This window comes from Ignavibacteria bacterium (assembly GCA_016873775.1).
Classification (GTDB): domain Bacteria; phylum Bacteroidota; class Ignavibacteria; order UBA10030; family F1-140-MAGs086; genus JAGXRH01.
In genome coordinates, this window is record VGWC01000004.1 from 1 (window position 1) to 57,671 (window position 57,671).

General features: G+C 38.2%; 53 protein-coding genes, 3 tRNA genes and 2 pseudogenes (1 of these 58 running past the window's edge). 33 read left to right on the top strand and 25 right to left on the bottom strand.

The genetic code is table 11. The features are described 5' to 3' along the window. From FJ218_00940 to FJ218_01005, 14 genes and pseudogenes are all read right to left on the bottom strand, one after another. A partial coding sequence (locus FJ218_00940) for a fibronectin type III domain-containing protein (GenBank protein ID MBM4165487.1) occupies positions 1 to 807 on the bottom strand: 807 nt, incomplete at its 3' end. 98 nt (positions 808 to 905) lie between these two features. Further along, complete coding sequence (locus tag FJ218_00945; protein ID MBM4165488.1) at positions 906 to 1,202, bottom strand: hypothetical protein; 297 nt, start codon at positions 1,200 to 1,202, stop codon at positions 906 to 908. An 11-nt stretch (positions 1,203 to 1,213) separates the two neighbouring features. Beyond that, complete coding sequence (locus FJ218_00950; protein MBM4165489.1) at positions 1,214 to 1,438, bottom strand: DUF433 domain-containing protein; 225 nt, start codon at positions 1,436 to 1,438, stop codon at positions 1,214 to 1,216. A gap of 126 nt (positions 1,439 to 1,564) precedes the next feature. Further along, positions 1,565 to 1,777 carry a DUF2283 domain-containing protein gene (locus tag FJ218_00955; protein ID MBM4165490.1) on the bottom strand — a complete coding sequence of 71 codons (213 nt, stop codon included), beginning with the start codon at positions 1,775 to 1,777 and terminating at the stop codon, positions 1,565 to 1,567. After that, positions 1,765 to 2,082 (bottom strand): DUF4258 domain-containing protein, encoded by a 318-nt coding sequence (locus tag FJ218_00960; GenBank protein ID MBM4165491.1) that lies wholly within the window; start codon positions 2,080 to 2,082, stop codon positions 1,765 to 1,767. Before FJ218_00960 ends, FJ218_00955 begins: the two co-directional genes overlap by 13 nt. A gap of 126 nt (positions 2,083 to 2,208) precedes the next feature. Beyond that, positions 2,209 to 2,430 (bottom strand): annotated as a pseudogene (locus FJ218_00965) (type II toxin-antitoxin system HicA family toxin). Further along, positions 2,430 to 2,663 (bottom strand): type II toxin-antitoxin system HicB family antitoxin, encoded by a 234-nt coding sequence (locus FJ218_00970; protein ID MBM4165492.1) that lies wholly within the window; start codon positions 2,661 to 2,663, stop codon positions 2,430 to 2,432. The pseudogene FJ218_00965 and the gene FJ218_00970 overlap by 1 nt, the downstream one beginning before the upstream one ends. A 93-nt stretch (positions 2,664 to 2,756) precedes the next feature. Then, positions 2,757 to 4,709, bottom strand: coding sequence for a PEGA domain-containing protein (locus FJ218_00975; protein ID MBM4165493.1), 1,953 nt, complete (start codon positions 4,707 to 4,709; stop codon positions 2,757 to 2,759). A 157-nt stretch (positions 4,710 to 4,866) separates the two neighbouring features. Beyond that, positions 4,867 to 6,063, bottom strand: a complete 1,197-nt coding sequence (locus FJ218_00980) for a hypothetical protein (protein ID MBM4165494.1) — start codon at positions 6,061 to 6,063, stop codon at positions 4,867 to 4,869. Positions 6,064 to 6,149: 86 nt separating this feature from the next. After that, positions 6,150 to 7,355 (bottom strand): DUF3393 domain-containing protein, encoded by a 1,206-nt coding sequence (locus tag FJ218_00985; GenBank protein ID MBM4165495.1) that lies wholly within the window; start codon positions 7,353 to 7,355, stop codon positions 6,150 to 6,152. Positions 7,356 to 7,440: 85 nt separating this feature from the next. After that, positions 7,441 to 8,673 carry a hypothetical protein gene (locus tag FJ218_00990; protein MBM4165496.1) on the bottom strand — a complete coding sequence of 411 codons (1,233 nt, stop codon included), beginning with the start codon at positions 8,671 to 8,673 and terminating at the stop codon, positions 7,441 to 7,443. A gap of 30 nt (positions 8,674 to 8,703) precedes the next feature. After that, the gene (locus FJ218_00995) at positions 8,704 to 10,854 is read right to left on the bottom strand and encodes an adenylate/guanylate cyclase domain-containing protein (GenBank protein MBM4165497.1); all 2,151 of its coding nucleotides are present in this window, start codon (positions 10,852 to 10,854) and stop codon (positions 8,704 to 8,706) included. A 72-nt stretch (positions 10,855 to 10,926) separates the two neighbouring features. Beyond that, a complete protein-coding gene (locus tag FJ218_01000) occupies positions 10,927 to 11,688 on the bottom strand; it encodes a hypothetical protein (GenBank protein ID MBM4165498.1) in 762 nt (253 codons plus the stop codon). 26 nt (positions 11,689 to 11,714) lie between these two features. Then, positions 11,715 to 12,287, bottom strand: coding sequence for a hypothetical protein (locus tag FJ218_01005; protein ID MBM4165499.1), 573 nt, complete (start codon positions 12,285 to 12,287; stop codon positions 11,715 to 11,717). Positions 12,288 to 12,476: 189 nt separating this feature from the next. Between FJ218_01005 and FJ218_01010 the strand changes: the two genes are divergently transcribed. Then, positions 12,477 to 12,562 (top strand) — tRNA-Leu (locus FJ218_01010). 45 nt (positions 12,563 to 12,607) lie between these two features. On the opposite strand, the gene FJ218_01015 is transcribed toward FJ218_01010, so the two are convergent. The 3 genes from FJ218_01015 to FJ218_01025 all read right to left on the bottom strand — a co-directional run bounded on the left by FJ218_01015 (position 12,608) and on the right by FJ218_01025 (position 16,376). Beyond that, a complete protein-coding gene (locus tag FJ218_01015; GenBank protein ID MBM4165500.1) occupies positions 12,608 to 12,967 on the bottom strand; it encodes a thermonuclease family protein in 360 nt (119 codons plus the stop codon). 11 nt (positions 12,968 to 12,978) lie between these two features. Then, on the bottom strand, positions 12,979 to 16,260 hold the full coding sequence (locus FJ218_01020; protein ID MBM4165501.1) for a T9SS type A sorting domain-containing protein: 3,282 nt from the start codon (positions 16,258 to 16,260) through the stop codon (positions 12,979 to 12,981). Positions 16,261 to 16,300: 40 nt separating this feature from the next. Then, positions 16,301 to 16,376, bottom strand: a tRNA-Arg gene (locus FJ218_01025). Between the two features lie 136 nt (positions 16,377 to 16,512). Between FJ218_01025 and FJ218_01030 the strand changes: the two genes are divergently transcribed. The 6 genes from FJ218_01030 (at position 16,513) to FJ218_01055 (ending at position 20,806) form a co-directional block, all read left to right on the top strand. Then, positions 16,513 to 17,322: an enoyl-CoA hydratase/isomerase family protein gene (locus FJ218_01030; GenBank protein ID MBM4165502.1), complete on the top strand. Its 810-nt coding sequence runs from the start codon at positions 16,513 to 16,515 to the stop codon at positions 17,320 to 17,322. Between the two features lie 61 nt (positions 17,323 to 17,383). Beyond that, positions 17,384 to 17,917, top strand: a complete 534-nt coding sequence (apt, locus tag FJ218_01035) for an adenine phosphoribosyltransferase (GenBank protein MBM4165503.1) — start codon at positions 17,384 to 17,386, stop codon at positions 17,915 to 17,917. Further along, on the top strand, positions 17,914 to 19,284 hold the full coding sequence (locus FJ218_01040) for a tryptophanase (GenBank protein MBM4165504.1): 1,371 nt from the start codon (positions 17,914 to 17,916) through the stop codon (positions 19,282 to 19,284). Before apt ends, FJ218_01040 begins: the two co-directional genes overlap by 4 nt. A gap of 202 nt (positions 19,285 to 19,486) precedes the next feature. Further along, on the top strand, positions 19,487 to 19,861 hold the full coding sequence (locus tag FJ218_01045) for a metallopeptidase family protein (GenBank protein ID MBM4165505.1): 375 nt from the start codon (positions 19,487 to 19,489) through the stop codon (positions 19,859 to 19,861). Positions 19,862 to 19,947: 86 nt separating this feature from the next. Next, on the top strand, positions 19,948 to 20,250 hold the full coding sequence (locus FJ218_01050; GenBank protein MBM4165506.1) for a hypothetical protein: 303 nt from the start codon (positions 19,948 to 19,950) through the stop codon (positions 20,248 to 20,250). A 76-nt stretch (positions 20,251 to 20,326) separates the two neighbouring features. Further along, positions 20,327 to 20,806, top strand: a complete 480-nt coding sequence (locus tag FJ218_01055; GenBank protein ID MBM4165507.1) for a hemerythrin domain-containing protein — start codon at positions 20,327 to 20,329, stop codon at positions 20,804 to 20,806. Between the two features lie 93 nt (positions 20,807 to 20,899). Here FJ218_01055 and FJ218_01060 read toward each other — a convergent pair whose 3' ends face one another. Continuing rightward, complete coding sequence (locus FJ218_01060; GenBank protein ID MBM4165508.1) at positions 20,900 to 22,597, bottom strand: adenylate/guanylate cyclase domain-containing protein; 1,698 nt, start codon at positions 22,595 to 22,597, stop codon at positions 20,900 to 20,902. A gap of 120 nt (positions 22,598 to 22,717) precedes the next feature. Further along, positions 22,718 to 23,501, bottom strand: a pseudogene (hemH, locus tag FJ218_01065) (ferrochelatase). Between the two features lie 123 nt (positions 23,502 to 23,624). Here hemH and FJ218_01070 point away from each other — a divergent pair. From FJ218_01070 to serS, 5 genes are read left to right on the top strand one after another with little or no spacing between them, the layout of a single operon-like run. Further along, complete coding sequence (locus FJ218_01070) at positions 23,625 to 24,728, top strand: hypothetical protein (protein MBM4165509.1); 1,104 nt, start codon at positions 23,625 to 23,627, stop codon at positions 24,726 to 24,728. Then, positions 24,719 to 25,222: a hypothetical protein gene (locus FJ218_01075; protein ID MBM4165510.1), complete on the top strand. Its 504-nt coding sequence runs from the start codon at positions 24,719 to 24,721 to the stop codon at positions 25,220 to 25,222. The genes FJ218_01070 and FJ218_01075 overlap by 10 nt, the downstream gene beginning before the upstream one ends. Before the next feature lie 21 nt (positions 25,223 to 25,243). Further along, entirely contained in the window at positions 25,244 to 26,080 is an 837-nt protein-coding gene (locus tag FJ218_01080) for a 2,3,4,5-tetrahydropyridine-2,6-dicarboxylate N-succinyltransferase (GenBank protein ID MBM4165511.1), read from the top strand. Between the two features lie 5 nt (positions 26,081 to 26,085). Further along, complete coding sequence (locus tag FJ218_01085; protein MBM4165512.1) at positions 26,086 to 26,997, top strand: SDR family oxidoreductase; 912 nt, start codon at positions 26,086 to 26,088, stop codon at positions 26,995 to 26,997. Between the two features lie 5 nt (positions 26,998 to 27,002). Next, the gene (gene serS, locus FJ218_01090) at positions 27,003 to 28,268 is read left to right on the top strand and encodes a serine--tRNA ligase (GenBank protein ID MBM4165513.1); all 1,266 of its coding nucleotides are present in this window, start codon (positions 27,003 to 27,005) and stop codon (positions 28,266 to 28,268) included. A 13-nt stretch (positions 28,269 to 28,281) separates the two neighbouring features. Here the strand turns inward: serS and FJ218_01095 are convergent, their stop codons facing one another. Next, on the bottom strand, positions 28,282 to 28,596 hold the full coding sequence (locus tag FJ218_01095; GenBank protein MBM4165514.1) for a hypothetical protein: 315 nt from the start codon (positions 28,594 to 28,596) through the stop codon (positions 28,282 to 28,284). Positions 28,597 to 28,714: 118 nt separating this feature from the next. Here FJ218_01095 and FJ218_01100 point away from each other — a divergent pair, with 118 nt between their 5' ends. From FJ218_01100 to FJ218_01140, 9 genes are all read left to right on the top strand, one after another. Next, entirely contained in the window at positions 28,715 to 30,634 is a 1,920-nt protein-coding gene (locus tag FJ218_01100) for a WD40 repeat domain-containing protein (GenBank protein ID MBM4165515.1), read from the top strand. A gap of 27 nt (positions 30,635 to 30,661) precedes the next feature. Continuing rightward, positions 30,662 to 30,739 (top strand) — tRNA-Pro (locus FJ218_01105). Between the two features lie 79 nt (positions 30,740 to 30,818). Beyond that, positions 30,819 to 31,712: a hypothetical protein gene (locus FJ218_01110; GenBank protein MBM4165516.1), complete on the top strand. Its 894-nt coding sequence runs from the start codon at positions 30,819 to 30,821 to the stop codon at positions 31,710 to 31,712. Positions 31,713 to 31,754: 42 nt separating this feature from the next. After that, positions 31,755 to 32,378, top strand: coding sequence for a tetratricopeptide repeat protein (locus FJ218_01115; GenBank protein MBM4165517.1), 624 nt, complete (start codon positions 31,755 to 31,757; stop codon positions 32,376 to 32,378). Beyond that, complete coding sequence (locus FJ218_01120) at positions 32,375 to 34,015, top strand: cytochrome C (GenBank protein ID MBM4165518.1); 1,641 nt, start codon at positions 32,375 to 32,377, stop codon at positions 34,013 to 34,015. The genes FJ218_01115 and FJ218_01120 overlap by 4 nt, the downstream gene beginning before the upstream one ends. Positions 34,016 to 34,034: 19 nt before the next feature. Then, positions 34,035 to 35,990, top strand: a complete 1,956-nt coding sequence (locus FJ218_01125; protein MBM4165519.1) for a hypothetical protein — start codon at positions 34,035 to 34,037, stop codon at positions 35,988 to 35,990. Between the two features lie 7 nt (positions 35,991 to 35,997). Then, positions 35,998 to 37,557: a hypothetical protein gene (locus FJ218_01130; GenBank protein ID MBM4165520.1), complete on the top strand. Its 1,560-nt coding sequence runs from the start codon at positions 35,998 to 36,000 to the stop codon at positions 37,555 to 37,557. Positions 37,558 to 37,562: 5 nt separating this feature from the next. After that, positions 37,563 to 38,870 carry a 4Fe-4S dicluster domain-containing protein gene (locus FJ218_01135; GenBank protein MBM4165521.1) on the top strand — a complete coding sequence of 436 codons (1,308 nt, stop codon included), beginning with the start codon at positions 37,563 to 37,565 and terminating at the stop codon, positions 38,868 to 38,870. A gap of 123 nt (positions 38,871 to 38,993) precedes the next feature. Beyond that, positions 38,994 to 43,424 (top strand): T9SS type A sorting domain-containing protein, encoded by a 4,431-nt coding sequence (locus FJ218_01140; GenBank protein ID MBM4165522.1) that lies wholly within the window; start codon positions 38,994 to 38,996, stop codon positions 43,422 to 43,424. Positions 43,425 to 43,636: 212 nt separating this feature from the next. On the opposite strand, the gene FJ218_01145 is transcribed toward FJ218_01140, so the two are convergent. Continuing rightward, on the bottom strand, positions 43,637 to 43,822 hold the full coding sequence (locus FJ218_01145) for a hypothetical protein (protein MBM4165523.1): 186 nt from the start codon (positions 43,820 to 43,822) through the stop codon (positions 43,637 to 43,639). On the opposite strand from FJ218_01145, the gene FJ218_01150 reads away from it, so the two are divergent. Genes FJ218_01150 through FJ218_01175 form a run of 6 tightly spaced genes read left to right on the top strand, consistent with a single transcriptional unit; the run spans position 43,808 to position 48,258 of the window. After that, a complete protein-coding gene (locus tag FJ218_01150) occupies positions 43,808 to 44,815 on the top strand; it encodes a hypothetical protein (GenBank protein ID MBM4165524.1) in 1,008 nt (335 codons plus the stop codon). The two genes, FJ218_01145 and FJ218_01150, sit on opposite strands and share 15 nt — an antisense overlap. Positions 44,816 to 44,823: 8 nt before the next feature. Beyond that, entirely contained in the window at positions 44,824 to 45,429 is a 606-nt protein-coding gene (locus FJ218_01155) for a nucleotidyltransferase family protein (GenBank protein MBM4165525.1), read from the top strand. Further along, complete coding sequence (locus FJ218_01160; GenBank protein MBM4165526.1) at positions 45,401 to 46,618, top strand: molybdopterin molybdotransferase MoeA; 1,218 nt, start codon at positions 45,401 to 45,403, stop codon at positions 46,616 to 46,618. Before FJ218_01155 ends, FJ218_01160 begins: the two co-directional genes overlap by 29 nt. Further along, positions 46,615 to 46,863, top strand: coding sequence for a molybdopterin converting factor subunit 1 (moaD, locus tag FJ218_01165; protein ID MBM4165527.1), 249 nt, complete (start codon positions 46,615 to 46,617; stop codon positions 46,861 to 46,863). The genes FJ218_01160 and moaD overlap by 4 nt, the downstream gene beginning before the upstream one ends. A 20-nt stretch (positions 46,864 to 46,883) precedes the next feature. Further along, a complete protein-coding gene (locus FJ218_01170) occupies positions 46,884 to 47,294 on the top strand; it encodes a molybdenum cofactor biosynthesis protein MoaE (protein ID MBM4165528.1) in 411 nt (136 codons plus the stop codon). Between the two features lie 49 nt (positions 47,295 to 47,343). After that, a complete protein-coding gene (locus FJ218_01175) occupies positions 47,344 to 48,258 on the top strand; it encodes a bifunctional molybdenum cofactor biosynthesis protein MoaC/MoaB (GenBank protein MBM4165529.1) in 915 nt (304 codons plus the stop codon). A 100-nt stretch (positions 48,259 to 48,358) separates the two neighbouring features. On the opposite strand, the gene FJ218_01180 is transcribed toward FJ218_01175, so the two are convergent. Both FJ218_01180 and FJ218_01185 read right to left on the bottom strand, forming a co-directional pair. Beyond that, the gene (locus FJ218_01180) at positions 48,359 to 48,538 is read right to left on the bottom strand and encodes a hypothetical protein (protein MBM4165530.1); all 180 of its coding nucleotides are present in this window, start codon (positions 48,536 to 48,538) and stop codon (positions 48,359 to 48,361) included. 567 nt (positions 48,539 to 49,105) lie between these two features. Next, positions 49,106 to 49,777 (bottom strand): hypothetical protein, encoded by a 672-nt coding sequence (locus FJ218_01185; GenBank protein MBM4165531.1) that lies wholly within the window; start codon positions 49,775 to 49,777, stop codon positions 49,106 to 49,108. Between the two features lie 225 nt (positions 49,778 to 50,002). On the opposite strand from FJ218_01185, the gene FJ218_01190 reads away from it, so the two are divergent. From FJ218_01190 to FJ218_01215, 6 genes are all read left to right on the top strand, one after another. Next, complete coding sequence (locus FJ218_01190; GenBank protein MBM4165532.1) at positions 50,003 to 50,302, top strand: integration host factor subunit beta; 300 nt, start codon at positions 50,003 to 50,005, stop codon at positions 50,300 to 50,302. Beyond that, entirely contained in the window at positions 50,299 to 51,384 is a 1,086-nt protein-coding gene (locus FJ218_01195) for a hypothetical protein (protein ID MBM4165533.1), read from the top strand. The genes FJ218_01190 and FJ218_01195 overlap by 4 nt, the downstream gene beginning before the upstream one ends. Positions 51,385 to 52,186: 802 nt before the next feature. Continuing rightward, entirely contained in the window at positions 52,187 to 52,534 is a 348-nt protein-coding gene (locus FJ218_01200) for a YtxH domain-containing protein (GenBank protein ID MBM4165534.1), read from the top strand. Positions 52,535 to 52,546: 12 nt separating this feature from the next. Continuing rightward, positions 52,547 to 52,936 carry a DUF948 domain-containing protein gene (locus FJ218_01205; protein MBM4165535.1) on the top strand — a complete coding sequence of 130 codons (390 nt, stop codon included), beginning with the start codon at positions 52,547 to 52,549 and terminating at the stop codon, positions 52,934 to 52,936. A gap of 182 nt (positions 52,937 to 53,118) precedes the next feature. Then, the gene (fusA, locus tag FJ218_01210; GenBank protein ID MBM4165536.1) at positions 53,119 to 55,263 is read left to right on the top strand and encodes an elongation factor G; all 2,145 of its coding nucleotides are present in this window, start codon (positions 53,119 to 53,121) and stop codon (positions 55,261 to 55,263) included. An 83-nt stretch (positions 55,264 to 55,346) separates the two neighbouring features. Next, positions 55,347 to 55,844: an HIT domain-containing protein gene (locus tag FJ218_01215; GenBank protein ID MBM4165537.1), complete on the top strand. Its 498-nt coding sequence runs from the start codon at positions 55,347 to 55,349 to the stop codon at positions 55,842 to 55,844. Positions 55,845 to 55,857: 13 nt separating this feature from the next. Here the strand turns inward: FJ218_01215 and FJ218_01220 are convergent, their stop codons facing one another. Continuing rightward, the gene (locus FJ218_01220; GenBank protein MBM4165538.1) at positions 55,858 to 57,039 is read right to left on the bottom strand and encodes a hypothetical protein; all 1,182 of its coding nucleotides are present in this window, start codon (positions 57,037 to 57,039) and stop codon (positions 55,858 to 55,860) included. A 46-nt stretch (positions 57,040 to 57,085) separates the two neighbouring features. Next, positions 57,086 to 57,671, bottom strand: the 3' portion of a protein-coding gene (locus FJ218_01225; protein ID MBM4165539.1) for an aminopeptidase. The gene runs 449 nt beyond the window's last position; the window shows 586 of its 1,035 coding nt (coding positions 450-1,035); the start codon falls outside the window, past its right edge — the gene reads right to left on this strand; its stop codon occupies positions 57,086 to 57,088.

Below are 57,671 nucleotides of genomic sequence, written 5' to 3' on the forward strand. Positions count from 1 at the left end.
TATACTGTCCGTGCTTTTGTAAATTTCAAATCCTGTTTCAAATGTGCTGTTGTCTTGCCATTGTAATGTTACTTGTGTTTCTGTAAAATCGGTTATGGTAAGGTTTGTCGGTGCGGGAAACGTAAGAGTAACATTTTTAGTAATGTAACTACTAAAATTATACTGCGATTTTGCTCGCACACGGAAATAATACGTTTGCGAAATAAGAAAAACTCCGCTCAACGTTTTTGATGTAATGTTTGCATTTACAGAATCAACAAGTGTGTAATTTGTTCCGTCTGTTCCTTGCTCAATCAGAAATCCCGTTTCAATTGTGCTGTTGTCTTGCCATTGCAGTGTTACTTGTGTTTCGGTAAAGTCGCTTATGGTAAGGTTGGTGGGAGGATTAAATGTTAACGTGTATGGTTCTGTTTTTGTATATGAACTCACTCTGGTATCAAATTTTGCACGTACGCGATATTTGTAAGTTGTGTTTGTTATGTATGTGCCATTCAGTGTTACAGTCTCTGCATTATTACCAACGGTTGTGTCTTCGGTAAAATTTACTCCATCGTTACTATGCTCAACGTCAAAACTTACTTTCGTGTTCGGGTATGTTGGGCTGTGGTTTATATCCGTCCATTGTAAAGTAACCGCAGCATCAGAAAAAGAAGTAATGCGTAAGTTCTTAACCGGTTTCAATGTATAATCCGGGTCAGCGGGGTTGTTGTTTGCATACTCCTTGCAACTCCAGTTACAAAGGAGGAAGTAAGAAGTAAGAAGGATGAAAACTCGCCGTGGCGAGAGGAAAAGGAAGTTGTTATTCATAAAGTTGTTTTTTTTTGCCACTAATTACACGAATTGGCACGAAAAAAAATCAGTGAAGATTCGCGTTGTATCTGTGTAATTCGTGGTTAATTTTTTTGTTACACATGCAGTTCAATTTCAATATACTCACCTTGTCCTGTTTGAGTTACAGTTCTTCTAATCATTTCAGCAGAGTTCTGTATTCTTCGCAAGTCATTCGACGAAAGCACAATAATCTTCATTGTTCTCCCTTTCAAATTTTGTTGATAGGCAATATTCTGGTCGGCGGTAATAAATACATCAAACTCTTTTTCTGCGAGCGATAGCAATTCCCCGTTTTCATAACTTCCCCAACCAACTTCCTGCGCGGTTTTACAATAATATTCGCCGAGGATGTTCTTTATTTGGCGGGGCACACATTCATCAATCAAGATGCGCATTGCATTGCCTTGTCATATTCTAACTTCCAAGCATTATCTAATGCAGAAATTGCAACTTCGCGGGTTACGGAGGGAAAGCAATCGAGAAATTCTTCGAGCGTATAATCGTTTTCGAGATAATCAAAAAGTGTTTTGAGTGGAACGCGCGTATTCTTAAACACGGGAGTTCCGCCGAGAATATTTGGGTTTGTTGTAATGGGTAAGTTAGTCATAGTGTTATTTTTATTCTTCTCCGCTCAATGAGCATAGACGAATGACACAGATACAACACGGATTTCCACGAATTATATCGGTGAAGGTTCGTGTTTCATTCGTGTAATTCGTGGTTAATTTTTTTGTTACACATTCACCGCTTCAAAACCAATACGGAGATGTTCTTTTGCAGGAAGAGAAAAGTTCAATTTTTCAAATCCGATGACTTTGCCGTTGTTGTCTTTCATCAACACAACTTCATCGGCAGTTTCTTCGCAAACGTATTCTTTGCTTGGTTCATCAAACCAAACCGTGAGCGTGTTGCCTAATTTATCGTAATATACTTTTACTTGGTCCATAATTGTTCGCCTAATTTTATTGAGTTTGTTGGATATGCTGTAATAAGAAAACCGTCGCCGTTGAGTCGCTTTACCACCGCACAGACAAAACGATAATCTTCGCTACGTTTGTAAAATAAAAAAACTGTATCGTCTTTGCTGCTGCGCCTTATTTCATCGGGATTGGAAATTGTGTTTTCAACAAGTTCTTCTTTCCCGAACATTATAGGATGTTTTGTAGATGTAATAATCTCCCAATAGTTTCTCGTTACTCTCACGGAAAAACCGAGTGGGGTTTGAGTTTCAAAAAGAATATCGTCGAGCATTTGTTACAGTCTTACAAGAGAAAAATTTTTATTCACCGCGAATGACACAGATACAACACGGATTTCCACGAATTATTTCGGTGAAGGTTCGTGTTTCATTCGTGTAATTCGTGGTTAATTTTCCGTTCATAACAAATCTAAAAACTCATCAACAGTCATTCCGGCAAAACGAATCAACGAGCGAAGAGTACCCACAGAAAGTTCTTTATGCTGCGGAATAGAAAGATTAGCGCGAACACCTTGTTTTACCATTACGTAATGACTTCCGACTTGTCCCATACCTTTTCATCCCGCTTTCCGAAAAGCGTTCACTGCCTCTTTGCCCGAGATATTTGCTAAGCGTCTCATTATACTGCAACAACAATGGGTTCTATTTTTTTCTGAGAATGCGCTGCATTGTTCGCAGTAAGCGTCAACATTGCTTTTTGGTCTTCCGCCCAAAGCCACGCAGTGATTGCTTCTTTTATATTGTCGAGCGCTTCTTTTTCATCTTTCCCTTGTGAAACACATCCGGGAAGCGCGGGAACTTCTGCGACAAGCCATCCGTCTTCTGCTTGTTCTAATGTTACATGAAAGAGCATAAATTTCTGATACTATAATTGAAAAAATTTCGTTATTAATTTACAAAACACATTCATTGAAATCTACAATGTTAAATGTAAAATATAAAATGTTCAATAACTTTTCTCCATCACCCACGAATAAATCGTCCCCGCCAAAAACGCTCCCGCGCCGCCAACAGAAATTTGAAAATAGAGTTGATGTTTGTCGCGTATATCCCGAAAGTTTTTTACATCGGTTCCATTCGTTGCCGCATTGTAATAATCGTTCTTTTTCTCCGCGCTCAAAAAGAAATACGTTCCTACACCAGTTGCAAGCGTTGCTCCAGCAATCGAAATCCATTTCCCTCTTGCCCATCTATCAATAGATTGCTGGCGTGTGCCTTCGTACGTGAGTAGTTCAAACCTCACTTGCTTCTTATCATTTTCCAACAATGAGATGGTTTCCGTTTTATCAAGGAAATTATTTTTCTTTGCTGTTATGCGATAATCACCAATCAAGAGAGGAAGAACTTTCGGCGCAGTTCCTTTGTATTCTTCGTTCACAAAAATTTCCGCATCGCTTGCTTCCATCGGCTCAACAAACACAGAAACACTTCCGAGTTTTGGTGTTGGCGTGAGTGTTATGTTTTTATTCTCTCCAACGGAAACATATACTTCTTTTTCATCCGATGTATATTTTTCTCCGCGCTCTGCTCGTAACTGATAGCGTCCTGCATTTAATCGCGCTGTGTATGTTCCTTCACCAACTTCTTTATTGTTCAGAAAAATTTTACTTTCGTTTGCAGTTACATTCAATTCGCCATAATTTTTATTGAGCAAAATTGTTTTAGTTGTTGTTTTGCCGTCTTCAATCAGAATTTGTTCTTCTGTATCGTTGTAGAGTTCTTTGGAAACTTTGAGAAGATATTTTCCCGAAGTAAGTTTATTGTTGGTGAATGGAGTAACGCCGGCTTTCTTTCCGTCAAGAAAAACTTCGGCATTATTTTCCGGCGATGACGTAACGGAAAGTGTGCCAAACGCAGGACGCATTTGAGTAGTGATAGTATATGTTTCTCCGTCGCGCACTTCTAAGGAAAATGTAGAATCGTGATAAAATTTTTGAGTGAGGAGAAGCGAGTATGTTTGGCTTTCGATTGTATAGTTTGTAATTGGTGCTTCGCCGATAAATTTATCGTTGAGATACACGGAAGTTCCCGACGGTTGTTCTGTAACATTTAAAATTCCGAAACGAGGTTTGAGTTTCAGTGAAAGCGATTTTGTTTTTCCTTCTTCAATAGTAAACGTCGAAACGTCGGAGTGATACAATGCTTTACGCAATTCTAACTGATGATTTCCCGCAACGAGTTCTCCTTGATACGGTGTTGCTCCAACCTTTTGTCCGTTCACCAAAATTTCCGCTCCGCTTGGTTCGGATGTTATTTGCACAATACCGGGCAATGAAAATATTTGTGTTGTTGTTCCTGCTTTCAACGTAATGTCGAGTTGCTGATTTTGCGAAACGTTCATCGTTTTTGTTTCATCGGCAAATCCATCTTTGGAAAAACGAAATGTGAATTCACCTTGCGGAAGTTTATATGAAATTGTTTTGCTTTTAGAAAGTGTCGGCGAAAAATTACCGTATGAAGAATACACATTGTCCTCGCTGAGTTTAAAAACAATTTCAAATAAATTTTCGTCTGCTATTCTATCAGGCGCAAAACCAACTGCTTTTATCGCCATTTCATAACTTCGCTTTTGAGCAAAGTTTGTAGCGGGAAGTTCGAGTCGTTGAAAACCATCGGCATCAATTTTCAAAATGTGTGTGCCGTACGGAATCCACACTTCCCAATCCCCGGAGGAAACTTGCGTTACTTTATCAATCCGTCGGTTGCTTTCAAATCGAAGATTCGGAATTTGTGAATGTACCATAATCACCGCTTTATCTGTTTCCAATACTACGCGCGAAGATTGATACAATGTATCAACTTTCATCTGGCGATTGAGAGTTTGAGTAAATGATAACGTTTGAAAGAGAGTTGTAAAGCAGATAGCAAAAATAATTCTTATGGTTTGATTTATCCTCATATTTTTTTGTTTGTTTCAGATAAAAGAAAATGGAAAAATTTGCGGCGTAAATTTAGTAATTGTAGGACTAATTCACAACGGATTCACAGCAGTTGAAACGAAACTCTGTTGAAAATAATACTCATCTGTTTCATTCATATATCTGTTGAGAATGACCTTACTTCAACACTTCAATCCAAATAATTCGCATTCCCGCATAGTGCGTGATGTCAATTTCACTCATATTTTTTGCGTTGTAATATTTTTGTTTTTCAAAACGCACGAGAGCAACGATGCCATTCTGATCAATGATTGCGGCAAATAACCCTTCGCGCGATTCAAAATCCTTAGCGCTGCCAGTTATAAGTTTATTCTTTTTTACAAGCGAATCCAGTTTCGATGTAAATTCGTCAAAATTTTTGGTAGTGAGGAGCGTAGAGATTGGAGCCGGGAGATTAGTAGTGTGTGTATCGCTCATCGTTGCTCCAGTATTCGGTTTTGTTCTCGCGCCCGGAAGAGTGAACACAACAGTATTTGCAATGGTATTGTTAATGCGAACCGAATGCGCAAGTTGTAGTAATTCATCCATTTCGTCTTCGTAAGCGTAATGGACATTCAGTAAAATTTCGCGCTCAATATTTTCCTCTTGCGAAAAATAGAATGTGAGTTTCGCTTCGCCGTTTCGAACTTCTCCTTGCGTTTGTCCTTGTCCATCGAAATATTCGAAGTACAAATGTGAAACGAGTTTGCTTTTATATTCAACGTTATATTTCCAAACAAGATGTTCGTCATCAATTTTTTTTACAGCAGAACAATGAATGTTACGAACAATATTTTCCATCTCATTAGCAATCGCTGACGAAAGATTCGAAGTAGCAATTCCGTTAGAAAAAGTGAATGAAATCGTATCGGGATACATTTCGGTGAGCAACAACGCCCAATAGTAATTTTTTAACGCTGTGCCAATGTTTCCCTTCTTTGATTCCGATTGAGCAAGAAGTAAATGCTCGATGGTTTTCTGTTTTCTCAGTGCGAATATTTTTTTCACAATGTCCCGCGCAATAAATTTTTTCACATGAAAAATATTGTCTGCGTCTTTCATAATTTCCTCCTGAACGTCCTGCAACTGCATCGAAGATTTTGCAATGATTTCAACTGATGTCGTTTCATTCAACGCGGTGTTTGTTTCCGACAATTTTCTTTTGACGGAAGAAGAAACAAACACTTGAATTTGTTCAAGCATAGATTTCATAGCATCTTGCTTTGCTTTTTCTAAGTCAGCATTGGAAGCAACACCAGTGTAGTATGTGTTATCTTGCTGCGAAATAGTTTTTAAAGGAATAAGGAAAATAAGAAGAATAAAAAATTTATACATAAAGTTTTTTCTACATAGTAAAAATAGCCGCCAAGAATCACAAAGAATAAAAACTTGACTCAATCCTAAAATCTGTAAATACTTCCTCACTTCCACTCGCCGTACAGTTCCATCCGTTCCGTAACTCGCACAACGTAATCCTGCGTTTCTTTGTACGGCAATTTATTTTTCAATTGTTTGAATACTTCGTCGGAAGTCATAGAATTTATTTTTTTAACTGCGGGTTTCAGTTTTGTTTTTCCTGTGAACGCGCGAGCAACATTTCCTGCGCCGGTATTATACGCAGCTACAGCACAATACAAACGACTTTGTTCATTCTTAATATTCTTGAAATATTTCGACAGCAAAATTTTTAAGTACGCAGTACCGAGTTCAACATTGTTTTCTGGAGTGTACAAATATTCCGGTGTGAGCAGAGAATCAACTTTATACACGTACAAATACGCATCACGACCTGCAGATTTCGGAACGAGTTGCATCAATCCGTATGCAGGAACACCGGAGCGCGCTTTCGGATTGAAAAAACTTTCCGTATGAATCACTGCAAACGCGAGCGAAGCATCAACTTCAAAACGCTTCGATTCGTGTTGCACGTTCTCGCGAAATTTGTCCGCGCGTTTTTTTAAATGTTCGGGAACAAGCGGAACACGTACTATTATTGCAATGCGTTTTTTCCCGTCGTCGCCTTTGATTTCTTCTTGTTGCGTTTCTGATTTTGCTGCGATTTGTTCTGCAAAAGTTATTGCATTTTCTTCGGTAACCGGTTTTCCATCAAGCGTCGAAAGTTGTTCAAGCAATATCGGTTCATCGGCGGGTTTTGAGGTTTCTTTTTTTTCCAACGGGTCATCGTTTCCTTTCGATACGACCATTTTAGAAATTTCCTCTTTCAATTTTTGCTGAATAGTTTCTTTATTTTTCGATTCCGTTTCGTCAACGAGAATTTCCACTTTTGCAACTCCTTTTTCAAAATCAACGCTCCGACGCGATTTGAAATCTTTGCTGTACGATATCCATTCTTTCTTCGAACTTGTTTTCACATTTTTTTTCCCCCAGTTCTTCCCGATGTTTTTTACGTAATCTTCAAACGTTTTTTTTTGCTCTTCTTCAAATTTTTTATACTCATCGGAAACTTTTTGTTGATATTGAAAAAACGCTTCTTCCTGTTCCTGAATGCCTTGTTGTTGCTGTTTCATAAATTGTTGAAACAACGAATCTTCTTTAGTTTGTGAAAAAAGAAATTGGTAAAATGAAAATAATAGAATGATGATGGAGAGTAAATGTGTATAACGCATATATTGTTTCTTGAAAAAAACCGTAAAATGAAATTTGTTATTGAATATGTCGTTGAAACCGTTCAAGATTCAGTTTTCCATTTTTTTATTTGACGAACGACAGAAACCGTTCTTCCAATAATGCACCGGAAGTATGCTTCATTTCATTGCGCAAAAATTCCTGGAGCAATTCTCTTCGCTGCACAAAGTCAAGATATGCGAAAGGACGTTCTTCTTCGATGTCAACATCGAAAACATTTTTCGTGCGCGCTTCAATTTTTTGTATGAGTTGAGTGAGTGTTTGTGCATCGTAGCCACAATGTGTCAAAATAATTGCGGCGGCTTTATCCGCTTCCGTTTCCATTTTCAACGTACGAGGTTTGTTCACTGTTTCCCATGCTACTTGCGCAAATTCTACTAATGCTTCTTCCGTTGTGTCGGGAGATTCATTGAACTCTTTATTCATATCTTCGAATGCTTCTTCGACGTGAATTTTTGTTTTTGAATAAACAAGTTCTTTGATTCCATGCTGCAAAATAATGTGCATTATTTCGTGAGCAATAACACCAGCGAGTTCTGCTTCATTGCTGCAAACATCAATCAAACCTTTGGAAACAAAAACAAATCCTCCCGGAAGTGAAAATGCGACTGCGCGTTCGTCGTCGAGTACATAAAAGCGAAATCGCACGTCATTCATCGGCGTATGTTCAACGATATACAGTCCAAGAAGGTTAACATACTTTGAAAGAGCAGGATTGCGAACGACACCGCGTGATAAAATTTTTGCGGCAATTCCTGCGCCGATTCCTTCTTCCGATTCTGAACAATGATATTCGGGAATCAATGTTTGAAAATCTTCATAAATGTTGTGAAACGGAACAAGATGCACTTGTTGCAACGTGCTTCGCTGAAAATCAAGAAAATCGTTTGCGGAAAATGCTTGTTCGGCAATAACGTCGAGCATTTCAATTTGTTCGCGGGAAGTTTTGCCATAACGTTCTGCAAAGCCGCGAATTGCCGCTGCAACTCCTGCCTTTGTCGCTTTCGGAGATGACCATTCTGCTTCAAGATTTTTTGATGAACTTGGAGGTGCTTCAGTCAAACAATTTTTTGACATCCATCCTTTGGTTTTATCGGGAGTTTTAATGTTTAACCACATTCCTTTTTCATCCTGAATAGTAATAGCAACACCGGAAGGAAGAACGCGCAGAAGGTCGTAGTAATTTCCAGGACCTTCACGTACTTCATTGCGAGTGCGTTTTGTGTACTGTGTTTTTTGCGAGTGAAGAAATGTTGCAGTGAATAATGATAAAAGTATAATGATGAGAATGCGCTGCATAATAATTTTCCTTTCAATTGAGTTGTGAGGTTACGTTAATTCGTGAATTGGTTTCCACTCTTCCGCGGGGGGAACGCGGAGAAGTTGTTGAGTGCGTTGAAGAAAAATTTTTGTTGGCGTATCGTTGCTGTTGCGTTCATAAAGTTCGGAAAAAATATCGTTCGCCTTTTGAAACATTCGGTGCTCGTACGCGCGAAGTCCTTCAATGTATTGTTGATAGAACAGCATTTCTTCGTGTGGAACAGTTTCTACGATTCCGATGACTTGATACAACTTCGTAGCAATATCTTTTCCTTTTAAGTACACCGTATCAATTTCACGGCAAACAATTTTATTTTGGACTTGGAGAAAAACTTCTTCACTGATAAGAATGGAAGTGCGATAAATTTTATTTGCGCCTTCGAGACGTGAAGCGATATTGACTGTATCGCCAATTGCAGTGTACTCGATGCGTTGTTTCGAACCGATATTCCCAATAACCATTTTACCGCTATGAATTCCAAATCGCGTTGTACTGAAGAGATTATTACTCCGCAGTTTGAGTTTCTTTAATGCATCCTGAATTTCAAGCGCAGAAATACACGCGCGATAAGCGTCGTCATTTTTCTTATCGGGAATTCCATACATTGCCATAACTGCATCGCCGATGTATTTATCGAGAAATCCTCCATTGCGAAAAATAATATCTGCAACGATAGAAAAATATTCATTGAGATTTTTTACTAAGGTTTTCGGTTCGTCGTTCAGTTGTTCCGCTTTCTCCGTGTAGTCTTCGATATCGGAAAAAAATATCACGGCATCGCGCAGTTCTCCTTCGCGGTCTATTTTTTCCGGATGTTCTTCAATCGTTTTAACGATGCTCGGATGCAAGTATCTGTTGAACATAGAACGCAATTGACGCCGCGCTCTTCCTTCCGTTGCGTAACTCCATACAGAAGATATTGCAAACGAAGAAAAAATAGCGAAGAGTGGTGCGACCATTTCAAGCCAGATTTTTTGCGACGTGAACAAATAACAACAAAGATAAATCCAAATTCCCGTACTGAGAAACACAACAACAATACTGAACCATACTTCGCGAAAATAAAACATTGCAAAAGAAATTGCAAAAGAAAAGAACAGAATAGCAAGAAGCGTTACGAATTGGTTTGTTATTTGTAAAAAATCTTGTTGAAGAAGATTGCTCAACATTGTTGCATAAATTTCCATTCCAGGATATGGTTCTTCCTGCGTAAACGGTGTATTGCGAAAATCCAGAAGCCCCGGCGCGTTTGTTCCGATGATAACATATTTATTGTTGAATGAATCCGACGGAATAATCGGTTGATGATGACGTTGTTCCTGCAATGCGGAACTCAGCAGCGTTTGAATGGAATAGTATTGATTTTTAAAACATCCTTCGGGTCCTCCTTTACCATACCACCACAACAGGAAATTTCCGTTTTCATCAAGAGGAATTGAAACCGAATCTACAAGAATTTTTTTTGAAACATCGTTGAATAAAATTTGTTTTTTTTGAATACAAAATCCGGCGAAACCGAGATGGGGAAGCGTGTTTCCATTGTAATTGAACAGCAAAGGAATGCGTCGGCAAATTCCATCAGCATCAAAAAAATAGTTGACCGTTCCCAATGAATGTGCGGAAGTTTGAAGCAATGGAGAGGGGAGAAGCGCAGATGAAAAAATTGTCGTAGAAACTGCGTTTAACGGAAAATTGAATGTTTGTTTTGCGACAAGTTTATGATTGGGCGGTGTAATTTCTTCCTTTAATTGAAATGCAAGCGAAACATTGTTGGCGTTCGTGAGCGCTTCGGAAAAAATGCGGTCATTGATGTCTTCGCCGTTCACCCAATCTTTGACATCGGGAGAAGTGAATAACACATCGAAGAGCACTGCCTTTGCGTTTCCCCGTTGAAAATATGAAACAAGTTGTGCGTAAATATCACGAGGCCAAGGCCAGTACACATTTTGTTTTTCTAACGCCTGCAAACTTGGGTCATCTATGACAGCAATAGCAATATTTTTGCTTACGGATTCCGGATGGGAAAAAAGATGAAATCGAATATCGAGAGTTTTAAGTTCGAGATGTTCAAAGGTGGAGAAGAGTACGAGTAAAAGAATAAACAATACAGCAACGCATCCACTGTAGAACGAAGTGCGAAATTTTCTGTTCGAATTCATCGTTTGATATTAAATGAATGAAAAAGAATATGCTCAAAAGTTCTGAAAAGAAAATTTCTTGTATCAGTTATATCACGGAGTTAGTGGACAACGGATGAGTACATAATAAATATTATTGTTCGTGTCTCGCCATCGCTTCGTAATTTCAGCATTGGAAACCACAACAGAAAATTCTTGATTCTGTATTTCTTGTCCGCTCTGTGCAGTAGATTTCGTTATGGATTGCAGTTTAAGTGTTGCTAATGAGCGTGCAAGTTTCCATCGAGCATCTCGTTCTGCTTCAATCCACGATGATAATTCATAGTAATTATCTTGTTCGACACCAACTTGATATACAACATTTTTTTCTTTAGGAAGTGCAGATGTCCAATCAGGTGCGCGTGAATCGGAAACGTTGATGAGTGTCTTGAAATGTTCAAACTCTTTGCACGATGAATCGCCGACGAGAACAACAGCACAATTTTCCGTGAATGAAGAATCGAGAACAATGAGAGAAGGTGAATTTCTCAGCAACAATGAAGAATCAAATGATTCGAGAAAATTATTTCCCTGGAACATCGTTCCGTGCTCCATTTTGAAAAACGCTTCGCCTCCGGATACAGAAAATTGTTTGAGGCGAACACTGTTTTCAATTGCGTTTTTCTTGGCGGCAAGTACAGAATTGTGTTGATAATGCGAAAGAGTTGCAAATCCAACGGATATTGATGGACACGCAACTCTTTCGGGCTCGAGAAACCATAATGGATATTCAAAAGGTTCCTGGGAAAACAAGACTGAGTTGAAAAGTAACAGAACGAGAAGCGTACGCAATGAAGGGGAAAAAAAATACAGCATTGCAAGTTCCTCGCAGTAACGATTGATTACTTTTGACCTTTTTTGAATTCTTCGTACTTCTCCGTTTCTTTTTCGAGTTCGTCAAAAGTTTGTGATGCGCGGAAACGTGTGTACATCTGTTCGTTCTTTTTGATTTGGTCAACAAGCGCGGCATTTACTGCGCCAACGGGATATTCAATCAGAACATACGCGCGAAACATTCCGCCTTCTTTGGAAATTTTCTGTTTTGCAATTCTGGTCCCGGAAAGTGAAGTTGATACAACGGTCTTCGATGCTGATGTGAACATAGAAAGTAATTGCGCATCTTTTCCTAATCCTGTTTCTTCATCAAATTTCTTTTGAAGACCTTGAATTTTTACATCAACCATACGTCCAATTTCTGTTCTTCCATCTGTTGCGGCTTTGTCAATTGCAAGTTGCATATCCTGCGATGTTGCTGAACGCGCTGCGAACAGATAATTCGGGTCTTGGGGTGGGTTCATAAACCAATCGGGTATATCACCTTCGGATACGTCGGAAAGTCCTTGTTTGCTTCCTCCGCATCCTGCTAACAATGTAATTACAAATAAACTAAATAATAATGAAGTGAAGTGCTTCATACGAACTGCTCCTTGAAATAAGTGAATAAGATTTTTTCCGCAAAGCGGAAGTGAATTAAAAAAATATTTTGTGATAATTGCAATAAAATTGCGAGTGAATATACATACTATCAATGAAAACGAAAACAGTTTTCTAAAAAATTTGTTACGCAAAAAAATATCTCTATATTTTCGCCCGAAAATTTTACCGCCGAAGTGGCGAAACTGGCAGACGCGCTGGACTCAAAATCCAGTCCGGCTTACACCGGGTGTGGGTTCGACTCCCTTCTTCGGCACAGAAATAAAAAATCCGTTTCAGTTCCTGAAACGGATTTTCACTTTTATTCGTACTTCTTATATTCAGCAAATCCTTGCTTTACTAATTCATCATTTACGTTGATGAGTTTTTCGTTTTGTTTCAACCACACTTCACCGAGATAGCGACCGAATTTTTCTTTTCTGTCTTTGATTGTTTGCAGAAGAATTTCTTTTCCATCGAGCAACGAACGAAGATAATCGCGGGAGGCAATACTTTTCTTTCGCGAGCGTCCTCGTATTTCGGGAGCGTTGATTCTGTGCAATCGAATTTTTTCTTTGCGTAACGTTGTATTAAATCCTACATCAATATCTACAGTAATCGTATCGCCATCGTATACGCTGACAACGTTTGCTTTGTAATAATACAGGAATTCTTCTTTCATTTTTAGTAACGTTATTTTATCAGTAACATTGTTTTTGTTATTGAGTTTCCTTTTTTCGATGCGTTATTTCCAACAACCATTCGGTAATAATACATTCCAGAAGGTAAGTTTCCTGCATTGAAATGTATGATATATTCTCCTGCATCGTTCATTTCGTTCACAAGTGTTTGAATTTCCTTTCCTAGAACATTGTAAAGTTTTATTGTAACGAACGACGAATGTTCCAGCGTGTACACAATTGTTGTCGTCGAATTAAACGGATTCGGAAAATTTTGAAGAAGTGAAAATGAATTTGGCTCAAATGGATTTTCAAGAACATTGACTAAATGTTTAAATCGCAGTGTATCAGTTCCGCCAAAATCATAGTACCGTGCCGCGAATTCCTGGAGGTACTGATTTGCAATTCGATTATTTTGAATTGCAATGGAGTTTTCATTATTCGAACCTTCTCCGCTGTTAGACCAATTCATTGAACCCGTCCACACCCATTGATGCGCAGAAGAATCCAACGCATCTTTTATCGCAAGTTTATGATGAAGCAAACCACTTACACCTGTTTTTAATTTTACATCCACTCCGGCGGTTGTGAGTCGCGAATATTGCGTTCCAAGGTCAGTGTTATTATCCATTACACCACGAACTTGTTTCCCTGCGTTGTTTAGAGAAATAATTGCGTCGGCAATTTCCGTTCGGGTGAACGTGTAAATATTAAATTCGAAATCATACGTTGCTGATTTGATGAAACGAACAAATTGCGACGATGTTTTATCCGTTGGACTGAAATATACTTCGACTTCTGAACCATTGACGAGAAATTTATGAGGCGTGTTATTGAGTTTCCGAACGCCAAATCGCGAATAGGTTGAATTCGGAATATCAGTGTTACTTCCCCACATTTCTTCGAACTCACGCGTGTATGCATTTGCAAGCGACATATCCTGAATTTCAATGACGTTTTGCATATCACTTTGTGTTCCTTGTTGAGTGATATTCCACGAACCGGTCCATAGCCACGTACTTTCGGGAGCTCCGCCGCGCGCATCAATGATAAGAAATTTATTGTGCATCAATTCGGCGCCGTCGTTATCTCCAAATGTATCGTCAATGAGTGGAATTCCATTTTGTTCTAATAATAGAAATGCATTGGAATTTCTGTTGTCTGCTTCAGCAATTACGCGAACTTTTACGCCGCGATTATTTCTTGCCGCAACAAGTGCTGAGGCAACCAATTCGCCTTCATTTGCTCCGCTAAAACTATACAAGCACAAATCTACCGAGCGTTTTGCTACGTTGATTCTGTTGATAATTTTTTGCACGAAGTTCACATTTCCTTGCGCAGGTTCAGGTAAGGCAAGCGGTGCGAATATACTCTTGCTGAAATAGACATTCATTTGTCCCGATGAAGCATTCGGCGATGTTGTACTCACAACAAGATTTTGCGAATAGCATGTGTCGGAAGATGAATCCGAAAATGCAACTGCATTGTAAATTGTTGCCGGTGATAATCCTGTAAGAACTACTGCATGATTTCTTGTCGGTGTTGCATCTCCGGTTATTCCTAATTCGTAATCAGTCGTAAGTCCGTATTTTATAAAGGAAGAAGAGTTGCGTTTTGTCGTCCAAGAAATTTTCAGAGATGTTTGTTGCAGTTCGCTTTCAACCGGAACAGAAGAAAACGATGGTCCGCAACTTTTTACATCCGCATCGTTTCGCGGCATAACTTGATAACCTCCGAAAAACGGTGAACTTAAATCAAATTGCCCAATGACACCAACAATATCGAATTCACCTTGAGGCGCAGGAGTTCCGCAAAGATTGATACAATTATCAGCGCGGATTTGAGTGAAACCGCTTGCATCGATCAAACGGTAATTTCTTCCGGAGGTTCCGCAATCCCAAGTTGTAATCGGATTTCCGAAAGTATCACGAACAACAACAGCGAGGATTTTTACTAACATTCCTTCATACGTTTCATTGATTTCTTGAGTTGTTATCAAAACTGGTTCTACTTCGTTACCAATGCTTACTACTTGGTTTAAAGTAAGTTCCACAAGTTCAGTTAATCCGTTGAAGTTCGTAACTTTTCCAGTAAGAATAACATCGTCTCCAATATTGATGGAATCGGAAGTTATTGTTCCATACACAGCAATTGCTCCCGTATTGTCTTGAATATGCGAAGGACTGCAAAACTCGTTTCCAACGGTAACAATTCCGCGAATTGTTACGAACTGGTTTAACATAACGGGAATTCCCAATGAATCAACTTGCTTAACATTTCCAATGGGAGTGGGCGTTCCGAACACAAGAATTGTTCGTGTTGGAGCAACATCACGAAATGCTGTGCAACGCGATTGAACTCGGATTGGATACGACCCTGTAGAATCCGGAACAGTAACGTTCGTTATAGTTATTTCCGTCGAGTCGGAAGAAAACGTAATTCCTTCAATGAGAATAGAATCTACCGAAACAGATGTTGTTGCTGTAATATTCGTAAAAGAAATATCATTAACCGAATGCGACCATGAAAATGAATTTGGAAGAATAATGCGTAAATCGGAAATAGTTTGACTTTCTGCGCGTTTGTATTTCACAATGATATTTGTCTGTTGTCCTCCTTCTACGGAAGAAGGAGAAACCACTACTGCGCCTGAACCATCGCAGAGTGCAGGTTCAGTTGGACTCGAAGTATTTTGTGGAAGTCTTCCGCACATCCTCGCAACAAAATCATTGCAATTTTGTTCGGTGTCTTGACCATTTCCCAACAAGGAATGTGCGCCAATTCCGCACAACGAATCGGAAGTAGAAGTGGATTTTGCTTTTCGTTCGACGCTGTTATTATTTGCAGTTGTTCCGTGATTCGGCGACGCGCATCCTTCGGGGTCAATGGCGCTTCCCCAACCAACTTTATCTTGCGTAGTTGTTGTAGAATTGACAATTTGTAAATGTCCGTTATCCGCCATTCCCGCAGTCCATTCACTGGGAATATAATCTGCAGGTACATTTCCCTGATAACTTGTTGGCGCTATGAGAAAAAATCCTTTTGCAGGAATTGATTTTCCTGAAGGTATATTTGCTCGCGGCGACCACGTTGTTCCCGTAGCAGATTTATATTCCAGTTTCCATCCGGATAAGTCAATCGGCGCATCAGTCGGATTGTAGAGTTCGACGAATTCATCCGTGGCAGATGTTGCGCCGCGCGTTGCAAATTCAGAAATAACAACGTGCGATGTTTGAGCAATTAGTATGAATGGAACAATGAACAAAAGGAAAAGAAATATTATTTTTTTTAACATATAAGTAGTACTGAAATAGAATTGAAAATCTCAATGTAATTTGTGTCCTCGACAAGACTCGAACTTGTATTAGAAGTTTAGGAAACTTCGGTTCTTTCCTGTTGAACTACGAGGACTAGTTCGCAGAAAAAAAAATTCGGAGTTAAAATATCGAAAAGTTTGTGAGGCGACAATTTTATTGAAGGAAATTATCTTTTGTTGTTTTCTTTGATTTTCACTTTTCATTTCAATAAATTTTTCTCCGATTTTTTTATGAGCATAACAAACACAATTCCTTCTCGCCTTTTCGATACGATACGTGTTGAAAATGAAAATACAATTGCAACTATCACACTTGCTCGAGCAGATAAACGTAATGCGTTGAACGATGTAATGGTTCGCGAATTGACGGAAGCATTTTCATTTTTTAATAGGAACGGATTGTGCCGTGTAATAATCTTGAGAGGAGAAGGAACTGCTTTCTGTGCAGGAGCGGATTTGGAATACTTGCAGAAACTTTCAAATTATTCGCTCATTCAAAATCAAGACGATTCTCGGAACTTGATGCAATTGTTTCGTTCAATGTATGAATCACGAAAACCGATAATTGCTATGGTCAATGGTCCTGCGCTTGCTGGCGGATGCGGACTTGCAACAGTGTGTGATTTTATTTTTGCCGGAAAAGAGAAAGCACAATTTGGTTACACGGAATCACGTATTGGTTTTGTTCCTGCTATCGTTTTGCTTTTTTTAATTCGTAGAATTGGAGAAGGTCGCGCGCGTGAATTGGTGATGAGCGGTAAAATTCTTTCTTCGATAGATGCAAAAGATTTTCATTTGATTACGGAAGTTGTGGATGATATAAAACTTGAAAAGTTTACCTATAGTTTTGCTGAGCAACTTATTGAACAAAATAGCAGTTCTTCACTTGCACTATGTAAAGAAATGTTTGTGAACATTAGTGATATGGAAACTACGAAAGCGCTTGAATACGCTGCGATGATGAACGCACTTGCACGAATGACGGATGATTGTAAAAAAGGAATTGATGGGTTTTTGAAGAAGGAAAAAGTTGTTTGGTAATTAGTAATTTGTCATTAGTAGTTTTCAATTCTTCACAAGTTACAAATGACTTCTGAATTCTATGACGATTGTTGAAATAATGAAAACCATTCGCTCTGTTCCAGATTTTCCGAAACAAGGAATTGTCTTTCGCGATATTACAACATTGTTGAAAAATGCTGATGCGTTTCATTCGACGATGGAAATATTATTTCAACGATATAAAGACAAACGAATTTCAAAAGTTGTTGGAATAGAATCTCGCGGATTTATTTTTGGCGCATCACTTGCAGAAAAATTGCAGTGCGGATTTGTTCCGATTCGCAAACCGAAAAAACTTCCGTTCGTTACCGTGTGCAGAGAATATCAACTTGAATACGGAACGGACAAAATAGAAATGCACGAAGACGCAATTGAGCGTGGAGAAAATATTTTACTTATTGACGATTTACTCGCAACAGGTGGAACAATGTTCGCCGCAACAAATCTCATCGAACAACTTGGTGGAAAAGTTGTTGAAATTGCTTTCGTTATTGAACTGGATTTTTTACACGGTCGCGAAAAATTGGACAAGTATAATATTTTTTCATTGATACATTTCATGGATGAAAAATGAAAACAATCATCGAACCATTTAAAATAAAATCTGTCGAGCCGATAAAGTTCACAACGCAACAGGAACGCGAACGAATATTACAATACGCGTTTTACAATCCGTTTTTTATTAAAGCGGAAGATGTAATGATAGATTTGCTTACCGATAGCGGAACATCTGCAATGAGTGCGCAACAATGGGCGGGAATGATGGAAGGCGATGAATCATACGCGGGAGCAAAAAGTTTTTTTCGATTTGAAAACGTCGTTCGCGATTTAACGGGACTCAAACACATTATTCCAACGCATCAAGGACGAGCAGCGGAAAAAATTTTATTTTCGATTGTCGGAGGAAGAGGAAAATTCATTCCGAATAATTCGCACTTCGACACAACACGAGCAAATATAGAATTCAGTGGCGCAACGGCGACGGATTTATTGTGCGATGAAGGAAAAAATCCCGATTTGATTGCGCCGTTTAAGGGAAATATGAATGTTCAGGCACTTGAACAATTTATTCAGCAATTCGGAAATGAAAATATTCCGATGTGTTTTCTTACAGTAACAAATAATTCCAATGGCGGGCAGCCTGTTTCGATGCAGAATATTCGTGAAGTGAAAACAGTGTTGCGCACATACAATATCCCGCTTTTTTTAGACGCGTGTCGTTTTGCTGAAAATGCGTACTTCATCAAACTCCGCGAGAAAGGGTATGAAAAGAAATCGGTGGAAGAAATTGCGCAAGAAATGTTTTCGTATGCCGATGGTGTAACGATGAGTGCAAAAAAAGATGCGCTGGTCAATATGGGAGGATTTCTTGCTGCGAATGATGATGAACTCGCAATGAAAGCGAGAAATCTCTTAGTGATTACAGAAGGATTTCCGACATACGGCGGTTTAGCGGGAAGAGATTTGGAAGCGATTGCACAAGGGTTACACGAAATTCTGGATGAGCATTATTTACAATATCGTATTCGTTCGGTAGAATATTTAGGAGAAAAACTGACGAAAGCAAATGTCCCGATTCTTCAGCCGACGGGAGGACATGCAGTGTATTTAAACGCCAAAAAATTTGCTGAACACGTTCCGCCATCGCAGTTTCCAGGACTATCTGTCGTGTGCGATTTATATGTGCGCGGTGGAATTCGGTCTGTTGAAATCGGAAGCGTGATGTTCGGAAAATATGGCGCAAACGGCGAACATATTCCTCCGCTTATGGAACTCGTACGACTTGCAATACCGAGAAGGGTTTATACGCAAAGCCATATTGATTTTGTTGTTGAAAATGTGATTGATTCGTACGAACATAGAAAAGAGATGCATGGATACAGCATTGTTTGTGAGCCGCCGATGTTGCGACATTTTACTGCGAAATTTCAAATGATGTAAAAAGCACGAAATACTACTTTCTAAATCCTAAACAAATTCGAATGACAAAATCTACATTACTTTTTAAAACGCAAAACACACAACGTTGAAAAATATCTTTCTTTGCGAACTCTGGGTAATATTACTCTCATTTTTTTTTGAGAAGTTCAATTTGAATTTTGTATTTGTTTAGAAATTAGAAATTCGTTTTTAGAATTTTATTATGATGACGCGCGACGAATTTGAGAACTATGCACAGCAAGCATTCGATGCATTACCGGAATTTTTTAAAGAGAAAATTGATAACGTTCGTATTGTTGTTGAGGATTATCCGACGGAAAAGGAAATGCGCAGTGTGAACATTCAATCGAAACATAATTTACTTGGTTTGTATCACGGAATTCCGACAAAGCATCGCGGTACGTGGTACGGAATGTCGCCGATTTTACCTGATACAATTTTTCTTTTTCAAAAAAATATAGAAGCAGTTTGCAGAACAGTCGAAGAAATTCCAAATAAGATTTGCGAAGTATTGATTCACGAAATTGCGCATTACTTTGGAATGAACGAAGAGGAAGTTCGCGCAGCAGGATACTAAGTCAATGTAATATGCAAAACGTCTTGAAACGATTTTATTTCTAATTCTATACTAACATTTTAACTACTAACAATCTTTTATACTCAATGGCAAAAATCATATTTACAATCACGTACGATATTGTTCCCGCCGCTCGACCGGCGTATCTTTCACTTGTTGAAGAAATGAAACTATATTTCCTCAATGTGCAGAAGAGAAATTATAACGTGTATGAAAAGAAAGGCAAGAAAAATACATTCACGGAAATTTTTCTTTGCGAAAGCGAAGAAGAATTCGAAACGCTGGAAGATACAATGGATGAACAATGGCAGGAATTGTTGAGGAGAGTACAAGAATACGTACTGGAAGGAAAAACACAGTATTCGACATATATCGAACCGATTGAATAGGACTCTTTATGTGGATTTCTAATTCTCACGCGAGCGTTCATTGCATTGATGTATTATACTTTGAAGAAATGTAATTATGTCGCGCATTATTGACCCGATTGCAGAATTTATGAAAGAACATGATGCCGCCTTGCATCAACTTTCGTTGCTGAATAGTGCTGTCAAATCTCTTGCAGCAAATGGATTTTCGGAACGTGATTTTAAGAAGGTATTAAGCGCACTTTCGTATATGAATCACGAAGTTGGCGACCATAATCACAAAGAAGAAGAGGCGTTGTTTCCGATTTTAGAACGCTATGTAGAAGGACCGACACGAGTAATGCGCGAAGACCATATTCTGCTTGCTGAAAAATTCAGCAAATTTCGAGATGCAGTTACGCGTGTTAAAAAAAAACCATCGGAGAAAAAAGAACTTCGCTATCTTGCAACAATCACGCGTTCCATTGTGAAAATATTTGTGAATCACATTCATAAAGAAAATTATATTCTGTTTCCGATGGTGCAACGATTTTTGACTAAAGAAGAATTACGGGAAGTTGCAAAAAAAATGAAATAGAAGTTCGTTCCGTGTTCACCTTTACTTTGAAAATAAAAAAAGAACATAAGTAATTTATGTTCTTTTTCTTTTTTTGAAATGAAGAGAAAAAAATTATCGCGGTGGAAATCCAACTTTGAAATCGGTAATTGCTGATTGAAAACGTTGAGCGGACATTTTGAGAACAAAATCTTTAAATGCTTCGGAAAATATCTTTGGAGATTTTTCCAAATCAATAATCATTCCGCGCCTCGCAAGTTCTTTCATTATTAGAATATTCATTCGCGCGTTTCTTCGTCCTTCTACTAAATCGGCGATAATGATTCGTTCGTCCATCGAGAAACTATCCCAATATGCCTGAAAAACGTCTCGCACTTCTGCAATAAATTTTTGTTTCACTGCATCAATGTTCAACGGTGCATTGGGTGCTGATATTAATGCGTCCCACACAATGGAGCATGCAACTTGCAATAGATACGGATGATAACCCGCCAATCCGATAATGAGTTGGATAAACGGTTCAAACGATGGTCCTCCGGTTTTCATCGAACGAAGTAAAAGTTCTTTTGCTTCGACTAGACTAAAGTGGCTGAGATTTATCGTCGAAAAAATTTCAGAGAACGGTTTTTCGGGATATTCTTTGTGTCCAATGGCGGCTTTCAGCGGAAGATGTGAAGATACGACTTCGATGATATTGTAATTCTCATCTACGAAACGAAGCAAATCAAAAAAGTACATATCAAACGAATCGTTCTTTGCGAGATTATCTATTTCATCAATGATAAGAACAACGCATTTTTGCATTCGGTCAATATATCCCAACAATTTTCGGAAGCCATCGTACGTAGGCGCAATTCCTTGTGTCATCTTTCCGGTTTTATCGAGACTGAAGTACAATGCAAGGAAAAATTCTTCAAGCGTAAAGTTCGGTGTTTTCGGACATTCAACGTAAGTGAAAATATATTCCTGTGGATTGCGTAAGTAGTGTTGACGAACTTCTTGATGTGTAAGATAATAAATCATTGACGTTATTCCCATTCTTCGTTCGCCGACAACGGAAATACTTCGTGTACTCTTCGAAGCAATGAGTTCGAAAATTTGGCGGATTTCCTCTTGGCGTCCGACAAAACCTTCTAAGGATGTAATTTTTCCGCCGGTTTGATACGGGCTTTTCTTTTGCGTTTGCGTTGCGCCTGATTGAGGAGAAACTGTTTCTGCTTTTTTTTCTTCCTTCTGAGCAGTTTTTGAAACAGGTTGCACTGCGTTTCCAACATCATCACCATAAACATTATAAATTGTATGTGTGATGCCGTGTTTATCCGGAAGTTCTCCGCAGAAATGAAACATTTGTTTGTAGCGTTCGTTGAGAACTGCAACCAAATCATACACTTCGCGAGATGCAAGTATATGATTCGTAACGCCAAAACTCATTAGTCGCTCTGCTTTGTTGACGGCGTTTCCGATAATGTCAGCATTCCCCGCTAAATCTCGGCGCACAGAGACTTGTCCGATATTGATTCCGATGCGTACATCAATTTTTTGTTCATCGGTGAGTTTCTGATTATTTTTTGCAAGAGCGGATTGAATTTCGATGGCAATTTTCAGCGGTGCTTCCATATCGTCGAAGAAACAAAGAATTGCACCATCGCCTGTTGTTTTTATACAAAGCGAGTTTTGATTTGTTGTCTGGAATGTAGGAGTTTGTCGAATGATATTTTCCAACGTATATACTTTTTTTACTTGAAACTCATTCGTAAGTTTTGAAAAACCTACTATATCTAGCATTGCCACGTAGGCAATTCTTTTCTCCATCTCAGCCACGGTTGTCTCTACGCATTAACGATTGTTTGAATGTTGTAAATAAATTTGCAAATGATTTCTACTTTTTAGAAAGTGAGAGCAAATATACATTTCTTTAAGTAACAATTCAAGTTAATTTTCAAACAAAGAAATTTTTTCTTTTGCGAGTTGCGCTAATGAAGAAATAAACTGGGTAAATTGTTGAGTCCTGTAGTCCTTGCGAATTGCTGTATACCTCATTGATACGCTAGTTCTCGTATTTCGATATTTATTTCGCACTGTGTTTCGATATGGTCGGTAACAAATGCAATCGGAATGACTAAAATATTTTTCTTTTGTTCTGCTGCTACGTTTTCTATTGTTCCTTCAACGAAGGTTTTAACAATTTTACAGGACCTACTTTGCTTTGATAACAAATAGACGAGGAAAGATTCCATTTCCCTGTTTCAAGCACTGAACGAACAGTTTCTTCAATCTGAAATTGATATTGGTCGCCTTTTCTAATAAGAGAAAGTTGTAAAAGAATATTGAGGATACATAGGGATTAAAACAATGCGCTGAAAATGTCCTCGACAAATTTTTTCGATGGCTACGTGGGTGAACGGTTTCCAATACCGCATTGCAACAAAAACTGAAACATTTTCTGTTCGGCGAAGTTCGTTTTCCAATGCAGTTACTTGCAATTCAGTAAGTTCACGGATAGGAGATTTTCCTCCGATTGTTGCATAGTGTTCTCTCACTGTTTTTGAACGCCGAGAAGAAATAAATTGTGCCAGTAATTTCCTTGCTAAAAATGCAACGGAAAATCAATGATATCGGGGTCGCTAAATAAATTGTATAAAAAATGCTCAACAGCATCGAGCGAATCCGGTTCACCTAATTGAAAAAGTACGACAGCAGTTTTTTGTTCCGAAATTGATTGTATCGAAAAATAAATTTGAAAAAAATACTTAAACTCTTTTTCGCAAACCTATTTGGCATAGAATAAATTCGATTGTTATATTGCACCCGTTTTTGGAACCCGAATTTTTTACCCACTATGAATTTTAAAAATTTTATCTATTTCTTATTTACCATTGCATTTATTTATCCAACACAAATTTTTCCACTTCCGCGATTTTCATTGAAAGAAAATATGCGATGTTCATCGTGTCATACTAATCCGACAGGAGGACAAATGCGCAATGAATACGGAACAACGTACAGTCTCGACAAGTTATCTCTTGAATCAACGTTCGAAGAAGATTTTTCTTTTGACCCGAAACTTTCTGATAACATAACGATAGGTGCGGATGTTCGAACGCAATTTTTATCAGAAGAATTTTCGCACTTGAATACATTTCAGTTGATGACAGCGTCATTGTATGCATCTGCTCGACTTTCGAAAAAAATTACATTGTATTTGAAACAAGATATCGTGAACGGTACGTATGGAAATTATTACGGCGGAACAGAAGTTTTTGGAATGTTGAAATTATTTCCGAAGTTCTATATCAAAGGAGGAAGTTTTCTTCCGGATTTTGGTTGGAAACAGGATGACCATACAATTTTTACTCGAGCGAAATTATTTTTCCCCCCGAATTACAAAGATATCGGAATTGAATTCGGAAGTTCGCTGGACAATATATTCGTAACTGCCGGAATATTTAACGGAACTGGAAATTATTCTACGCTCGAATATTCTCGACATAAAGCATTTGTTGTAAAAGCAGAAATTGCTCAATCGGTTTCTCAAGTTCATTATGTTGTTGGTTTTTCGGGTTACCAATATCAAAACTATAAAATGGGAGGTATTCATCTAAGTGCAAATGTTGATGATGTTATTTTTTTAGGTGAAATAGATTGGACAAATGGTGCGTTAGATATTTTTTCGTCTCCTCCTGCGTTTGATAACACGAGTAAGTCAATGGCAATGTTTGCAGAAATAGATTATCGGTTTATTCAAGGACTTTGGTTAACGGGACGCTATGAACAATTTGACACGTATCGAAGTGTGCGCGGAGATGAAAAACATAGAATTGTCATCGGTGCAGAATTTTTTCCGTATTCATTTGTTGAGATTCGTCCGCAGTATCGTTTCAATGTTGAAACGCCAACAGTTTCCAACAATCAATTCCTTATTCAATCACATTTATGGTTTTGAGGTGTACAATGAAAATATATGTATCAGTACTATTGTTCTTTGTGTCAACCGATTCATTTTTTTCGCAAGAAAGCAGTACTTCGGAAAAAACGAAGAAGAAAAAAAACGATACAACATCAACGACAGTAATTCAAGAAAGAAAGAATTCAGAAGAAAACGTTGAAACAAACAAAGAATTGGGAAAGAACGTTACTGTTTCTTTTTCCAAAGTAATTTTTCCGCTTCTGCAAAAACATTGTATGCCGTGTCATTCGGAAGAAGAGGAAAATCCAAGCGAATTGTATTTTGAATCGTACGAAATGCTAATGCATGGCGGGAAAAATGGTGTTCCGATTATTTCGGGCAAAGGAGATTCGAGTATGTTTATACAAAAATTGCGACCGAAACCAACCTTTGGCGACCAAATGCCATTGCCAAAACGGAAAACAAAACTTTCAGAAGAAGTGATTCAAATTTTTGTTGATTGGATCAATCAGGGTGCAAAAAAAAATTAACTGAATACAGTACGTAATTACTTGATTGAACTTCACAAGACAATTCAAGAACTCTATAATACAGAACTGCATTTGCTTCAACGTTCTGATGTCGTACCTGTTTTCAACGAACTCAAAACACAGTTAAATTCAGGAACACTGCGAACGGCAGAAAAAAAGGATGGGCATTGGAGTGTTCATGAGTGGATTAAACAAGGAATCCTTCTTGGATTTCGCGTTGGGATTCTTTCCGAAATTACATCCGCGTCCCCGTTTCAATTTTTTGACAAAGATAATTTTCCAACCAAAAAATTTTCTTTCGAAGATGGTGTTCGCATTGTCATGGGAGGAACAACTGTTCGTGATGGATGTTATCTTGCAAAAGGAGTTGTAATAATGCCTCCTGCATACGTGAATATCGGCGCGTATATTGATGAAGGAACAATGATTGATTCACACGCACTTGTAGGTTCGTGCGCGCAAATAGGAAAGCGCGTTCATATTTCTGCAGGAGCGCAAATTGGAGGAGTGTTAGAGCCGATTAAAGCAATGCCCGTAATCATAGAAGACGATGTTTTTGTGGGAGGGAATTGTGGAATCTTTGAAGGCGTCATCGTTTCTGAAGGAGCGGTAATTGCATCGGGTGTAAATCTTACGGCATCAACTCCGGTTTATGATGTTGTTCGGGAAAACATACTTTGCGGAACAAAAAAACATCCGTTGGTAATTCCTCGAAATGCCGTTGTCGTATCTGGCGGAAGACCCATATCAGGAAAATGGGCAGAAGAAAACAGATTGGTCATCTTCACACCGATGATTATTAAGTATCGCGACGAAAAAACAAACAATGCTACGCTGTTGGAAGAAAATCTTCGATAATTTTTATGGCAAAAAAGATTCTCATCACGGGTAGCAATGGATTAGTAGGACAAAAACTTGCGTTTGTTTTTTCTCAAAGCGAGCAATATCAACTCTTACTTACATCCAAACACGAAAAGTCCGTATTTGGAAATTTGTTACCGTATCGGAAAATGAATTTATCCGTTAAGAAAGAAGTACATTCTGTTGTGAATGATTATTTACCGGATGTTATTATCAACGCCGGTTCTTATACAGATGTGGATGGTTGTGAAAAAGAAAAGGAACAGGCATGGCTTGCAAATGTTGTTGGTGTTGAGCATTTAATTTCTGCAGTCAAATCGGAAACGCACATCATTCATTATTCGTCGGATTATATTTTTGACGGTAAAGCGGGACCGTATGACGAAACATCGCTTCCTAATCCGATATCGTATTATGGAAAAACAAAATTAGCAAGCGAAAATGCATTGCGAATGAGTTCGCATCCATTCACGATATTAAGAACATTGATTGTGTACGGAACTGGAATAAACGTTAAAACAAATTTTGCGCTTTGGGTGATTCGTTCGTTACAAGAGAAAAAAAATATTCGTGTTGTTACTGACCAATGGGGGAATCCTACACTTGCAGATGATTTGGCGTTTGCGGCTTTAAAAATTGTTGAATTGGAGCGTGCTGGAGTGTACAATATTGCGGGAGAAAATATTTTGAATCGTTTTCAGTTTGCGCAAACTATCGCGGAGCAATTTCAACTGAATACATCTCACATTATTCCAATTGTTACAAGCGATTTGAAACAAGTTGCACCGCGTCCGTTACGTTCGGGATTTATAACATTGAAAGCCGAAACAGAATTAAGTTTAAAATTATCGGGAGTAACAAAAGGACTTTCCGTTTTATATCATCAACTAATGTTAGAAAAAAAACAAAACTGAAATCTATGCTTGATTTAAAATATATCCGCGAGCATCCTGAAGAAGTTCATGAAGGAATAAGAAAAAAAGGAGAAAAAGATTTTGTCAATGATATTCTGAATCTTGATAAAAGAAGAAGAGAATTGCAATTCAGCGTTGATGCACTCAAGAACAGACGCAACATTGTAACAGAAGAAATTGCCGCATTGAAGAAACGGAACGAAGATGCTACGACGTTAATTTCTGAAATGGGAACATTAAAAAGCGAGATTCAACAATATGACAAAGAAGTGTTTGACATAGACCAAAAACTCAATCAGTTGTTATTGACGATTCCCAATGTTCCTCATGTTTCCGTTCCTTTTGGTAAAGCACCTGAAGAAAATGTGCCAATATTTACTTGGGGAAAATTATCCGAGATGGATGTTGAGCCGAAACCACATTGGGAGATTGCAGAAAAATGTGGAATCATAGATTTCAATCGCGGAGCAATGGTTTCGGGAACAGGATTTCCTTTCTATGTTGGAAAAGGTGCGCAATTGCAGCGAGCGCTAATCAATTTTTTTCTTGATGAAGCGAACGAACACGGATATACGGAAATTGAACCGCCAATTGTTGTGAACGAAGATTCTGCAAGAGGAACGGGACAAATTCCCGACAAAGAGGATTTGATGTACATTGCAGAGCGAGACGGATTATATCTTGTTCCTACGGCAGAAGTACCGGTAACAAACTTTCATCGGAATGAAATTATTTTAGAAGAGAAATTGCCCATAAAATACTGCGCGTACACTCCTTGTTTTCGTCGTGAAGCAGGTTCGTATGGAAAAGATGTTCGCGGGTTAAATCGCTTGCACCAGTTTGACAAAGTGGAATTAGTAAAATTTGTAATTCCCGATTCTTCATACAACGAGTTGGAAAAATTACGAAGTGACGCAGAAATCTTACTCCAAAAACTCAATATTCCTTATCGTGTATTGCTGATGTGTACAGGAGATATGGGATTTTCTCAAGCAAAGAAGTATGACCTCGAAGTGTGGTCGGCGGCGCAAAAAAAATGGTTAGAAGTTTCTTCGGTAAGTAATTTTGAATCGTTTCAGGCGAGAAGAATGAACATTCGTTATCGTCCAATGAACGGAGGAAAACCGGAAATTCTACATACGCTTAATGGTTCCGCGCTTGCGTTGCCAAGAATAGTTGCTGCTATTTTAGAAAATTATCAAACTCCCGAAGGAAAAGTCATCGTTCCTTCGGTTCTTCAGAAGTATACCAGATTTTCTGTTTTTGAATAAGGAAGTATGCTATTTATTGAAGTTCATCATTCGTGAACATCGTAGAAGGAGATTCTGATTGTTGAGGTTCCGTTTTCTGTGGCTGAGAAAATAACCGATGTTTGCTTTTGTAGTGAATGACAATAAGCGAAGCAATGTATCCTTCTAAATTAAAAGAAGTGCGAAGGTCTTCGATATATTCTTTCTGATTTGCAGAAGTTATATCCGTCATAGATAAAATCCGTTCCCATTCACTCCAAGGTTTTTTCGTTCGGGATTCTATGATTTGCTCGGATTTTTCTTGAGTTTGCGATTGGGGAGGAGGTTGTTGTGAGTTTTGTAGTTCCATAAATGCGGGGAAAATATAGTAAAAATTATTTTTTCATTTCAAACTCTGCAAATATTGTGCTTCGTAAGTGTTTCTCGTATATTCATCCGAAATTTTCTAACGTTGAGAGGAAAAAATTATGACCGAAACGTCGCAACAAACGCATCAGAAGAAAAAACAAGCAGCGCCCGCTTATACGCAACGCCAAGCAGAAGAACGACTTGCGCATTATAAAGAAATCATTTCGGAAATGAAACATCCTAATGAAATGGAAACGGTTCTTTCCATCACGAAAGATATTGCAGAATCCGGATTTAACGTAACAGAAATTCATCAAATGCTTGCGGAACGAGCGATGGTTTTTGTTTTGAAATCGTTGGAAGAAATATCGTTGCATTTTGTAGAAGAATTTCTGCATATTGTTAAAAAAACAATAGCAAACGTTCAAACTCAACTGAACCAAGCATCAGAAATGGCGTATGCGATTGCTCGAAATAAACTTGAAGAAGGCGATGTTGGTTTAGTTCGCCGATATTATCAAGTAGGAAAATTAGCAAGCGACGATAAACGCTATTTGGAAGAACAACTTGAAACACGTTTGATGGAATTAGCGGATGAACGGTTGAACGATGATACAGTTGAGTTAGTAGATAATTACATCAGTATTGCAAAAACGATTACTATTGATTTAACTCCCGCGCGTCAAAAGATGACAGAAAAAGCACTTCGGCTTGCAGAACGCACACTTGACCAAAATAAATATGATTTAACGGAAAGTTATGTTGGTCTTGCCGCAGTTGCCGGAGGAGATGTTACTGTTTCGCAAGAATACCTCGCAAAAAAATCTCTTGCACTTATTGAGAAAGAAATGCAAGTTCCTATAAAAGAACGGAACATAAAAGTTGCATGGCAATTGATACGAATAGTTAGCAGTGTTGGTGGAGATTCCGGAGAATTCGAAACAAAATTGGTTGCAGATATCAATGGATTGGAAAGTGCGAAACGACGATTTCAAATAATTCGCGCACTTGTAGTTGTTGCAATCATTGGTGGATTGTTTTATGGCCTTTTATGGTGGCGAGAGCAAAGTAAATTAGAAAAAATAAAAGCAGAAAAAGTAGAAAACGATAAGCGGACACAGATTTGGGAACAACGCTTATCTGCTGCAACGTTTGGTGATATACTCTATTCACTTTCTAAACACTCGGAAGGTATAACCGATGTTGCTCTCTCTGCTAATGAACAGTATTTTGTAACAGTAGGTAATGACCACAAAACCTACGTTTGGAGATTGAATGACGGAACGTTGGATTCATTATATGTAAATATTGATAATCCCAGTGTCATCTTAACAGTTTCCATATCTTCTGATAACCAATATGTGTTTGCTGGTGGAAACGAAATAGTAACAGTTACTGAATTACTTACAGGAAAACTCGTGAGAACTATTGACGCTCATACAGATTTTGTTACTACATCTGCAGTTACGAATGATAATACATATTACATTTCTGGGAGTGGCGATAAAAGTATTCACGCTTGGAATATATCCGATGGAACAGAAGCAAAAAATTTCGACGGACACACGGGAATGGTAAATGCGCTTTCAATTACTTCTGATAACAAAATATTAGTTTCTACGAGCGATGATTCGACGATACGATTATGGAATATTTCTGAAGAGAAAGAATTTTCTCGATTATACGGAAACGACATTATGAAATCGGTTTCCGTTAGTTCCGAAGGAAATTGTATTGCTTCTGGAACTCCACATGGAAAAATACTTCTTTGGAAATTATCCGATGGAACAATGCTTCAGACCATAGACGCTGGAAGTGCAAGTATCAATACACTGTCATTTGCAAATCAAGGCAAAGAAATTATTGCCGGAACAGATGCGGGAGAAATTTCGGTGTGGAATGTTAGCGATGGGAAAAATCTTCGACGCTTACAACTTCATAATGGGAGTATAACATCGTTCGTTGTTCATTCAAAAAATTCTTTCATCATTTCTGTTGGCGGGAACGATAATCTCATCAAAGTGATAAAGTTCTACTAAAATTTTCACGAGCATTATTGTGATATTCGGGGCGTGGCTCAGTCCGGCTAGAGTGCTTGGTTCGGGACCAAGAGGTCGCTGGTTCGAATCCAGTCGCCCCGACAATTTATTTCAGATATTCTGGATTCTTTGATATTTATCGTTGCGATAACCAAAAGCAACGATATTTTTTTTCTCAACGGTATTGCATAAACCTCACGATTCAAGCAGTAATATTCATACTGTTTTTGTTTTCTTTTTATTTTTTCTCGGCATACTTTCCGTTTCTATTATTGGATTGAAAGGTTGTTCTTATTATTTGATTCCGATAGCTGAACGTCCATATCATGCGGATTACGATTTATGGAAACCTACGGGATTCATTGGGCATGGACTAGGTTTTCTTGGAACAGCAATGATTATATTGGGTGTTTCTACGTATTCTTCGAGGAAAAGAATTCGTGCGATTTCGTCGTGGGGGAAAATCAGTTACTGGTTAGAGTTTCATATTTTTTTATGTCTTGTGGGTCCCATATTCATAGTATATCATACTACATTTAAATTCGGCGGAATTGTTGCAGTAAGTTTTTGGAGTATGACTGCTGTAATGTTAAGTGGAATTGTCGGAAGATATTTGTATGTGCAAATTCCGAAAAATATTCGCGGAGTAGAAATGACGATAGAGGAATTATTAAACGAAAATTTTATTTTCACGAAGCGATTGCGAGAAGAGTATAAAATTTCGGAAGAGCTATTCAAACGTATGGAAATCGTTGTTTCGCTTGCGCGCGAAAAATCGCAAACGTTGCTTGGTGTGTTTGAGGAATTTTTTCTCAAGGGTTCGCAACGAAGAAACGTCCTTCAATTGTTGCAACATGAATTAGTGAAGGCAAACATTTCTACTCACGAAATCAAAAACATCGTTTCGCTTACGCGCAAGAAAATTATTCTTGAACAGCGGATAGCATTGCTCGAAGGAACGAGAAAATTGTTTCATTATTGGCATGTCATTCATTTACCGTTCACTATTGTTATGTTCATCATACTCGCAATTCATATTATTGTTGCGTTTCTGTTTGGCTATCGTTGGATTTTTTAATAGCAGTTATTTTCTTATTTCTTTATTGTAATAAACCATTGTATGAAAAATAAACCAGTGCTTGTTTATGGAGGCATTATAGTTGTGTTAACGGTAGTAATTATTGTTGCAACTTTGAAAGAACAAAAACCGATACCGCAACAAATTTCAACTCCGCCGCAAAGCGAACTTCCTTTGAACCATCCGCCAATAGACGGAATGAACAACAATGCTGCGAAACCATCGAAGGAAAACGTCGCGCGGCGTGTGCAACAGGAAATTGAGAACTTACAACACTCAGTTGAAAAAGAACCAAACAATATTTCACTGTTGATGCAACTTGCAAATTTTCTCTTCGATGCGCATCAAATGTCGGAGGCAAAAAAATATTACGAACGTATTTTACAACTCGATGCGAAAAATACGGCGGCACGATTGGAATTATCGGTTTGTTATTATCACGAACAGAATTTTCAACAAGCAATTTCTTTGATGAAAGAAATATTGTCGTATGAACCGAGAAATCAAGATGCTATGTACAATCTCGGTTCGCTTTATGCTACAATGAAAAATGATGCGGAAGCATTAACTTGGTGGAAGCGCACGGTACAAGCAAATGATACATCTGAACTTGCAAAAAAATCGAAAGAGAATATTTCGTTTCTCGAAAATTCTTTAAAAAAATGAAGCGACTATTCTATGGTGGAATAGCAGTACTCTTATTTTGCGCGCACGCATATCCGCAAATTTCTCCCGGAAAACTTTCCAGCGCGCACGAATCGCTTGAAGGAATAAACAACTGCACGCAATGTCATAATTTAGGGAAAGAAATTTCCGGTGAAAAATGCTTGCAGTGCCATAAAGAAATACAACAACGAATCAATGCGCAGCACGGTTTTCATTTCAAAAAAAAAAATGAAGACTGCATTGTTTGTCACAAAGACCATCGCGGGAAAGAAGTTTCGTTGCTTCGATGGGACAAAAAGAATTTTTTACACGACGAAACCGGATATGGTTTGGAAGGTAGACATCGCACGCTTAAGTGTGAACAATGTCATACGAAGAGCAATATTCGCGATGAAGATATTCTGAAAAAAAGCAATGCGTTTATTTCAAAAACGTTTTTGGGTTTGCATCGAGAATGTTTATCGTGTCACGAAGATGAACATCGCGGGCAATTGAATACCAATTGTTTGCAGTGTCATTCGTATGAGCAATGGAAACCTGCGGAGAAATTTTCTCATAACGAAGCGCGGTTTTTATTAAAGGGAAAACATGCAAATGTTCGTTGTCAAAAATGTCATACTGCAGAAATAAACGGAAATTTGGTACGATTGAAAACGTTTAAACCATTACAATTTCAGCAATGTCATTTCTGTCATAATGATGTTCACGGCGGGAAATTAGGCGCAAGTTGTAATTCTTGTCATTCTGAAGATGGATGGAAAATTATTGCGGAAGGAAAATTTAATCATTCTAATACGCGGTTCCCGCTTTTAGGAAAACATCAAAATGTTGTTTGCGGCAAATGCCACAAAGAAAAGAGGGGAGAAAAAAAATTTTCTGATAGAACATTCGCTTTGTGCAGTGATTGTCATTCCGATTATCATCGCGGAGATTTTAAAGAGAGAGCAGATAAGGGCAAATGTGAAGGTTGTCATACGATTGAAGGATTTTCTCCATCTACGTTTTCAGTAGTTTTGCATAATGAAACAACGTTCAAACTAACAGGAGCGCACGAAAAAATACAATGCAATCAGTGTCATAAAAAAGAAAATTCCGGATCGAAAGAAGAGTATATACGTTTTCGTTGGAAAGAATTACGTTGTCAAAGTTGTCATACTGATATACATAGTGGACAATTTGCAACGCGAATGAAAGACAAAGGGTGTTTGGAATGTCATTTGACAACAAATTGGAAGTCGTTATTGTTTTCTCACGATTCAACTGTATTTCCGCTTGTTGGATTACATCAGGCAGTTTCTTGTAAAGAATGTCATAAAATTGTAACTTTGCAAAGCAATTTCAACTACATTCAGTTTACGGGAACACAGAAGCAATGTAATGAATGCCATACGGATGTTCATTTCGGGCAATTCAAACGTATAGAGAATAATCAAACAAAGTGTGAACAATGCCATTCTGCTCGAGGTTGGAGTTTTCTACAATTTGAACATAACACACAGTCACAATTTCGACTCGATGGAAAACACGCACAACTATTTTGTGAAGATTGTCATAAGAAAACGACGCAAGATGGAAATACATTCACGCGGTACAAACCGTTATCACCTCTTTGCGAATCATGTCATGCAAAAAGATAAATAGCGTTTCAGTTACAATGTGAAAACACTGCAACAATACATACGAAAAACAATATTTCGAGCATTGGTTGTTTTCGTAGTGAATGCACTTGTAAATATTGAAGAAGTGTATTCGCAAGAATCACCTCACGGAATACTTTCACTTCCGTGTGCAGATTGCCATTCGACAGATTCGTTTCGTGAATTGCGTAGAGATTTGCAATTCAATCACAGTGAACGAACAAGATTTCAACTTACTGGTCAACATAAAAATATTCGTTGCCAATCGTGTCATCATTCATTAAAGTTTTCAGAGGAGAAGGGTTCTCTGCAATGTGTTTCATGTCATACAGACCAACATCGCGGCGAAGTTGGAAAACAATGTGAACGTTGCCACACTACACAAAGTTGGGTGGTTACGGATATAGTGGAGAAACATCAAGCGTCGCGCTTTCCGTTATTAGGAATTCATCGAAGTGTAAGTTGTGTGCAATGTCATACGAATCAGCAAAAGAATGAATTTGTCGGATTACCAGTAGATTGTGCTGGATGTCATCGAGAGGACTATCAGCGTTCAAAATATCCTTCACACAACGCAGTGGGAATATCGTTCCAATGCGAAGATTGTCATCAAATTACTTCATCGAAGTGGAATGTAACAACATTTCTTCATCCCAATATTTCTATTATAAACGAAGGCATTCATTCCACTCTCTCGTGTGAATCATGCCATAATAAAAAAACGCTTGGTACTCCGAAAGATTGTTTTGGTTGTCACCAAAATTCGTTTGTGAACGCAGTAAATCCTAATCACGTAACAGGACAATTTTCGCATGATTGTAAAGCGTGTCATACTGCGACGCAATGGAAACCTGCAACATTCAATCATATAGGAACACAATTTCCTTTGACGGGTTCTCATCAATCGGTTTTGTGCGAGCAATGTCATTCGAACGGCAATTATACTTCATTATCAAGCGAGTGTTTTAGTTGTCATGAATCGGATTTTAGCCAAACACAGAATCCCAATCATATTGTATCTCAATTTTCACACAACTGCGAAACATGTCATTCTACAAATGGATGGCAGCCGGCAACATTCAATCACGCAACAACGCAGTTTCCATTGAGCGGAGCGCATCAAACAACGGCGTGTCAAGAATGTCATACCAATGGAAATTATACAAATCTTCCGATGGATTGCTGGAGTTGTCACGAAACAGATTTTTCACAAACAACAAATCCCAATCATACGACAGCGCAATTTTCCCACTTGTGCGAATCTTGTCACAATACTGTTGGATGGCAACCGTCAACATTTAACCATACGAATACACAATTTCCATTGACAGGAGCGCACGTTGCTACTCCTTGTCAGCAATGTCATATCAATGGAAATTATACAAATATTCCAACCGACTGTTGGAGTTGTCATGAACAGGATTATACGTCTGCAAACGAACCGCCTCATACATTGCCTAATTTTAGTCATACGTGCACTGAATGTCATACAACAGAAACGTGGGACGACGCATCGTTCAATCACAGTGTTACTCAATTTCCATTAACAGGTGCGCATATTTCAGCAAGTTGTCAACAATGTCATGTGAACGGAAATTATACAAATGTTCCCACAGATTGTTATCCTTGTCATCAAACCGATTTTACTTCCGCTCCTCAACATTCTTCGAAAGGATATCCGCATAATTGTACGACAAGCGCGTGTCATAACACATCAAACTGGAATTCTGCATTTAATCATACTCCGGAATTTCCCATAGCGCAAGGAACAAAACACCGTCCCGGAAGATGGAATGTTTGCAGTGATTGTCATCCTAATGCAAACAATTTTTCAGTATTTACTTGTACAACTTCGTGTCATCCGCAAAATGAAATGAACAATGAACATAATGATGTAAGTGGCTATATTTATCAAAGTGCCGCATGTTATGATTGTCATCCAACAGGTGAAGAAGGTGTTTTTCAACGCAATTAACATTTTTGTGCGTTTAATTTTCCTATTCTTTCTCTTCGCCTCGTTCACGTTCTCTCAAATTACTACACAGAGTGGAAGTGTTACATACATTTCCTTAGGAAACGTGTATGTATCACGTCCTGAAAATGTGCAATGTAACGAAGGTGATACGCTTTTTGTGCTTCGCGATAATTCGACGATTGCACATATTATCATTTCTGTCGCAAGTAGTAAATCTGTTGTCGGAAAATTTTTTCCGGATTCAGCGACAATCAAAATCGGTGATACCGTGAGAGGTTTTCAGATGACCACCAAGAGCGTTTCATCGAAAAGACAAAAAGAACGAACCACAAATATTTTGAGTGAACAAAGAAACAATATTGTTCGTGGAAGAATTGCGTTGCAAAATATAAGTGTGAATAATTTCAATTTGAGCGAACGCTCATTTCATCAATCTGGAATAGTTCTGAATTTAAATGTGCAACGTGTTTTCGGTTCACTATGGAATTTTTCGATGTACTTCAACTCGCAGTACATTTCTTCATCGCAAAAATTACGATTGGGAAACACATCGCGAACGAGATTTCGATTGTTTGATTTTTCTTTTGATTATCCCAATACGAGCGAAGGATTTGCTTATTCGTTTGGAAGAGTGCGTTCCAAATATACTGTTGGTCTTGGAGCGTTTGACGGTGCGCAAATTATTTATTCGATGAAAGAATGGACATTTGGTATAGCAGGAGGAACGCAACCGGATTATCGCACATCACGCATCGCCACTGAATATGTACGGTTTTCTCCGTTTATTCATTTTCAATCGGGAAACGTTTTCGGTTTTCAATATGATGGAACAGTTGCATACACGCGACAAATGTTCCAACTGCGATTAGATAGAGAATTTCTTTACATGCAAAATTCATTTTCTACTTCGCAGTGGTTTAATTTTTATCATAGCACAGAAATAGATTTGAACGACATCAAGAACGGTTTGCGGCAGAAGGCGATTCAATTCACGAACACATACATTTCCATCGGAAGTTCGCCGCTTGATTGGCTGTCGTTGAATGCGGGGTTTGATGCAACGAAAAATGTGTACTTGTTTGAAACGCATCGTTCGCTTGCTGATTCACTTTTTGACCGTTCGTTACAACAAGGATTTCGAATGAGTATGACAATTCGCTTGCCGAATAATTTTTCGTTGAACGGATTTTCCAATATTCGATTTCGTGAATCGGATGAGCGAACGTCGGTAAATAACGGCATCGGAATTCGCGCAAACAATATTCTCAATTCGCGTTTCAATGTTGGCGTTCGTAGTTCGCTTTTAAATGGAATTTTTACTGATGCGGCTACTGCAGGAATTGATATTCATCGCGAAATTGCCAGCGGAATACAGGCAACAATAAATTTTGAACAGTATTTTTATGAACTGATGAACGGCGGAAATACTAATACGCTCACAACAATCGGCGCAAATGTTTCTGGGCAACTTTCTTCAACATTATTTACTATCGCATCTCTCGAAAAAAATTTTGACAAGTTTGCGAACACGATGCGTGTGTTTTTAGAAATCGGTTATCGCTTTTAACGTAGATGGAAACACTAATCACGCTGAGTATTTCCGTTCTCATCATCGCTCCCGTAATTTTTTTTTATCTTCGTTACAAAAAGAAAAAAAACAAAAAATTTAAACATCATTTACAACGGGCGATTGACAGTGGATTGAATGAAGTTGCAACACTTCATCCTTTGATCAATCAATCGCTGTGCATTGGTTGCGGAACGTGTGTTGCATCGTGTCCTGAAAATGATGTGTTAGGAATTGTCAACGGAAAAGCCACGGTAATTTACGGCGCAAGATGTGTTGGTCACGGATTGTGCGCTCAAAATTGTCCCGTTGGCGGAATCGAATTGGTTCTTGGAAATGCAACAACAAGCGTTGAAGTTCCTCACATCAAAGACAACTATGAAACAAACGTGCAGGGAATGTATATCGTTGGAGAATTGGGAGGCGTTGGTTTGATTCGCAATGCAATCAATCAAGGAAGAGAGGTTATTGAGTACATTTCAACGCAAAAACGTTTGCAACAAAATATTCTCGATGTCGTCATTGTTGGTGCAGGACCTTCGGGATTGAGTGCGTCGCTTTCGGCGTTAAAAAATAATTTACAATTTGTAACTCTTGAACAAGAAGCGGATTTTGGCGGCTCTATTCTTCATTATCCGAGGAATAAATTAGTGCTGACTTCACCGGTGGAAATCCCTTTGTACGGAAAACTGAATCTTTCTGAAATTACAAAAGAAAATTTGCTGCAAATCTGGAATGACATTATTGAAAAAACAAAACTCAAACTTCATTTCAATGAAAAAGCAACGGAGATAATAAAATCGAACGATGTTTTTTTTGTTCGTACTTCACAAAGCGAGTATCAGACGAAAAATGTTGTGCTTGCATTAGGAAGAAGAGGAACTCCGCGAAAACTTGGCATACCCGGCGAACAGCATTCCAAAGTAATGTACCGCCTGATTGAAGCGGAATCGTTTCAGCAATCGCATATTCTCGTTGTCGGCGGCGGAGATAGTGCAATTGAAGCCGCTGTTGGATTGGCACAACAATTGGGAAATACCGTAACGATTTCATACCGCAAAGATACGTTGACACGTTTGAAAGCGCGCAATCAGGCGAACATTCAGAAATATATTTCCGAAAAAAAAATTTCTCTTCTTTTCAATTCGTCTGTTCGGGAAATACACGAAAAATGTATTGATATAGATGTAGCGGGAACAATACGTACGTTGCCTAATGATTATGTGTTTGTATTTGCAGGAGGAGAATTGCCGTTTGAGTTCTTAAAAAAAATTGGTATTGAAATTGATTTACATAGAGGAGAATCAAAATAATTTGAGTACTTTAACCCGCCATTTTTCTTCATCTCCAGCATTTTTTTTTCGATTCAAGCATCGAGAAAACTGTTATATTATTTTCATTTAAATTTAAAAACACATTAATAAGGAAATAAATGTATGTTGAAGACTTCTTTCTTTTTAATCATCTTATTCTTGCTGAACAATTCTTTTATTTCAGCGCAGCAATATTGGAAATGGAAAAACCCGTACCCGCAGGGAAACAGTTTTACCGCAGTATATTTTATCAACGAAGAAATCGGTTATGGCATTGGAGAATTTGGAGTAATTCTTCGTACGACCAATGGAGGAGCTGAATGGGCGCAACTTTCAAGCGGAACAGTACGAACGTTACGCGCTGTATATTTTTTCGATTCCGATAATGGTTTTGTTGCCGGAGATTCCGGAACAATTCTTCGTACAACAAACGCCGGCGATTCGTGGACAATGCAGAACAGCACGACATTCAATACACTTCGTGGAATTTCTTTTGCAACTTTATCACAAGGATTAATCGTTGGTTCTTCCGGCACGATTGTAAAAACTACTGATGGAGGAACAACGTGGAATTTGCTTACGAGCGGAATTACGGCAAGGTTGAACTCCGTTGCTTATATCAATGCGGATACTGCAACTGCGGTAGGAACTGCGGGTGGAGGTGGAGGTACTGGTACTATCATTCGTACAACAAATGGAGGAACAACGTGGGCATTGCAAACCACGATTCTACAAAGTGCGTTGAATGGCGTTGCGTTCTATAATACGAACATCGGTTTTATTGCTGGCTCGAATAATCGTTTGTTGAGGACCATCAATGGAGGAACAACGTGGATTCGAGATACTGTACAAGGTTCGTGGAATGCAATTGCAAATATAGATTCTCTTACGTGTGTTGCTGTTGGACAAAATGGAGTAATCGTCAAAACAACGAACGGTTCTACTTGGAATTCGCAGACAAGCGGAGTTTCGAATCATTTAACGGGAGTTTCTTTTAAAGGAAATACTATAGGAACTGTAGTCGGTAGTTTAGGAATCGTTATTCGCACGTCAAACGGCGGTGATTCATGGATACAACAATCGCGCACTGTTACGACTTCGAATTTGTTCGGTGTTTTTTTTGTGAACAGAACAATCGGTTTTGTTGGCGTGAGATCTGGTGTAATGTTGAAAACAACAAACGGCGGTGATTCGTGGATACAACAATCCTACACCGCTCCCGGAATAGTGAGCTCCGTGTATTTTAATGACGAAAATATTGGTACTGCTGTAACCGATTCCGGCGCTATCATTCGTACGAATGATGGAGGAAATACTTGGCTGTTGCAACAAAGCAATACAACTTCAGTTCTGAATTTTGTACAATTTGTCAATGAAAATACTGGCGTTGTTGTTGGTTCAAACAGTACCATTCTGTTCACAACGAATGGCGGAGAAAACTGGATTCCTTCTGTCACTGGATTGAATAAAACATTTCGTTGCGCTTCATTTGTTTCAGAAAATCTGTGCATTGTTGTAGGCGATACAGGAACAATCATTCGAACGACCAATAAGGGTGAAACATGGATGAATCAACACTACAGCACTTCTAATTTTATGCGCGGGGTTCATTTTTCTAACGAACAAAATGGTGTTGTTGTTGGTTCATTTGGAATGATTATAAAAACTACGGATGGGGGAACTACCTGGAGTGAACCGAATAGCGGAACTCAAAACACTTTGCGAGCAATTTCTTTTTCTGATGAAGAGAATGGAACTGCAGTCGGCGAAAACGGTACAATTGTTTCGACAACAAATGGAGGAACTTCGTGGAGTATAATTGCAACTCCAACGATAAACAGATTAAGCGGCATATCAATGACATCTGCAGCAACGGGAACAATTGTTGGAAACAATGGAACCATATTACGAACGCAGAGTTCAGTTTTTCCTCCAGATACTCCTTCGTTACTTTCACCCGAAAACAATGCGACGAATCAATCCATTACTCCTCTTGTAAATTGGAATGCTGTTACAGGAGCAACTTCGTATCGCTTGCAAGTTGCGAAAGATTCCCTCTTTGCAAATGTAGTAACGGATAAATCGAATATACAAGGAACATTGTTTGAACTCAGTTCACTGAATAGTTTTACAAAGTACTTTTGGCGAGTGAGAGCAAAAAATAATGAAGGAGTTAGCGAATTTTCCGATACGTGGAATTTTACAACGCGGCAAGTTGCAGTTCCATCTGTTCCTACGTTGATTTCTCCAGAAAACGGTGCAGTGAATCAGGAAATTACCCTTATCGCAACTTGGAATGCTTCAGATAGTGCAATCGTTTATCGTCTTCAAGTTGCAAAAGATTCACTTTTTGAAACGATAGTTGTTGATATTTCTGAAATTGAAAATACTTCAAAAGAAATTGGTCCTCTTTCAAGCAACACAAAATATTTTTGGAGAGTAAGCGCGCAGAATGTCGGAGGAAGCAGTGAGTTTTCAGAGAAATGGAATTTCACGACAAAATTTATTGCTCCATCAAATGCTCCAACATTAGTTTCTCCCGAAAATAATGCAACGGAAATTTCAACAAAAGTTGTTTTGGTTTGGAATTATTCACAAGGTGCAGATAATTACGGTGTTCAAGTTGCAACCGATTCACTGTTTGAAAATTTGATTGTGAATGATTCTACAGTAACGGATACGACGAAAAAAGTTACACTTGCTAGTTTAACAACGTATTATTGGAGAGTAGATGCACGAAATGCAGGAGGCAACAGTGCGTATTCCAATATATGGAGTTTTACAACAGTATTTGTTCCTATTCCATCTGTGCCTGTTTTAATGTATCCACAAAATAATTCCGTACATCAACCTCGTATCATTGCGCTTGAATGGGAACCTTCTTTGAATGCAGAAACATACCTTTTGCAAATTGCAACGGATTCGTTGTTTGAAGTAATGGTGCTTGAAGATTCAACGATTGTTGAAACAACAAAAGAAGTAGAATTACTTGGCATAACGAAATATTATTGGAGAGTTCGAGCAAAAAATGTCGGCGGAATTAGTAATTTTTCCGATGTATGGAATTTTACTACGATTATTGCTCCGCCAACAGTTCCGCAACTTGTTTCTCCGCAAAACAATGCTACCAATGTTTCGCTTGTAATAAATCTGCGATGGCGAAAAACAGAACGCACAGAAACGTATCGTCTTCAACTTTCCACCGATTCGCTATTTGAAACATTCGTTGTAGATGATTCCACCCTTGTTGATACTCTGCGAGAAGTCGGTCCGCTTGCTTATAACACTCGATATTTTTGGAGAGTTAGTGCGAAAAATTTCGGAGGAACAAGCGAGTTTTCAAACGTTCGAAGATTCTCAACTGTTATTTCTCCTCCTCCTGCACCAACATTACTTACACCGGAAAACGGCGCAACAAATCTTCCGCAATCAATTTTATTTACGTGGAATCTCGTTGGCGGAACTGGATTTGTTATTTACCATTTGCAACTTTCCATAGATTCGCTTTTTGCAACGTATGTTGTGAACGATTCGAATATTTTTGGAAATACACAGCTACAAGTGAATGGTTTGCAAGGTTCGACACAGTATTATTGGCGTGTGAGAGCAAGAAACAATAGTGGTTACGGAGAATTTTCAACTGTTTGGAATTTTTCAACCGCAACAATACCACCATTGCCACCAGTACTCTTGTTTCCATTCAACGGTTCGCAAAATATTCCGAGAGAAGTATTAGTACGATGGAGAAGTTCGCTCAATGCAGAATTGTATCATTTACAAATTGCGTTGGATACTGCGTTTGAGAATTTTGTTGTCAATGATACAAGTATTGCTGATACGATGAAACTCGTTGGTCCACTTCAATTTTTTACAAAACATTATTGGCGTGTTCGAGCAAAAAATAACACTGGATACGGCGATTGGTCGTTGCGAAGGAGTTTTACAACGCTCATTCAGGTTCCACAGCAAGTAATGTTACTCGCACCTGAACATAATGCCACAATCAGCAGCGATAGTATAATTTTCCGTTGGAATAAAAGTTTTCCAGAAGTTAATCATTACGGCATTGTCATCGCGCTCGATACTGCTTTTGCAAATATCGTGTATGCGGATACATCGGTTCTCGATACACAGAAAGTTGTACGCGGGCTTATAAACGACCGAAGATATTGGTGGAAAGTCAGCGCGCATAATATTACCGGTTGGGGACAATTTAGCGAGATACGGAAATTTACGCTGTTTATTTCCGGGGTAGCAGAACTTGGCGGAATTCCCAAAGTATTTTCTCTTGAACAAAATTATCCAAATCCGTTCAATCCTTCAACGATTATCGAATTTCATTTACCACAACAAGGCTTTGTTACACTCAATGTATTTGATGTTCTTGGAAACAACATATCAACGCTGCTCCATCAGGAATTTTCGGCAGGAAATTTTGCATACGAATGGAATGCAAGTGATGTTCCGAGCGGAATATATTTTTATCGCATAAGTGTTGCACATGAAAATCATTTGCAATATAGCAAGACGAATAAACTTATACTTCTAAAATAAAGAGGAAATACAAAATCAGTTTGATAGAAAATCCCACTACTGAAAATGTGTGTGGGATTTTTTTTACGGAGAAAAAGGATAGAAAAAAAATAGTAAAAGAAGTCTTTACAAAAGATAGAGTGAAGTTGTTGAGAGGAGATTGCTTCGCATCGCTCATAATAACCGTTTCTATTTTAGGACTTTGCAAAACATTTTACAAACGAGTGATTCTTTTAAATTTCTGCAAGAATATTTTTCAAAGAAAATTTTCTTCTTATTTTCACGAACAAATTTTCAATGGATATTGTTTCTGAAATAATTTCTGCGCTTGAATCGGAAGAAACAATAATTCTTGCAACAATTATTTCGCTTCCGGTTCTACTCCTGCGTCGTCTTGTTCCAAAATGTTGGTTAAGCAAAACGGAAATTCTTCTCTTGGCACAATCGGAGGCGGATGTATGGAAGGAGAAGTTCTATTGCATGCGCAGCGATTGTTCGAAACAAACAAAGCAGAAATTCTAACCTTTCACTTAAACGAAGATGACATTGAGCATGGTTTGATATGCGGAGGAAGTTTGGATGTATTTCTCGAACCGATTTCGTGCAAACAAATTATTCTTTTCAAAAAAATTCTTTCAATGCAAAATAATGGAAATGATTGTATCCTTGCAACATTGCTTTCTAACGAAGGGAAAATTATTTTCAAAAACATTGTTCCAAACTCTTCGGGAAGTAGTAACGTATTGGAGAAATGGAGAAGCGAATTAGCACTATTCAGTGTTCCGACACCGCATTCATTGAAAAAAGAAATTGAAAAAGTATTTCGTAGAAACGAAACACACAGAATAAAAACAGAAACCGGCGAATGGATTCTTGAGCCGATTCAGGGAACGCCGCAACTAATTATTTTTGGCGGAGGACACGTATCAAAATATATTTCAAAAACTGCGGCGATGTGTGGGTTCCATGTTTCCATCATTGATGACAGAGAAAAATTTGCGAACGTTGAGCGATTTCCCGAAGCGAAAAAAGTATTCACATTAGACTTTGAGAACGGTTTTAAAAAAATTGCAGTTAAAAAATCATCATACATTGTTATCGTAACACGCGGACATCAATACGATGAAACCGTATTGGAGCAAGCGTTAAAAACGAACGTTTCGTATGTTGGAATGATAGGAAGTAAACGTAAAGTGCTTGTGACGTTCGAGCATTTACTTTCCAAAGGGATTTCACTTGAACAATTGAAACGTGTTTACTCGCCGATAGGAATTGAAATCGGCGCAACTACAGTAGAAGAAATTGCCGTTAGTGTTGTTGCAGAATTAATTCGTGTTCGTAAAGGGAAGCGTTTTCCGCTTCAACATAAATTGCAAATGATGGAAGATACGTTTGTGCATTTACAAAAATAAACCTTGCAATGAACGTTGCGGCAATTATTCTTTCTGCAGGAACATCACGACGAATGGGACAACCGAAAGCATTGATGAAATTGAATGGAAAAACATTTCTTCAGCAAATCATAGATGTACTTTCCGCAACTTCAATTTCTAATATCACTGTAGTATTGGGAAGTTCTGCTCAACAAATATGCGCATCGCTTGGTGATTTTTGCGGGAAAATAATTATCAACGAACATTGGCAGCAAGGTCAACTTAGTTCCGTTATTGCGGGAATTGATTCTCTCGGTGAAAATTTTGTTGATGCGATAATGCTTTGTCCCGTTGACCATCCGTTGATTTCTGAAAATGTTATACAAGAATTATTGTGTGCATTCGAGACGACGAAGAAAAAAATTATTCTTCCAAAATATTGCGGACGTCGTGGACATCCTATAATTTTTTCGCGCGATATATTTTCGGAAATAAGAAACGCACCAACAGAAATTGGCGCACGTTCCGTTCTCCACAAATTTCCGAATGAGATTTGCGAAGTTCAGACAAACGAAGAATGTGTACTAGCCAACATTGATACAAGAGAAGATTACGAAAAGTATATTGCAAACACACACAATGCTGAATTTTGAAGAAGCAAAAAAAACAATACTTAATTTAGTGCATCCTTTTGGAATAGTTACACTTCCATTCAACGAAGCGCGAAATTATTTTCTTGCCGAAGATATTGCAGCAGAAGAGAATGTTCCTGCGTTTGATAACAGTGCAATGGATGGATTTGCTGTTCATTCGGAAGATGTAAAAAATGTTCCAATTGAAATGAAAATTTCTGGTGAAGTTTCAGCCGGGAATGTGTCTGAAATTGAATTGAATCGCGGTGAAGCTATTGCAATTTTTACTGGCGCAAGAATTCCTCAAGGATGCGATGCGGTTGTTCAGCAGGAATGGACTGAAAAAATTGACGAATTATATGTAAGGATTTTACAAACCGTGAAGCCGCGACAAAATATTCGTTTCGTTGCGGAAGATATAACGAAAGGTGAAATTATTTTGCATCATGGACAGCGAATAAATGCAGTTGAAATCGGTGTGCTTGCTTCTTTGGGTAAAAAAAATGTGTGTGTGCATCGTTCACTTCGTTGTGCAATTCTTTCAACGGGAAATGAATTGATAAATATTGATGAAGAAATACATGACGGGAAAATTCGCAATAGTAACGAATGTGTTTTGGAAGCGATGCTTCGAGAACACCAATGTGAAGTTGTAAATTTAGGAATTGCAAAAGATAACATTGAAGAGTTGCGAACAAAAATTTCCGAAGGATTGAAACACGATGTATTTATTACGAGCGGAGGAGTTTCTGTTGGGAAATATGATTTCGTAGCGGAAGCATTACGACAACTTGGAGTTGAAATATTCTTTTCCGGTGTAAATATAAAACCCGGTAAACCATTTCTCTTTGGCTTATACAATTCAAATCCAGTGTTTGGACTTCCGGGAAATCCTGTTTCGGCAATGATGACGTTTTTGCAATTTGTAAAACCAGCATTGTTGAAAATGCAGGGTTCGTTAATTTCAAAACTCGAATCGCATTATACGTTGAGTGCAGTAATGGAAAACGAATACAGAAAAAATGATTTCAAACGTCATTTTGTACGAGGAGTTGTTCAGCAAAAGAATGGAAAATATTTTGTTCGCACATTAGAAAATCAATCATCAAACTCAATATCATCAATGGCAAGAGCAAATTGTATTATTATTGTTCCAGAAGAAACACAACGAATTTGTATCGGGAGTACAGTGGAAATAGAAATGTTATGATTACTGTAAAAGTAAAATTGTTTGCGATGATTCGCGACTTGTTCTGTGCAGATGAAATGCAATTTTCCATCGAAGAAAAAACATCAGTGGAAAAAATTTTGGAACTATTGAGTGAAAAAAATAATCGTATTGAAGAATGGAAACCATTTCTCCGAATTGCAGTGAATTGTGAATACGTTACTTTTGATTGTTTGTTACGCAATAACGATGAAGTTGCAATTATTCCCCCCGTGAGCGGTGGATAAGTATATTGAAGATTGTAGCGATGATAGAAATTGTTGAAAGAAAAATTGATGTGCACGCCGTTATCAGAAGTGTAGAAGATGATTCAGCAGGAGCGATTGATGTATTTATCGGCTCAACGCGAAATATTTCCGATGGGAAAAATGTGTTGTTTCTGGAATATGAAGCATACGTTTCGATGGCGAAAAAAATGATGGAAGAAATTTCCGCCGCAATATTTGCGAAGTGGGATGTAAAAAAAATATCTCTTGTTCATCGCATCGGAAAAGTGCCGATTGGTGATGCAAGTGTTGTACTCGCCGTTTCTTCTGCGCATCGGAGCGAAGCATTTGAAGCATGCAGGTACGCAATTGATATGTTGAAAAAAAATGTTCCGATTTGGAAAAAAGAGTTTTTTGACAACGGTGAAATTTGGGTGGATGGAAATAATTAGAACAGAATAATTTGAACGTGGTAGTTAAAGATAACAATAGGTAATTATTATGCGCGATGTTTCTTCAAAGTCAAATTCATTACGAACGGCAAAGGCGACTGCGACGCTGAATATTTCTATATCAACAGCGGAAGCAATACAAAACGGAAATGTTCCGAAAGCAAATCCGATTGAAGTTGCGCGCGTTGCGGGAATTCAGGCGGCGAAAAATACGAGTGTAATTATTCCCTATTGTCATCAGGTTCCGCTTGACAATGTTCAAATAGATATTATTGTAGATACGAATTCAATTTCAATTTTCTCCGAAGTGAAAGCAATATGGAAAACTGGGGTGGAAATGGAAGCGTTATGTGCGGTATCGGCAACGGCATTAACATTGTACGATATGCTGAAACCTATTGACGAAACAATGGAAATTGTATCCATTCAATTGTTGGATAAGAAAGGCGGAAAATCCAACATCAGTGAACACGGCGAAGGATTATCTGCGGCAGTAATTGTGCTGAGTGATTCTGTGCGCGAAGGATTGAAAGAAGATGTTTCGGGAAAGATACTTGTCGAGAAACTTCAGCAGCACAAGTTGAGAGTTGCACATTACATTATTTTACCCGATGAAAAAAAGGAAATCGAAAATGAACTGAAGCGACTTTCTGATTCAGAAAAAATTGACGTTGTAATTACTACCGGCGGAACGGGAATTTCAACTCGTGATGTTACTCCTGAAGCAACACTTTCTGTCATTGAACAACGATTGGTGGGAATGGAGGAAACGTTGCGAAGTTACGGACAACAGCGATATTACTTTGCTATGTTTTCACGCTGTGTTGTTGGAAAACGAGGAACAACGCTCATCATAAATCTTCCCGGTTCAACACAAAGTGTGGAAGATGGTATCCATGCGTTGTTTCCGCATGTGTTTCATTTTTTTCGAATGATAAAAAACGAACGTCACGACAATAACTGATTTGAGAAGTGATATCAAAAACTCCCATTACCAACAACGCACTGTTTCGCAAAATGTTGAGATAAAATTTTGCAGGTGTTACGTTTGTAATTATTTGTAATCACCACGGCATACTGCGAATCGGAAACATAAATCCCGAAAGCAAAATTATCTGGAGCATCGAAAGCAGCGACGCGAGTTGAAATGCGACTTGCTGCGAATCCGAAATTGCCGAAACCCAAAGCCCGATGCTCAATGCTGCAATAATGAAAACGAGTGTTGTAAAAAAAAGTAATAGCAAACTTCATTGCTTCACATCGAAATTGATATGGTCAACAGAAAAAAAATTGCAGAAGCATTTGATGAGGTTGTGAACGTGGATAGCGTGTTCGTGCATTGCCTTTTAAAAACTTTGCAATTAAAATATTTTGCTTCTCATTCTTAAATCGGAAAGAGTTACTGCGCTTTCGATTGAATCATCGGGAACAAGTAAGTATTCCCATTTTTGATTGGAATGAGAGGAAACTACTTTACACCATTCTATTGTTTATTTTGCTTTTATATTCGCATTAGAGTATTCATTATCAAACTCTCCACGCTCCTTTACTTCGATGAGAGAAATTGTGTTGTTGGAAATAAAAATGAAATCTGGAAAATGTTTTCCTGCGAGAGTATTGATAGAAAATTGACTTGAAGGGTTTCGCATCAATAATTCACAACTCTCTCTATCAAGGATTTTTGCAACAAGAAGTTCCGGCGTACTGTTAAATCGTATTTCTCTGTATAAACTTTTTTTCCATCCAACTGCGAGTCTTTTTTCATCGCGTTTCCATACATCGAGTTTATCTTGTTCTACAAATTTTTCATCCTATGGAACACTATAAATCACTGGTGTAAATGTAAATGATTCTGTTTCTTCGGGAAGCACCGTAAGGATGGAAGCGGATTTTTTCATTGCCTCCTCAAGTTGAATTTTTATTTCTTCAGAAATTGTATCTCCAACCGCTTCACAAACCTTTCGTATTTCCTCCTCTGTTTTTGCATTCAATAGATTAAAGAATTCACGAAATACACGCTCTGATTCAGGTATTTCACCACCAACTTCACTTATTTCTTTTGTCAATAAAATTGCATTCACGGCGTTTGATATATTCACATACAGCGTTTCGTTTTCCTCAAAGTATATATCTCCGTTCACAACAACAGAAACGGTTTTTATTGTATCCCCGCTGTAAAATGTGAGTGAGCCGTTCGTTGAAATATAATCTGTTCCAAAAATTACAGTTCCATTTGCGGAAGCATAATTTACTGTAACGGTTTGTCCGCTTGCAGGAAGTAGTTTTACCGTAAACGTTGCAGAAGGAGAACCACTGTTGCCTTCAAAAACACTTATATCTGCGATTGAAAGAGAACTTGTTTTTGAAGATGAGAGAGAATTACTTGCAGTATTTACACGTTGCGCATTCACTTTAAAGTGGAACAAAATGCAAATGAAAAGGATAAAAAAAGTAAGAAATGATTTTGAAAAAATGGGCTTCATACAATTACCTCGAGTTAATAACAAATTATGAATATTACATTTATTAGTGCTGAAAATTTTCGCGCTTAATATAAATAAAACTTATGCAATTTCTCAATGCTTCAAAAAATATTATTTTTTTCATAGAACTGATTACGAATTTTCAAACAATTTATTTCTACACACTTTTCCCGCACAACAAATTTTTCCTATCTTTTGCCCAATATTTTTTTAAAAACAGTGAATATTTCTAAAGCAGATTTAGTTACCCGCGTCGCCAACGGTACCGGAGTTACAAAATTAGAAACCGAAGCGATCGTTGACGGTTTTTTAGAATCAATCAAGGATACACTGATAGACGGAAGCAATATTGAAATCCGCGGATTCGGAAGTTTTAAAGTCGTACTGCGTAAACCGCGTGTTGGTCGCAATCCAAAAACGGGTATCAAAGTTCCCATTGATGAACAATTTACTCCGTTTTTTAAAGTGTCAAAAGATTTTAAAACTGCAGTCAATGCAAATTTGAAAAAGAAAGTAAGCCGTTGACTACACAAGAAAAATGTTCGCAATGCAATGCAACATTAACAGGTGCCGATAAATATTGTCCCGAGTGCGGCAACAAGATTGATTGGGGAAAAAAGGGCAGCGACGATTTATACAATTTTTTTTCCAAGAAAGAAAATCTTCCCCAAAAGAAAACACGCGGAGGAAAATTCGTCTGCGATTTTTGCGGATATTCGAATAGTAAAAACGCATCCTATTGTGAAGGTTGTGGAGCAATTCTCTCTGTCGCACATTCTGCCGATGCGGACATAGCGGAAGAAGTAGAATTATTGTTCAATCAACCGCAGGTAAAACAGGCAGAACCAAAATTGCCCGAGGAAATTTCTTTGCAAAAACAAAAAACTGTTTTCAATGAAAAACACCAGGAGCAGAAAATCGAAGCGCCAAAAATCTCTTCAGAAGTAGAAGAAAAAATTCCATCATACACCTTTGAACACAAATCGGAAAAGAAGCCAACGTACATTCCTCATGAAAAACCGAAAGTAGTGGAAGAATCGGTTATAAAAGAACAAGTGAACGTGAAGACAAGAAAAAAAATTGATTTGTGGAAAATCTATCTCGCGTTTGTTGTGTTATTTTTGTTTGCATTGTTGTTTTTTACTTTTTATAGTGAAAAGAAAGCAGTCGTTCCGCAGACTCAACAACAATCTGAACCAGAACTTCAGCATTTGCAGCAATTAGAGGAGGAAATGAAAGCGCATCCGAATGACGCAGAAGCGGTTTTGCATTATGCAAATGCGCTTCACGATGCAAGAATGTTCCCCCGCGCAATAGAACAATACATCAACTATCTTTCAATGAATCCCAAGAACGCAGATGCATTAGTGGATTTAGGTATTTGTTATTTCGAAACGAACAATGCAACAACCGCAATTACGAATATGAAAAAAGCAATTGCCATTCAACCGAAGCATCAAAAAGCGCATTTCAACATTGGGATTATTTCTTTGAACATAGGGGATATGAATACAGCAAAGGATTATTTTCAGAAAGCGGCACAACTAGATGAAAATTCGGAAACGGGAAAGCGTGCGAACGAATTTTTACAAACTCATTTTAAGTAATAATTTTAACTTTAATTAGAAAGAAAAAAAATGCCTTGCGGAAAAAAACGTAAACGACATAAAATGTCAACGCATAAGCGAAAAAAACGTTTGCGAAAGAATCGGCACAAGAAACGAAACCGATAATGTTGAACGAGTTATGATATATGAGATGTGCGTATAACAAACGCATATCTCATATTTTCTATACTTCGATGATGAAACGGAAATCGTTGATTGTTGTTTATTTCTATAGTATGTTTAGAAAACAATATTTCGCCGAGTTGGAGTTCGTACGTTCATAATCAGATAAATCGTTTTAGATAGAACACTTATCGGGCAAATACAACTGTTTTTTCAACGATACGCGGAAGCGCTATATCATTTAATTGATATTGATTTTAACGATATGTATTCGTTTGAGATATCTTCCGTGCGATTTTTCTGCCGCAATTCAAATGTTTTCGTACAATACAATAACGGCAATTGAAATGCTTCGTTGGAAATTGCTTTAGCGATAGAAAGTTTATCTATTACAATGAAATTGCACGACAACGATTGGTTACTGAAATAGAGTGCGTGGCTCTATCGTTATATTGCCGCTGTGCGTTAAAGATGAGCGGCAAAAAAAAATAAGATAGGCAATTACAAAAGTCAACAGAGCGAACAGTGTGTTTCTGGTACACTGCGTGGGTGAATGCCGGAAAAACCACAGTTGCACAAAAAAATAAATTTTTAAAAATGAACAAGTGTTTTTTGTTAGTTTGTTTTTAATTTTTAAGAGAAGTTTGTATAATTAACCCAACATTTCGGAGAACAATTTATGTATCAAAATAAAAAAGAAGGCCTGGGAAAAGGTCTGCTTCTAGGATTTCTTATCGGAGGAATTGCAGGAGCAATAACTGGATTATTACTTGCGCCAAAAACCGGGAGAGAACTTCGAAGCGATATTCAAAGAAAATCGGATGAAATAAAAGACGGTGCAAAAAAAATATTTACCGACACATCTTCCAAGATTCGAGGATTCGGAAAAACTGCTTACGAGCGAGGCGAAGAATTGTATGATACTGCTGGAGAAATTATTTCTGATACGATGGAACAAACATCGAAATTTTCCGATGCAGTCAAAGCAGGCTACGGAGCGTATAAAGAAGAACGAGACCGAGCATAAGCACTTTCTTTTATGACTGAAACTACACTTCTCATCATTGTTATTCTTTCGTCGCTTTGCGTTTCCGCTGCGAGTATTTACCTCGTGATGATTTTTTATCGGATGGAAAAAAGTTTAGACCACCTTGATAAAAAGGTAAGCGCACTCTGCGAACAAACATTTCCGATTCTTGAGAATTTGAATGCCATTACGACAAAAGTTCGAACAATTACTGATAACCTTAACGAACAACTCTCGATAGTGAAGGATTCTGTTGAAAGTTTTCGAATTGCGATGGATGAAATTATTGCGTTCAAACGGAAAGTGCAACATCGCATCGAAGAACCCGTTATGGATTCCGTTTCATTTGTAACAGCGTTCGTGAAAGGCATTAAAGCTTTTTTTGAAAGAATGAGAAGTTGAAAAAAATCCTCTTGACAATTTTTTCACAACGAAAGGAACAATATGTTGGCATTGTTCTTTTGCGCAACAGAATGCAGTAATTGGTTGCGTAACAAATTTCACTTCTAAGTTTTTTCCCTTTCGACAATTCGTACATTTCTACAAGTTTATTCAATTATTTAACACACATCCTACTATTTTTTATGAAAGAATTTTCCACTGAACAAATCAGAAATATAGCAGTTGCTGGGCACGGAGGTTCCGGAAAAACATCATTTACCGAAGCAATACTTTTTACTGCGGGCGCATCAACGCGTTTGGGAAAAGTCGAAGATGGTTCCACCCATTCCGATTATCGCGCCGACGAAATAGAACGAAAAATTTCTATCAACACTTCGTTATTGAATTGTGAATGGAACAATACAAAAATCAATATCCTCGATACTCCCGGATATACGGATTTCACGGGCGATGTAAAAGCATCAATGCGAGTTGCCGATACTGCAGTCATTGTACTCAAAGCATTTGAAGGAGTTGAAGTCGGAACGGAACTTGCGTGGAATTATACAAAGGAATATCAACTTCCAACAATTTTTGTCATCAATAAAATTGACGGCGAACACGTTGATTTGCCAAAGGTTTTGAAAATGGTTCACGACCGTTTTGGCGGAGATGTAACAGTTGTTGAAATCCCTCTTGTTACTGGTCCTAATTTTCACGGTGTTGTTGATATTCTCAAAATGAAAGCGTTGGAATATCAATCGGATAAAGGAAAATATGTTGAAAAAGAAATTCCTTCTGACCATTTGCAAGAAGCAAAATATTTACGCGAATCATTTATTGAAAAAATTGCAGAGAGCGACGAAAAACTGATAGAGAAATTTTTTGAACAAGGAACTTTGAGCGACGAGGAATTGCGCAACGGATTTCAAACAGCATTTTTCAACAGAAAAATATTTCCTTTGCTTTCTTGTTCTTCCACTAAAAATGTTGGTATCGCGGGCTTGTTAGATTTTCTTATTGAGTATGCACCGCATCCGGCACAACGCGATAAAACAAAAGCCAAATTTTCCGGAACAGAAAAAGAAATAATTATTCCGATGGAAAGTAAAGGAGAACCTGTTGGGTTTATTTTCAAAACTGTTTCAGAACCACACGTGGGCGAACTTTCATTCTTCAAAGTGTATTCCGGAACGTTTACCCATGGTTTGGATTTGGTAAATCAAAAAAACGGAAAACCGGAACGCCTCTCGCAACTGTACGTAATGAATGGAAAGGAAAGAAAAGAAGTTGGTCATGTGTTTGCTGGCGATTTAGCCGCAGTAGTAAAATTAAAAGATACGCATACAAACAACACTCTATCGAGCAAATCATTTTCTATTGTACTTCCACTCATACAATTTCCGGAACCGGTAATCAGTCAATCCATTACTGCAAAATCGAAAGGGGACGAAGATAAAATCGGAAACGCACTTCATCGTTTGCACGAAGAAGACCCGACATTTGTTGTTTCTCACGATCAGGAATTGGTGCAAACAATAATCAATGGACAAGGTGAATTGCATTTAACGATATTAGTGAAACGAATGAAAGACCGCTATGGAGTTGAAGTAGATATTCGTGAACCTCGTTATGCTTTCCGGGAACGCATACGTGGAACATCGCGCGTAAGTTATCGTCATAAAAAACAATCGGGCGGCGCAGGTCAATTCGGAGAAGTATATTTTCATATGGAAGCGTATCGTGAAGGCGCGCCATATCCATCGGATTTGACTATTCGCGGAAAGGAACTGGAAGATTTGCCGTGGGGAGGAAAACTCGAATTTGTGAACGCCATTGTTGGAGGAGCGGTTGATGCAAAATTTGTTCCAGCAGTAAAAAAAGGGATTATGGATATAATGACAAGCGGAGTTATTGCCGGATATCCGGTTTCTGATGTGCGTGTCATTTTACACGATGGGAAAATGCATCCCGTAGATTCGAATGAAAATGCGTTCAAAACTGCGGGTAAAATGGCGTTCAAAGATGGATTTTTACAGTCGAAACCTGTATTGTACGAACCGATTTATGAAATTGAAGTAACTGTTCCCGAAGAAAATATGGGTGATATCATGGGAGATATTTCAGGACGCAGGGGAAAAATTTTAGGAATGGATTCGAACGGAACGTATCAAATTGTCAAAGCATTAGTTCCGTTGAAAGAATTATACCGCTATTCGACAACAGTTCGTTCGATGACGCAGGGACGCGGAATTCATCGGCAGAAGTTTGCGCACTACGAAGAAATGCCTCGTGAAATTATGGAAAAAGTTATTACAGAAGCAAAACATAAAGTTGAAGAGGAATAGAATTTCGTTGTATATTTTCCATAGCGCATTAATATTGAAAATTGTTTGTATGAAAATTTTCCATCTAAAATCGAACAATTAAAATGGAACGACTTTGGTCTCCGTGGCGCTCAAAATACATTGCAACGTTTTCTGAAAAAAAAGAAAACAAGAAAGAATCGTGCGCAATGTGTGAAGCATATAAAGCGAACGACGATGATGAACGTCTTATCGCTTGGAGAGAACAACATTGTTTCGTCTTGATGAATTTGTTTCCGTATAACAGCGGGCATTTATTGATTGTACCATATAAACATACCGCAACAATCAGTAATCTCGATGAGAATGAGAGGAAGGAAATAATGCAATTGATATGCAACCTTTCCGAAGTACTGCGTTCCGTGATGCATGCTGAAGGATTAAATATCGGATGTAATGTTGGTCGTATTGCAGGTGCAGGAATTGAAAGCCATATTCATTTTCATATTGTTCCCCGATGGAACGGCGACACAAATTTTCTTCCGGTTTTTGCCGACACAAAAGTTATTTCAGAAGAAATGCATGGTACGATGGTGAAGTTACGGAGAGCATTTGGAGTGTGACGTAATATTCATTTCATAAAATTGGATGATACGCTAAACTCGAACCCACCCACGTTTTATTTTTGTTAAAATTTACTCCCATCATTTTTCCTTTGCTCATTCGAACAAGATTGTTCACGAGCAATGGTAGTTCTTTCCATACGAACATCATTCGTATTTCTGCTTTTGCACATCCGTCTGGAGTTTCTACGAGTTGTGCGTAGTCTATTTTTTTTTGTAAAATAAAATTTTGTTTATCAGGAATTCCGTCAAGAAGTTCTTTGGTAACATCAATTTCGACTCCAGCGCCTGCAAATGAATATAACGGCTTCAAAACGTACTGATGTAAATTTACCGGATACGTATGAAGGTCGTTCAAAAAAAACGAAGCAGGAGCGTACGCACTTTTGATGAACGGAAGAGAAAATTTGCTGATTCGGAAAAACCAATTCGGATGTCCAATCCATTCAACATCGAGTTCGTCGGTAAACTGGAAATTCAGTGAAAGGTTTTTTCGTTGAAGTTCGTCAAAGATAACGCGGTTGTAAATTTTTTCGATGAGAATTTCTTTTCCGTTTTCTTTGTAAAAAAGTTTTTTCCCTCGTTTGAAAATTTTCGTGATACATTTGCTTTTCACTCCCAGCATTGATTCTGTACACGCAAAATCAATGCGGGTTTTTTGACGTTCGGGTTCTATTTCGAGGAGAATAACATTTTCGGGAGAAGCGTTTCCGATAATAATTTCCTTGAGTAATTGAATATACGATGAGCCGTTGAAACCATTGAAATACGGTTCAAAATTATTCGGAACGAAAAAATGATTTCGTGTTACGGTATCAAGCAGCACCTGAAAACAATATAATGATGGAAAACCCTGCAGTTCTATGAGTTGCGGAATGAATGTTCCGTTTCCATCTTGAGAAATTGCAAAATCAATTTGCAGAAATGTTGGATGTTCCGTTTCATTCGGAACGACAAGATTTTTCGGAATTGCTTTTTTTGAATGTTCAAGATATTCGTTGGAAAATATGAACGAGATAATTTCGTTTGCTGCGAATACAAGTTGTCGTGTCAACGTTTCGGAAAGAAACAGCGGTGTTTCACACGAGCGAAAATCGGTGGGATATTTTTCCTTCGTGTTGAGTTCGTGCAGAAAAGCGTTATATGCTTGTTCGGTAAATTCTTCGTTGTATTTTTTTCTAAGTTCAGGAATCATCAATGCTTCAGTGAGAGATGAATAAAAGGAAATTGTTCTTCTTTACTCAAATAAGAAACGTGCCGTTTTTCATTACTTGTTCGCTATCCATCCAAATATCAAAACTGCGTCCAACGCAGTCAATATGCGTAGTAGAAACCCAAGTTGCGCCGGTGTGGTCGCCGTACGGATTTCCGAAAGCGATATGTACGCCGGGAATTTTTTCATCTTGTAAAATTTGACCGCTGATTTCTTGAACGGCGATATTTGTTCCGATAGCAAATTCGCCGACTCGGTTACTGTTTTCATCTGTTGAGACATATTCGGAAAATTCATCCAGGAGTTTTTTGTTTGTGCAACGCAAATTTTTAATTATGCTATTTTCAATATCAATGAAGAGCGGCGTTTCTTTTATGTCGCCAAAACGTGGACAAAGATAATCGCCAACGACGCCGTCAACAACAAATAATCCGTTCACCGTTGCAGGAGTAGTCAGAATTTCGCCGCCGGGTAAATTTCCCCATTTTTCTGTTGTAATAATACCGCTTGTTTTCAACCATTTGAGCGAAGGAGAAAATTCTGCAATAATATTTGTACCTCCTTTTGAACGGGCGCGAATCATTTTTGCTTTTCGCGCTTTTTCAACAAGGATA

Excerpts from the sequence above, each read along its gene's own strand:
- FJ218_01120 (MBM4165518.1), top strand. The coding sequence starts at position 32,375 with ATGAAGCGACTATTCTATGGTGGAATAGCAGTACTCTTATTTTGCGCG.
- serS (MBM4165513.1), top strand. The coding sequence starts at position 27,003 with ATGCTTGATTTAAAATATATCCGCGAGCATCCTGAAGAAGTTCATGAA.
- FJ218_00960 (MBM4165491.1), bottom strand. The coding sequence starts at position 2,082 with ATGCTCGACGATATTCTTTTTGAAACTCAAACCCCACTCGGTTTTTCC.
- FJ218_01045 (MBM4165505.1), top strand. The coding sequence starts at position 19,487 with ATGATGACGCGCGACGAATTTGAGAACTATGCACAGCAAGCATTCGAT.
- FJ218_01095 (MBM4165514.1), bottom strand. The coding sequence starts at position 28,596 with ATGGAACTACAAAACTCACAACAACCTCCTCCCCAATCGCAAACTCAA.
- FJ218_01140 (MBM4165522.1), top strand. The coding sequence starts at position 38,994 with ATGTTGAAGACTTCTTTCTTTTTAATCATCTTATTCTTGCTGAACAAT.
- FJ218_01015 (MBM4165500.1), bottom strand. The coding sequence starts at position 12,967 with ATGAAAGAAGAATTCCTGTATTATTACAAAGCAAACGTTGTCAGCGTA.
- FJ218_01085 (MBM4165512.1), top strand. The coding sequence starts at position 26,086 with ATGGCAAAAAAGATTCTCATCACGGGTAGCAATGGATTAGTAGGACAA.
- FJ218_01205 (MBM4165535.1), top strand. The coding sequence starts at position 52,547 with ATGACTGAAACTACACTTCTCATCATTGTTATTCTTTCGTCGCTTTGC.
- FJ218_01075 (MBM4165510.1), top strand. The coding sequence starts at position 24,719 with ATGGTTTTGAGGTGTACAATGAAAATATATGTATCAGTACTATTGTTC.
- FJ218_01030 (MBM4165502.1), top strand. The coding sequence starts at position 16,513 with ATGAGCATAACAAACACAATTCCTTCTCGCCTTTTCGATACGATACGT.
- FJ218_01040 (MBM4165504.1), top strand. The coding sequence starts at position 17,914 with ATGAAAACAATCATCGAACCATTTAAAATAAAATCTGTCGAGCCGATA.
- FJ218_00985 (MBM4165495.1), bottom strand. The coding sequence starts at position 7,355 with ATGCGTTATACACATTTACTCTCCATCATCATTCTATTATTTTCATTT.
- FJ218_01155 (MBM4165525.1), top strand. The coding sequence starts at position 44,824 with ATGAACGTTGCGGCAATTATTCTTTCTGCAGGAACATCACGACGAATG.
- FJ218_00990 (MBM4165496.1), bottom strand. The coding sequence starts at position 8,673 with ATGCAGCGCATTCTCATCATTATACTTTTATCATTATTCACTGCAACA.
- FJ218_01215 (MBM4165537.1), top strand. The coding sequence starts at position 55,347 with ATGGAACGACTTTGGTCTCCGTGGCGCTCAAAATACATTGCAACGTTT.
- FJ218_01055 (MBM4165507.1), top strand. The coding sequence starts at position 20,327 with ATGTCGCGCATTATTGACCCGATTGCAGAATTTATGAAAGAACATGAT.
- moaD (MBM4165527.1), top strand. The coding sequence starts at position 46,615 with ATGATTACTGTAAAAGTAAAATTGTTTGCGATGATTCGCGACTTGTTC.
- FJ218_01135 (MBM4165521.1), top strand. The coding sequence starts at position 37,563 with ATGGAAACACTAATCACGCTGAGTATTTCCGTTCTCATCATCGCTCCC.
- FJ218_01115 (MBM4165517.1), top strand. The coding sequence starts at position 31,755 with ATGAAAAATAAACCAGTGCTTGTTTATGGAGGCATTATAGTTGTGTTA.
- fusA (MBM4165536.1), top strand. The coding sequence starts at position 53,119 with ATGAAAGAATTTTCCACTGAACAAATCAGAAATATAGCAGTTGCTGGG.
- FJ218_01000 (MBM4165498.1), bottom strand. The coding sequence starts at position 11,688 with ATGCTGTATTTTTTTTCCCCTTCATTGCGTACGCTTCTCGTTCTGTTA.
- apt (MBM4165503.1), top strand. The coding sequence starts at position 17,384 with ATGACGATTGTTGAAATAATGAAAACCATTCGCTCTGTTCCAGATTTT.
- FJ218_00980 (MBM4165494.1), bottom strand. The coding sequence starts at position 6,063 with ATGTATAAATTTTTTATTCTTCTTATTTTCCTTATTCCTTTAAAAACT.
- FJ218_01100 (MBM4165515.1), top strand. The coding sequence starts at position 28,715 with ATGACCGAAACGTCGCAACAAACGCATCAGAAGAAAAAACAAGCAGCG.
- FJ218_01175 (MBM4165529.1), top strand. The coding sequence starts at position 47,344 with ATGCGCGATGTTTCTTCAAAGTCAAATTCATTACGAACGGCAAAGGCG.
- FJ218_01020 (MBM4165501.1), bottom strand. The coding sequence starts at position 16,260 with ATGTTAAAAAAAATAATATTTCTTTTCCTTTTGTTCATTGTTCCATTC.
- FJ218_01185 (MBM4165531.1), bottom strand. The coding sequence starts at position 49,777 with ATGAAGCCCATTTTTTCAAAATCATTTCTTACTTTTTTTATCCTTTTC.
- FJ218_01150 (MBM4165524.1), top strand. The coding sequence starts at position 43,808 with ATGTTGGTTAAGCAAAACGGAAATTCTTCTCTTGGCACAATCGGAGGC.
- FJ218_01070 (MBM4165509.1), top strand. The coding sequence starts at position 23,625 with ATGAATTTTAAAAATTTTATCTATTTCTTATTTACCATTGCATTTATT.
- FJ218_00975 (MBM4165493.1), bottom strand. The coding sequence starts at position 4,709 with ATGAGGATAAATCAAACCATAAGAATTATTTTTGCTATCTGCTTTACA.
- FJ218_00995 (MBM4165497.1), bottom strand. The coding sequence starts at position 10,854 with ATGAATTCGAACAGAAAATTTCGCACTTCGTTCTACAGTGGATGCGTT.
- FJ218_01200 (MBM4165534.1), top strand. The coding sequence starts at position 52,187 with ATGTATCAAAATAAAAAAGAAGGCCTGGGAAAAGGTCTGCTTCTAGGA.
- FJ218_00950 (MBM4165489.1), bottom strand. The coding sequence starts at position 1,438 with ATGACTAACTTACCCATTACAACAAACCCAAATATTCTCGGCGGAACT.
- FJ218_01060 (MBM4165508.1), bottom strand. The coding sequence starts at position 22,597 with ATGGAGAAAAGAATTGCCTACGTGGCAATGCTAGATATAGTAGGTTTT.
- FJ218_01170 (MBM4165528.1), top strand. The coding sequence starts at position 46,884 with ATGATAGAAATTGTTGAAAGAAAAATTGATGTGCACGCCGTTATCAGA.
- FJ218_01050 (MBM4165506.1), top strand. The coding sequence starts at position 19,948 with ATGGCAAAAATCATATTTACAATCACGTACGATATTGTTCCCGCCGCT.
- FJ218_01220 (MBM4165538.1), bottom strand. The coding sequence starts at position 57,039 with ATGATTCCTGAACTTAGAAAAAAATACAACGAAGAATTTACCGAACAA.
- FJ218_00955 (MBM4165490.1), bottom strand. The coding sequence starts at position 1,777 with ATGGACCAAGTAAAAGTATATTACGATAAATTAGGCAACACGCTCACG.
- FJ218_01005 (MBM4165499.1), bottom strand. The coding sequence starts at position 12,287 with ATGAAGCACTTCACTTCATTATTATTTAGTTTATTTGTAATTACATTG.
- FJ218_00970 (MBM4165492.1), bottom strand. The coding sequence starts at position 2,663 with ATGCTCTTTCATGTAACATTAGAACAAGCAGAAGACGGATGGCTTGTC.